Consider the following 57,671-nt stretch of genomic DNA (forward strand, 5'->3'; position numbering starts at 1 on the left):
GGAGTGTATGTCGTAAGGCCATTACTGCTGACCTGAAGGAGCAAGGTGTGCTGATCAATATCGAAGATCATGTGCATCAAGTAGGACACAGTGAACGCTCTGGAGCGGTTGTTGAGCCGTACTTGTCCACACAATGGTTCGTGAAGATGCAGCCACTCGCTGAAGCTGCCATCAATGCACAGAAGGATGGGAACGGGGTTAACTTTGTACCGGACCGCTTCGAGAGAACTTACCTGAACTGGATCGAGAACGTACGTGATTGGTGTATTTCCCGTCAGCTGTGGTGGGGACATCGTATTCCAGCATGGTATTCCGAGTCTACTGGTGAATTGGTTGTGGCAAATGACGAGGAAGAAGCGCGCCGGATCAGTGGTCTAACCGACTTGAAACAGGACGAAGATGTACTGGATACCTGGTTTAGCTCTAATCTGTGGCCTTTTGCCACACTAGGATGGCCAGATGAGAACAGTGCAGATTTCAAACGCTACTATCCGAACGATGTGCTTGTAACAGGCTACGATATTATTTATTTCTGGGTAGCGCGGATGATCTTCTCAGCTCTTGAATTTACCGGAGAAAAACCTTTCTCAGATGTATTGATGCATGGTTTGGTACGGGATTCCGAAGGTCAAAAAATGTCCAAATCACTCGGGAATGGCGTAGACCCTCTTGAAGTAATCGAGAAGTATGGCGCAGATGCAATGCGTTACATGATTTCTACCGGAAGTACAGCTGGACAGGATCTACGCTTCCGTTGGGAAAAGGTTGAGCAGGCGCGTAATTTCGCCAATAAGATCTGGAATGCATCACGCTTCGCGTTGATGAATTTGGAAGGCGTAAGCTTTGAAAATATTTACATTTCGGGTGAGCTAAGTACTGCTGATCGCTGGATTTTGCACCGTCTGAACGAAACTTCTCGTGAGATTACGCGTCTAATTGACTCGTACGAGTTCGGTGAGACCGGTCGCCAGCTGTACAACTTCATTTGGGACGATCTATGTGACTGGTATATTGAGTTCGCGAAGCTGTCACTTTACGGATCAGACGCCGCGGCCAAAGCGAAGACACAGTCTGTACTTGCCTATGTACTAGACCGCACAATGCGCTTGATTCATCCGTTTATGCCGTTTATTTCGGAAGAAATTTGGCAGCACCTTCCGCATGAAGGGGAGACGATTACGCTGGCTGCATGGCCGGAGTATGATGCTGCTCTGGAGAATCCGCAAGCCGTAGCGGAAATGAACCTGCTGATGGATGTAATCCGGGCCGTTCGTAATATCCGGGCTGAAGTGAATGTACCGATGAGCAAAAAGGTTGAATTGATCATCAAAGCGGGTAATGAAGAGACGCTGAGTATTATCACCCGTAACGACAACTACATTGGACGCTTCTGTAATACGTCTTCCTTCGAAGCTGGCCTGAATCCAGAAACGCCGGATAAGGTAATGTCCGCTGTAGTAACAGGAGCAGAACTGCTTCTGCCATTGTCGGGACTCATTGATATTGAACAAGAAATCGCTCGTCTGGAAAAAGAAGTGCAGACGCTGAACAGCGAAGTAGAACGCGTAGAGAAAAAGCTGAGCAATCAAGGCTTCGTGGCCAAAGCTCCTGCTAAAGTTATCGAAGAGGAACGGGCGAAGCAGGCAGATTATTCTGCTAAACGTGAGAAAGTACTTGCCCGCATCGCAGAGCTGAGAGGATAAGAGACATGGATGACCTAAATCGGGGCGGAAGTACCGCCCCTCTTGCGACATACACCGAAGCGGTTGATTGGATCAAGAGCCTAATCCCTTTTGGGATACGGCCAGGTTTAGATAGAATCGAGATGTTGATGGACAAGCTGGGAAATCCGCACCGTCGGCTGAAGTTTATTCATGTGGCGGGTACGAACGGCAAAGGTTCAACTTGTGCTTTTTTGACTAGTGCACTTATACAAAGCGGCTATTCAGTAGGCACCTTTACATCTCCGTATATTACAAAGTTCACGAACAGGTTCCAATATAATAATACGGACATCTCTGAAGAAACGCTTGTCGAACTGGTTAACCAATTACGTCCACTAGTCCAAGAAATTTCGGAAACGGAGTTTGGCTCACCTACGATGTTCGAGGTAACTACAGCTGTGGCCATTCTATTTTTTGCGGGCGTCTCTTGTCCTGATGTTGTCGTATGGGAGACCGGGCTTGGGGGAAGGCTGGATGTAACGAACATCGTGACTCCGATTGTTTCTGTGATTACTAATGTTGGTCATGATCACATGGATATTTTGGGAGATACGCTAGAGAAGATTGCAATGGAGAAAGCCGGAATTATTAAGACGGGCGTACCTGTTGTTAGCTGCGTAACTCAGCCGGAAGTCGTAGCGGTTCTGAAAGAGAAAGCAGCGGCTTGCCGCTCTACTCTTTATCTTGCCGGAGAAGATTTTAGCTATGAGGCTACTGAAATCCGGGAGGATGTGCAGACTTTTCATTTTAAGGGTCCCTTTCGTTCGCTTGAACTTGGGATCGTAATGAAAGGCGAGCACCAGATTAGCAATGCGGCAGCTGCCATGATGGTACTTGAGGTTCTGCGTCAGTATATGGCCTTTATGCTTGAGGATGAAGATGTGCTTGAAGGTTTGCGCCACGCATTCTGGGCTGGAAGGCTGGAAGAGGTAAGCAAGTCTCCAAGGATTGTACTAGACGGAGCACATAATCCGGAAGGTGCGGAGAGTCTTGCAAAAAGTCTGCCTCAGCTCTATCAATACGGTAAATTAAATTTACTTATGGGAATGCTGTCAAATAAGCATCATGAATCCTACTTTAAGCATATACTGCCTATAGTGGATACGCTCATCCTGACCGAACCGGATTTCCAGAACAAAATGGACGCGGAGAATCTGCAAGTTATCGCAGAAAGTCTGCGGGAGAAATATGCCAAGGAAAACTTGGCAATCATAGTAGAACATAATTGGGGAAAAGCGCTGCAGCTACTGAAGTCGATTACAGCGGAGGATGACCTTGCCGTCGTATCTGGTACGCTGTATTTAATCTCTGACGTACGCGGTACACTTTTGCAGCAACCCGATACTGAAAAAGGCTGGTGACGACTGTTGGATACTACTGAACGTGTGCATTTTATAGGGATCGGCGGCTACGGAATGAGCGCGATTGCCCGGGTAATGCTAGAAATGGGATATACAGTTACGGGCTCCGATGTGGCTGCCCAAGAATTAACGGATAAATTGATTGCTAAAGGTGCCAAGATTTATATCGGGCATACAGCAGAACAAGTAAAAGGTGCGGATCTAGTCGTATACTCTACGGCTTTGTCTAGTGATAATGTGGAATGGGTGGAAGCTGAGCGTCTTAAGATTCCAATTCTGCATCGTTCGCAAATGTTAGCCCGTTTATTGAATGAACGTAAAGGGGTAGCCGTTGCTGGAGCACACGGGAAAACTACCACATCCTCCATGATTGCACTTGTGATGGAAGAGTGCGACGTTGATCCAACGTATATTATCGGTGGAGAGATTATGAATGTAGGTACGAATGCAAAGGCGGGACAAGGTGAGTTTGTAGTAGCGGAAGCGGATGAGAGTGATGGCTCTTTCCTGCACTATCACCCTTGGCTTGGGATCGTTACGAATGTTGAAGCGGATCACTTGGAAAATTACGACGGAGACTTTAACCGTCTTAAAGCTGCATACGTGCAGTTCATGAACCAAACGCGCGAAGATGGAACTGCTATAGTATGCGCTGATGACGAGAATGTGATCTCTCTTTTACCTGAAGTAACAGGTAAGGTGATTACTTATGGCATCAAGTCGAACACTGCAGATTATATTGCCACTGATATCGTTCTAGGCGATCGTCAGGTATCGTACACGATGAATCATAATGGAGAAGTGCTTGGACGGATTGAACTCTCTGTTCCTGGACAGTACAATCTTTATAATTCAATGGCAGCGGTAATCGCTTGTTTGAAATCAGGGATTTCTTTCGAGAAAATCGCTGAAGCGATTGTGAAATTCCATGGTGCGAAGCGCCGTTTTCAAGTGCTCGGAGAAGTCAATGACATTCTGGTCATTGATGATTATGCGCATCATCCTACAGAGATTCAGGCAACGATCAGTGCTGCCAAGGCAACAGGAAAACGGATTATTGCGGTATTCCAGCCTCAGCGCTATACACGTACTTTCTTCCTGTTAGATGCTTTCAGCCGTGCCTTTAGCGAAGCCGACGAAGTCATCATCACCGATATTTACTCTCCGGCTGGAGAGAAACAGATCGAAGGTGTTACTTCTGCGAAGCTGGTTGAGCTAATCGTTAAGAACAGTAATGCGGGCGCGAGACATCTGCCAACCAAAGAAGATGTTCTAGCTGATCTGACACCTCGTATTGCTCCAGGTGATCTGGTGATTACGATGGGCGCAGGCGATATCTGGAAGGTCGGATACGCACTGGCAGACGGGTTGAAGAAGAAGCATTAAGTTTACAAATTGAGGCTAATTCGAGGATATTTATATTCTCTATTCAATAGCACTTCCCCAAAATTTCGTTCAGATAATCCTTGTGTTTATCTGAAGGGAGTTTAGAGGGAAGTGTTTTTTGGTATTGTTAACGTATTTACTGATATAGTTATAAAGTGCTATAGTGCTGTCAGAAGAGGATCGATTTTTCAACGTATATTTGGGATCCCCACAAAGTACCCGAGTACGCATCGAAGCAAAGCCGCACTTTGTGGGGATATTTTCGCATAGGTGGTGACGTATGAGCTCCCTGCTTGAAATTAGAACACTGATTTATTTGTTTATTTTCGGAAATTTATTTATATTGTTGCTTATAACCAATTATCGAAGTACCGCTGTTAAAGATACAGCCTCCACCTTGTTCATCCGATCAAAGGAAGTGCAGCTACTCTTTTGGTGTTCGATTTTATTATGGGATTATCTCCCTCATGCGTTGTCCATTCCGCTTAGCAATGCTCTGATCCTTGGAGGGTGCTGTCTAGAAATTACAGCGTTACTGCTGATGATGGGAGTACTGGGGCCAAAAATAAAGCGATATTACATCATCCTTTCGGTATTGAGCATAATTAGTTTTAGTATCATCGCATTATTTTTTAATCATTCCAACTTGCGCATCGCTTGTACTTCACTTTGGTCTATACTATTTATAGTTTATCCAGCTTATCATCTAACTGTGAATAAAAAGGCTACCCCTCTTCAAAAAATATTAGGCGTATTATTTTATGTATTTGCAGCGATTATGCTGATGCGGGCGCTTGTTGCATTGATTTGGGAGCCCGAGATGAATGTGTTCTCAACAAATCTCACGCAATATTTGTATTATTTGGGGATGTATTTTTTATTTATCGTAGGGGCTGCCGGTTATATTCTTCTCTCAAATGAGCATTCCTTCGTCAAACTAAAAAGAATAGCCAGTTATGATGATTTGACGGGGATCCTAAACCGTGGAGCATTTCTTCAGGAAGCGGAGATAAAGCTTGAAAAGGCATTTCGAGCGCAGGAGTACTTCTCATTTTTGCTATTGGATTTGGATTATTTTAAACAGGTCAACGATACTTATGGTCATGATACCGGTGACATTGTGCTGGAAGAGTTCGCATCGACGATTAAAGATAATCTCGGAAATGGCGATTTGTTTGGCAGACTAGGGGGCGAGGAATTCGCAGTCATACTCTGTGGGGTAGATGAGCAGAGCTGCGACCAGAAAGCTGAAGCGCTTCGTGAGGCGATAATGAATACTTCCACTAATAAGGTTCAACAGGGGTACACAGTTAGTATAGGTGTAATTACGATCATGCCAGATCAGGAGATTTCGATAAATAAGTTGTACAAGCTAAGCGACAAGGCATTATATCAGGCCAAACAAGAGGGAAGAAATAGAGTCATCAGATACCGATATGTATACTGAGAGTCAGGAATACTAGGGGAGGTGAACTTCACTTATATGCATCTGGATCTCCAGACACTGCTGGTGTGTCTCTTTTTGTGGCAATCGTTCACGGTGCTGCTTATTGTGGTGTATCGTTTGCGTTATCCGCAGGAACAGACTTCTTCATTGTTTATCACAGCAAAATATTTGCAACTAGCAGCCTTGATCCTCTTATTACTGAAGGATTTTATAGATACACCACTTAGTCTACCGATCATAGCACTTCTTGCTCTGGCTGGAGGCACGCTCGAAAGCTTGGCGCTTCTAATGCTTCTCAGAGTATTCGGGAGCAAAGTGGAGAGATATTATTCTATATTATTCGGAGTATCCATTCTAGTTGTGGTGCTTATGTATTTGTTGATGCCAAAGGATCCTCTCGTTATTCCAGTCGCTTGTCTGGCTGGAGTTCTGATTATAGCCTATCCTGCTTATATACTATGTCTGAAGGTCATGGAGACTTCGCTACAAATAATAATGGGACTGCTATATTGTCTTGTCATCTTGTCGTTGGCGGGGAGAGCCTTAGAACCGCTGTATTCCGTATTAGGAATCAATACACAAGTTGCACAATTTCTTTATTTGTTTTTTTATCTCGGGATTTATTTGTATATGTTTCTAGGAACCGCGGGAATTATGCTGCTTTATAGAGAAGATTCCTTTGCAGAAATGGAGCGGGTAGCAACTTATGATGAGTTGACCGGTATTTTGAATCGCAGGTCGTTCGTTTTGCGTGCTCGGCCTTTAATAGCTGCTTCAGCGATGAAGAAACTGCCCTATTCTTTTTTACTGCTGGATGTCGATCACTTTAAGAGCATAAATGATAATTACGGCCATAATACAGGTGACCAAGTACTAACTGATTTGGCGTCTAAAATAGAGCAACAGCTTGGTCATGGTGATCTGATCGGAAGATTTGGGGGAGAAGAGTTCGCAGTGCTCCTGCACAGAGCCGATGAGAAGAGTAGTGATGTTATTGCTGAAGGAATGCGCACAGCTGTTATAGGTTCAATGATTCATGGCGTACCGCTGCACTACACGATAAGTATTGGAGTCATTACGATAGAATCGGGTGAACGTTTTTCTCTAAATAATCTCTACAAACTTTGTGATAATGCATTGTATCAAGCTAAGAAAAAGGGTCGGAACTGCGTTGTTAGAAGCTATGAAATATAAAAGTGTCTTCCTTTCGTCATTAGATGAGGAAGACACTTTTTTGTTTGCATAGGGAATAGTTCAGAATACCTAACGAGTATAAAATTTTGGAATAGAAAATTCATGTTCGTGTATTACTGTAAAAGTAGTTTTTTTGCTTGAATCTTCAAAAAAATAGCGATATATATAGGTTTATCGCAATGATTTTCGAATAAAGCATGAAAATATATAAAAATTTTAAAGGTTTCCCTATAAATCGACAAAAATTTTATGTGAAATGAGTTACTATTGAACTGCATCTAAAGTTGCAGTGATAAGTAGAGATGATTTATATAAAAAATTCAAGGAGCCAGAGTCATGCGAGAAAGAATGCTGTTCCTTTCAGCACAAAATCAAAGCGCAGAGGATCTAGAAGGAGAAATGAGAACAGGGAGTATTCTCGAGATTTTGCTAGGGAAATTTGATATTGATTTGCTGACGTATGCTAGTACGCACAAGGATATGTCTACAAATGATGGAACTGCACTAACGGTTCATTACATTAACGGGTGCATTAACTCGTGGAGATCTATGCTGCGTCCCTTACATATATTACGGAATTTCACTAATCGGAGTCATGCGGAGAAAGACATGAAGAGTACCATCATGGAGCTTTGTAGATCGAATAATTACAGACATGTATTTATATCGCATAGCTTGCTGGGAAATTGCATTGATATGGTTCGTAATCTGCTTCCTGAGGCCAGTGTTATTACAGATACGTATCGTTTTGAGAGCGGGCTTGCCGTTGGAAAAGAATTTGGGAAGCCGAGCAGCAGTAATCCTTATTATAAACTAAATGAGGCTTTGGTTCGGCGGAATAAGCGGAGACTAATGAATAAAACGGGTGTACTCTTGGCAACCTCGGAATGGGATGCCCTTTCATTCAAATCTCTATCCTTTGCGGATGCCCGTAAAGTTCATGTTGTTCCTCATTTCATAAAAATGAATGAATACGACGCTTTTACTGAGCCTGTTGCAAAAGAAAATTCAATGGTTCTGCACTGGAATATGAACACCAGACAAGGGATTAAGGCTGCTCAAAACTTCTTTAAGAAAAGCTACCCTTTGATTAAAGAGCAAGTGCCTGATATCAAGTGTTACATCACGGGTCATGAGGTTCATACGGATGTGTTGACGCTTGTAAAGGATGATGTATCGGTCATTATCACTGGACCTTTGAAACCGTCTGCTGATTATATACGTCGTGCTAAAGCGGTTCTTGTGCCGATCCTTGAAGGTTGTGAAGTCTCCAGAAACATTCTGGAATCATGGGCACTCAAAACGCCGGTGGTTACAAGTTCTATAGTATGCGAGCGATTGAACTGTGAGCATAACCGTAATATTTTGCTTGCTAATACCTCAGTTGATGTTGTTGCTAGCGTAATAACGTTGTTAAAGAATCCTGAGATGGTAACGATTATTGCTGAACGGGCGCATCGCACATTGTTAAAGGATTACGAAGTGAATTATGTGAAGAACAAGATTCTTAGTCTTGTGTAAAAGGTACGCCCGAGAAGGCACTGCCTGCAGTATATGAAAAACCGTGAGGACGTTTTAAGGTCCTACGCGGTTTTTTCATTTTTGTATGATTTTACAGCAGGTTGCGGCGTAATTCTTCTGGAGATTTCGGAGACAACATTCCAAGTGGAATATCGAATACTGTACGCGCTCCACTCTGTCCTTCTTGACTCATACGCTGAGCGGCTCTGGCATAGGCCACGAGAACACTAGCTGTAAATTCTGGATTGCTCTCCAGCTTCAGGCCGAATTCAACAATCTGCTTCGTACCTTCCCCTGTTACACCACTGCGAATAACAAACCCGCCGTGCGGAATTCCGCTATGCTGAGCTGCCAATTCTTCTTCAGTGATGAAAGTAACCGTAGTATCATAATCTGCAAAATAGTTCGGCATATTCACGATTTCTGCACGAATGCGTTCTTGATCTGCCCCTGCCTCAGCCACTACAAAACACTCTCTAAGGTGTTTTTGGCGAGTGGTAAGCTCTGGTGTTTCACCAGCGCGAATGGCCTCAATAACCTCTTGTACTGGAACGGTATATTGTACACCAGCTTTAACTCCATCTACTCTGCGGATCGCATCGGAGTGGCCTTGGCTAACGCCTTTGCCCCAGAAGGTGTATTCTTTACCTTGTGGAAGAATAGCTTCAGCGAGCAGACGATTCATTGAGAATAAGCCTGGATCCCAACCAGTAGAAATTACGCTGAGTGTTCCACCTTGTTTAGCTGCGGCGTCAACGGTCTCGTAGAACTCGGGGATTTTGGCATGAGTATCAAAGCTGTCCACGGTATTAAACATCCGGGCAATGGCTGGTGTTTGTTCTGGCAGATCGGTAGCCGATCCTCCGCATAGAATCATAACATCCACTTTACCCTTATATTGTTCAACGGCAGAGATGTGTTCGAACTTCACACCGGCTTCTCCGGCTTCCAGTTGTCCAGGTTCTCTGCGCGTAAAGATCGCAACTAGCTCGATATCTTCACTTTGGTTGATAGCCTTACGTACACCTTTTCCTAAATTTCCGTAGCCTACAATAGCTGCTTGAATTTTTTGTTTCAGAAGAAGCCCTCCTAATCAGTAGTGAACTAAAGCATCATTTCTAGCTTACCTAGTATAGTGCACACTTTTAGCTCTTTTTATATAGTATATAAAAGGTACATGTAATGTAAACTGAATCTGCATAATCTTTCATAATTCCTATGGCTTAAAAATAGCATATCTCTCTATTGTCTATCATATATTTACTTATAGATTAGATGAGGTGAGGTGTAACTGTTGAATAACGGAAGAATGACATTCCGATTTGACGTGAACAAGGACGAGCCTAAACCAAAGCCTAAAGTGGTAGAGCGCTGGTCAAATGGCGGATTGGGCACAGCTGAAGAGTACGCTGAGGGACTGCGTCAAGAGGTAGGTCCAGCACAGCAAACATGGCTTTATGAGCCTGATTTTCGTTCTACGCATGAGGCACCGCCGGAAGATTCCTATGACTATTACTCGGGTACTGTAGATCCACGTCAGGAAGAATGGGACGAACAGGATAAGGATTTTAGATATACACAGCAATCGTATCTTCTGTCAGATATGGTTTCGGATAGCAGAGATAAATTAGAGACTGTATCCTCTGGCAGTTACGGAGGCTCTTATCATACTCGGCGTCCTTCGTATTGGTGGAAATTAGCTCTTTCTGTTACGGGAGCCATCGGCACAGGGGTACTGCTTGGTTATGCTGCACTTTCTTTTTTTTACGGAGGGAATATGGACAGCAGTTCTGGAAATGGGACAGCAGACATGGCGGCTACTTCAGTGCAGTCCAGTGGAGCTAAAGATCCGGCAGGTATAGGTACATCAGGATTACCAGTGACGGGTACTGAAAATGCAGGGAAGAACACGATCCCAGTTCAAGTAGCTGCGCAAAGCTATTATCTGCTGCAGTACGGAGTATTCAGTACACCTGCAGGTGCTGAAGAGGCTCGCCAGGAGTTGTTAACCGCAGGATTGGCTGCGGGTATGGATCCTGCAGACGGCAATCGTGTGTATGCTGGAATGTCATCCGACCGTGAACAGGCCAAGCTACTTAGCAGCGGACTAAAGAATCAGGGTATTGAGCTGTATGTGAGGGAGGTGGCACTTCCCGAGGCTGAACAGCTTGTCTATACCGGTAATGCAGAGGAAGTGAAGAACTATTTCTCTGTGAGCGGGCAGCTGCTCAGTGAACTAAGCAGTCAATCTGCTTCTTTACTTAGCGCTGGCCAAACAAGTACGACAGCAAATACCTCCGCTGTGAGTGATCTCCATCTGCAATGGAATGAAGCAGTAAAAGTGCTGGAACAAGGCGTATCTCCTGAAGCCAAAAGCATTTGCGCAGCGTTAGAGAAATCAATGAGCCAAGGGATATCAGCCTGGAGTGAATATAACAAGAACAAGGCTCAGGGCCTACTTTGGGAAGTGCAAGAATCGATGCTGAGCTTTTTGACTAGCCAGAAACAGCTACTAACTGCAATGAATTAACTGATAGATTGTTGACATTAAAGACAGCAAGCCTCCAGATGTGGGGGCTTGCTGTTTTGGCGCGAAAGAGGAAATTATCCCTATATAACTTAAACTATAATTGATACGGAGGATGGTATCGCTCCGCAACTTTTAGTGCAAATGGTGGTAAACATTACCGTAAGGGATTTTACGTTTGTATTGATCACAATTTCACCGTATAATAATTAGGGTGTCAAAAAATGGCGAGGGAAGACTGAGATGAAGAAGAAAAATGTAGGAACACTGCTGTTATTTCTAATTCTAGGCTGGCTGGCTGGAGCCTGGATCGCCAAGCTACTGCAGCCGGTAAAGGCTCTTTCTTTTCTAACAACATCGACTGTGCTTAAGTGGTCTCCGCGAGCCGATTTGGACATCATAACCTATGACATCACTATTCATTTGAAATTGTGCATGCTAAGTCTCGTCGGTATTATTACAGCTGTATGGCTGTACCGAAGACTGTAACTCTCGTTACTGATCAAGAAGGGACGTTTACAACGTGGACAACTCACAACACATTATTTTAGCCTCAGGTTCACCGCGTCGACGAGAGCTTTTGTCTTTACTGGGCTTGCCTTTTGAGGTCATTACCAGCGAAGCTGATGAAAGCACACCACCGGACTTTACGCCGGAGCAAATCGTGCGCAGTTTGGCTCTGCGAAAAGCAGAGGCTGTAGTGGCTGCAGCAGGAGAGCGTAACGCAGTAATTATTGGTAGTGATACGATTGTTGTACTAGATAACACTGTGCTAGGCAAACCGGTGGACGAGCTGGACAGTAAATCGATGCTTACCAGACTTCAGGGCCGGAATCATAAGGTATACACGGGTGTAGCCTGTATTGGACTTCCGCATGGAAAGACTATAGTGGAGCACCGTGTTACTTCCGTAACGATGAGAGCAATGACGGAGAATGAAATTATTGCTTATATAGCTACGGGAGAGCCCGCTGATAAGGCTGGCTCTTATGCGATACAAGGGCTTGGCTCCACCTTGGTGGAACGAATTGAAGGCTGTTATTTCAATGTTGTCGGATTGCCGCTGTCGCTTCTTGGCGAAATGCTGTCCGAGTTCGGTATAACTGTATTGAACCGGTAGGAAGCTTGGGAAAGAGGGATAGGGATGGAGTCGCAATCAGTAATGCTGCGGGACCTCCCCCATGAAGAACGACCAAGAGAGCGCATGATGCATTATGGGGCGGAATCATTAAGTCAAGCGGAGTTGTTAGCCATTCTGCTGCGTACGGGAACACGCCGTGAATCGGCTATTCATATTGCACAGCAGATGCTGGGGAAAATCGGTGGCCTGCGTGGGCTAGTTGACCTTAGCATCGAAGAACTGACCGAAATCAAAGGTATCGGCCCTGCCAAGGCCGTGCAACTAAAAGCAGGCATCGAACTTGGAAGGCGCCTTGCGAACTCCAGGTTTAACATGCCAGTCATTATCCGTTGTCCTGAGGACGCTGCGGAGATACTGACTGAGCAATTGCGTTATCTGCAGAAGGAGCATTTTGTCTGCTTGTTTCTGAATACGAAGAATCATGTGATAGGACAAGAAACGTTGTCTATGGGCAGTCTTAATGCTTCGATTGTTCATCCTCGTGAGGTATTCCGAGCAGCTATAAAATGTAGTAGTGCCTCTATCATATGCGCACATAATCATCCTAGTGGTGATCCAACGCCTAGTCCTGAGGATATCTCCTTGACCTCAAGACTGCTTCAGGCAGGCGAGATTGTCGGGATTGACGTGTTAGATCATCTAATTATCGGTGATAGCAGCTTTGTAAGCTTGAAAGAAAAAGGACACATGTAATATAAATGTGAAGATTTACTTAGGAAAAGGAGAATTAGCATGTTGGGTAGTTTTACGAAAGATTTAGGAATTGACTTGGGGACAGCGAATACGCTTGTCTATGTACGCGGTAAGGGGATCGTTGTAAGAGAGCCTTCCGTTGTAGCCATTAACACTGACACTAAGACGATTGAAGCCGTGGGTGAATCCGCTAAAAAGATGATCGGTCGTACACCGGGAAACATTCGTGCGATCCGTCCGATGAAGGATGGCGTTATCGCTGATTTTGACACAACGGCTACGATGATAAAATATTTTATTCGTCAAGCACAGAAACAACGTTCTATGTTCCAACGTCACCCTAATGTAATGGTCTGCGTACCATCCGGCATTACTGCTGTAGAGCAACGTGCCGTAGAAGATGCTACTAGACAAGCTGGTGCTCGCGAAGCTTACATTATCGAGGAACCTTTTGCTGCAGCGATTGGTGCAGATCTACCGGTATGGGAGCCAACAGGAAGTATGGTTGTTGATATCGGCGGAGGTACTACTGAAGTTGCTGTAATTTCGCTCGGCGGTATTGTTACTAGTCGTTCCGTACGTGTTGCGGGTGATGAAGCGGATGAGTCCATCATTCAGTACATCAAACGTCAGTACAATCTGATGATTGGTGAACGTACTTCGGAACAGCTTAAAATGGACGTAGGTTCTGCCTTGCCACTTGAGAAAGCTGAGACTATGGAAATTCGCGGACGCGATCTCGTTACAGGCCTGCCAAAGACGCTTACAATTACTTCTGATGAGATCTGTGAAGCATTGTCCGATACAGTGAGTTCTATTATTGAAGCTGTTAAAGTAACTTTGGAAAAATGTCCACCGGAGCTCGCAGCAGATATTATGGATCGCGGGATTGTCTTGACAGGTGGAGGCGCCTTGCTTCGTAACTTGGATAAACTGCTTGCGCGTGAAACTGGAATGCCAGTTATTGTCGCTGAGAACCCTTTGGATTGTGTAGCGATTGGAACAGGAAAGGCGCTTGATAATATCCATTTGTTCAAGAGTCGCAGCAGTTCCAGTCTTCGCTCTAAGAGATAAGCCTATGTATTGCCACTTGTGTACGTCAACCCCTGTTATGGGAGAAATACTGTTGTTAGAGGGTGTTGAAACTGTTTAAACTCTTAAGCAATAAACGTCTGTTTATTCTGTTGATTACACTGGTGCTGTTCATTGTGGTGATGGGCTTCAGCTTGGCATCAAGGAGTTCCTTGTCCTGGCCGGAGAACTTTCTTAGAGATACTACTGGTTTCGTGCAAAAAATGTTCTACAAGCCCGCTGGATATGTAGCGGGCTTGTTTGAAGATATCGGAAATCTGAAAGATCTTTCTAAGGAAAATGAGCAGCTGAAGATTCTAGCCGCCCAATATGCACGTGATAAAGCGCAATACAATTTCATTCAGGTAGAAAATGAGCAGTTAAAGGAACAGTTGAAGTTCACGAAAGCTCAGGAGGAATTGTATAAATATCAATATCATATTGCGCAGGTGGTTAGTCAGACAACAGAACCAAGCAATAGTACGATTGTAATCGATTTAGGTGCTAAAGATGGCGTTCGACCAAATATGTCTGTGATTTCGGTGGATGGTTTGGTGGGTGTTATTAGTCAAGTCAGCAATTTCACCTCTACGGTGAAGCTGATGACCATGATGGATACGAATGACCCTAATTCTCAGCCGCCAATTGCGGCAACCGCTATTAACAAAGAGGGCAAAACCTTTGGTATGATTGAAAGCTATGATCCGAAGACAAACAAGTTATTGATGAACAAGATCCCGCCAGGTGATCCTATTGCGCCGAAGGATGTTATCGTTTCTTCTGGTATTGGGGGATTGTATCCGCGAGGATTGACCATCGGTACCGTTGAAAGCGTTGAGGTTGGTGAATTTGGATTAACCTCCACAGCAGTGATTAAGCCTTCAGCAGAATTTCAAGACTGGAAGCAGCTGATTGTTGTTTTTACGGAGGAGCGTGCTGAATAGTGAATATGCGCAGATCTGTTCTTGTTCTGTTACTGTTCCTCTTGTTCATTCTGGAGGGAACCATTCTGCCTTGGCTGATTCCAGATGTATGGCAGATGCGAATTATTCCGAATCTAGTGTTCGTTGTGCTATTGTTCGTGGCTGTATATCATCATCGTCATACAGCGCTTATACTGGGCCTAACTTTCGGACTATTACATGATGTCGTTTTTTATGGCAGAATTCTAGGAGCACATTCTTTTGCGATGGGTCTGTCGGCTTATTTAATCGGCCTTCTGTTTCAGATTCCGCGTGCGCCACTGCCTCTTATGATGACTGTGATTCTGCTCGGAAGCTTGCTAGAGGATAGTGTGTTATTTGGTATTTATAGTGTATTCAATCTCAATCAGGAGCCTTATAGCTGGGCTATTTTGAATCATATGCTACCAACGATGCTCTTTCATTTTGCTATTGCTCTGATCCTCTACATACCGTTACGACGCCAGCTTGAGCTGATCAAGAAAGAGAAGAGTACGGAAGAAGCGGCATAAAGAAGCTTCTATTTTCTTTCTTAATAAAGCAGGAATTTAAGGGGCCCGGCACGAATGAATGAGGATAGGGGGCCAGGCATATGACAGTAAAATCCAAGCATGTAAGGATTAAGGGCATCAAGGATGGCCTGATATTCCTGCTAGACGACAAGTGTCCCTTCGAAGATCTTCTGAGCGAGCTTCGCTATAAGCTGGAGCACAGCCATCAAAATATTTTGACTGGACCGATTGTCCATGTAGATATTAAGCTGGGCAATCGTCCCGTAACTGAGGAAGATAAGGAAGCTGTGCTGGAGATTCTGAAGGGACAGGGAAATCTACTGATTCGTTCCATAGAGGCGCTTCCAGTGCCCGGCAGTGAGGATAATGACGCGTTGTTTCTTATGAGCGGGATTCTTCGTTCCGGTCAGGTGCTGCACCATGATGGAAATCTTTTATATCTGGGGGATGTGAACCCAGGAGGAACTATTACCTGTTCAGGCGATATCTATATTCTAGGATCACTTAGAGGTATGGCGCATGCTGGAGTAGATGGAAATGAAGAGGCGATTATCGCTGCTTCATTAATGTCTCCGACACAACTGCGAATTGCTGATATTATCAGTCGTCCTCCCGATGAGTGGGAAACCCGAGAAAGCAGTATGGAGTTTGCATATTTAACGAACGGAGCTATGCAAATCGATAAAATTCATAATTTAGTCAAAGTACGTCAGGATTTAAATGTGTTTAAAGGGGTGTAGCCTCCATGGGAGAAGCGATAGTCGTAACCTCGGGCAAAGGCGGAGTTGGCAAAACAACCACAACAGCCAATATTGGAACCGCACTTGCACTGCAGGGTAAAAAAGTATGTCTCGTCGATACCGACATTGGACTGCGTAATCTGGATGTAGTAATGGGGCTTGAGAATCGTATTATTTATGATCTTGTGGATGTAGCGGAGGGTCGTTGTCGCCTAAATCAAGCACTCGTTAAAGACAAACGCTTTGATGAGTTGTATATGTTGCCCGCAGCTCAAACGAAGGATAAAACGTCCGTCACTCCTGAACAAGTAAAAGATATTATTCTCGAACTGAAGAAGGAATATGAATATATTTTGATTGATTGTCCAGCAGGGATTGAACATGGCTTCCGCAATGCGATTGCCGGTGCGGATAAAGCGATCGTGGTTACCACACCAGAGCATGCTGCTGTGCGGGATGCGGATCGTATTATCGGACTGCTTGAGCAGTCACATGTGGAATCGCCAAAGCTGGTGGTAAATCGTATTCGCCCAGGTCTTGTGAAGTCTGGGGATATGCTTGATATTGAGGATATTTTACAGGTGTTGAATATTGATCTTATCGGAATTGTTCCGGATGATGAACTGGTCATTAAGGCCGCAAATAGTGGAGAGCCTACAGTTATGAATCCCGATTCGTCAGCAGCTATTGCCTACCGCAATATTGCTCGTAGAATTTTAGGTGATGCTGTGCCGCTAATGCAGCTTGATCGGAAACCGGGAGCATTTAAGAAGTTTAAGAAATTTTTCGGTATGGCTTAATTCTGCACCAAGCAATCTTACTATAGAAGCATTGACGGTCCCACCACTAGAGAAATCTATGGGTGGGATTTATTTATTTAGTGGTATTTAAGTGCTCCACCTTGGGTGGGCTTGTTCTAAAGAGACTTCCGTGCTTCATAAAATGGAAGTAAAACAAGCCCGTCCGGAGGGATAAACATGGATCTCAAATCAGATATCAAGAATCGCCGCAAGGAGCGTATTCGTAGTTTGCTGGAGGAAATCCCGAATATAGAAACAGCAGAGGTGCCTCCGTTATTCGTTATGCCCGAAAAGAGTACGAGCTTCAAGGAGTGGGGTACGGGGTTTAAGAAAAATGAGGAGCAATCATCTATAGAGCCTGATCCGGAAGTGATGTGGAAAGAGAGACGGGGTGGCTGGGAGGAACCAGGAGGAGGAGGTTCTAAATTTTCTTCCGGTTTTATTCGACGGGTTATAGCCAGTGTGCTTGTGTTTGGAGCGGTGTGGGGAGTTTTTACAGTTCACCAGCCATGGTCCTATAAAGTCCAAGCCTTTATTAGTGATGCCTTGAGTAATGACATGGATTTCACAGCAGTGCGGGTCTGGTATGAGGAGAATTTTAATGGTGCACCGGCGTTCATACCGATATTTGGTGACAAAGACGAACCTGCTCAAAAGGCAGCAGCTCAACATGAGCTTAGTGCTCCGGTAGCTGGAAGCATTGTGGAGCCCTTTGCCTCCACGCTAAAAGGTGTAGAAATTATGCCTCAAATCGATTCAACCTCAAATGTGACGGTGAAGAGTATAGACATGGGACGTGTTCTTTCCATTTCCAAAGAATTGGACGGTGGCATTCGAATTGCAGTTCAACATTCTGGAGGAATCACAGCAGAATACGGACATTTAAATGGCACTAAGCTGGAGATTGATGACTGGATTCAGAGTGGAGATGAACTCGGGTGGATGCTGGAGAAAGAGGGCTCCTCAGCTCCAACGCTATTCTTTGCAGTGATGAAAGACAAGACTTATATTGATCCTACAGAAGTGGTATCGTTTGATTAGGATCTTAGGGATCGATCTGTCACTACATCCATTGTTCGTAATCATTATGTTGTTCTCTGTACTCACAGGACAATTTCTGGAGTTGCTAACTTTATTTACGATCGTCCTCATTCATGAAATAGGACATGTGGTGGCTGCCCTTTTAGTTGGTGTTACAGTCAAATCGGTTCAGCTTCTTCCGTTTGGCGGAGTTGCGGTTATTGAGGATCATGGGCGGCTCACCGCTAGTCGTGAGATTGGTATTGCACTTGCCGGTCCGCTGCAAAATGGCATCATGATTGTTATGGCTCTTGGGCTTCAGCAAGCAGGTTATGGTAATCAGGAATTTTTAGTCTATTTTATAAATGCTAATGCCATCATTGCGCTCTTTAATCTTTTGCCTGTTCTGCCACTTGACGGAGGCAAAGTACTTCAGGCTACAGTTAGTTTATTTCTTCCTTATTACTATACTTTGCTATGGAGCGGACGAGTGAGTGTTGCTGCAAGCATTTTTGTGATTGTTTATGCGCTATTGCCTCTTGGAGCAGGTGGAGGCTTGAGGCTGAACATGGTTATGATCGGTGCTTTTTTATTGTATTCAAATCTCACGGATCATCGGAATTTACCGTACCGATTTGTTGCTTTTTTGATGAATAGGGAGGCGGTTTATGAGTATCATTTGCGGACAGGAAGTGTGGCTCGTCCAATTGTTGCCTTATCTGCGAAACCTTTAGATGCTATATTGCGTCTATTTAAACGTAATCAATATCATTTTATCTATGTATTAAACGGCGAAGGAAATGTTGTTGCTGTTGTGCCGGAACAGCGCTTAATATCTACCTACTTCGGAATGTAGTGTATTTATGCAGAGCGTGAGAAGGGATGAATGAATGAACGAAACCAGAGGTGAAGCCATGAAACAGATGATCGTTCACTGCACGCAGCACATTACCCGAATGGCTCTTCTGGAGAACGGAAGGCTTGTGGAGTACGCGGCTGAACGCGATCAGCAGCAAGGGTTGGTCGGAAGTTATTATAAAGGCCGTGTGATTAACGTACTTCCAGGTATGCAGGCTGCTTTTGTTGACATTGGACAGAAGAAGAATGCTTTTTTATATGTTGATGATGTATTGCACCCTCATTTGGATAGACAGCCGGATGTGAAGCCTTCTATCGAGACGCTTTTGCAGCCGGGTCAGGATATTGTTGTACAAGTAAGAAAAGAGCCTAGTGGCGGCAAAGGTGCGCGTGTAACGACCCATTATACATTGCCCGGTCGCTGGATGGTGTACATGCCTTTTGCCGATTATGTTGGGGTATCCAAAAAAATAAGTCGCGATGCAGAACGTAGCCGGCTCAAAGGAATTGGTGAACGTCTGCGAATGAAAGAAGAGGGGGTTATTATGCGGACCGTCTCTCAGGATGAGCCGCATGAAGCAGTGGAGGGTGATCTTTCATTTTTACGTGCGCAATGGGATAACATTACACGTCGGGCACAAACTGCAGAAGCCCCAGCTCTACTTCATCGTGATCTTAGTATTGTTCAGCGTTTTATAAGAGATGCTTTTAATCCACAGCGTGATCAGTTGATTATAGATTCTCCAGTTGCAGTTAAAGAAGCCAAGGCATTTCTGGATGACATGGCACCTGATGGGTACAAGCCTGTGAGTTTATATAATGGACCGGAGTCCATTTTTACAGCTTATGGGGTACAGGAACAGCTGCACAAGAGCTTCAGTCGCAAGATCACGCTGGAGGGCGGAGCGACAATGATCTGGGATGAGACGGAGGCGCTCACCGTTATTGACGTGAACACTGCGCAATACATTGGAGGAGCATCCCTTGAAGAAACGGTGACGAATACTAATTTGCTTGCAGCAGAGGAGATTGGTCGTCTGATCCGTTTGCGAGATACGGGCGGAATTATTATTGTTGATTTTATTGATATGGAAGAAGAAATACACCGTAAAATGGTTACCGAGCGGCTGGAGAAAGTGATCTGCAAGGATCGAACCAAAACCCATATTCTCGGTTGGACAAGACTTGGACTCCTCGAGATGACCCGGAAGAAGGCAAGACATGATTCAGCCAGCTTCGCACCTATCCTTTGTCAGTGCTGCGGAGGGACTGGGAAAGTTGGAGAATGGATGGAATGAGTTGACGATGGGCGATAAGTATGATAATATCTTCAAGTATGTGTTTGATTGATTCGGTCCTGCACATGCTGTAACCGCTCCGATCGGGTACATAAGCGCAGTTCCCACGGGAATCTGCCACCTAGACTAGGCGAGTCTGAGACATGAGGAGGTGCAAGTAAAATGTATGCAATTATCGAAACTGGCGGTAAACAATACAAAGTCCAAGAGGGCGATGTTTTGTTCATTGAGAAGTTGGAAGCTGAAGACGGCGCAAGTGTAACTTTTGACCGTGTATTGGCTGTTTCTAACGAAGGTGGTCTGACTGCAGGAACTCCGCTCGTAAGCGGCGCGTCTGTAACAGCTAAAGTCGAGAAACATGGTAAAGGCGCTAAGGTTGTAGTTTACAAATACAAACCTAAGAAGAACTACCACAAGAAACAAGGCCATCGTCAACCGTACACGAAAGTAACTATCGAGAAGATTCAAGCGTAAGAAGGTGCGTGAATGATTAACGTACGGATTACACGATCTTCGGATCTAGGAACTATCGTTGGCTTTGAGGTAAAAGGGCACGCGGGTTATGCAAAGCGTGGCGAAGATATCGTATGTGCCGGTGTTTCGGCCGTAACGGTTGGAACCGTCAATTCGATTGAGACTTTGACCGGAATCTCCATGGATACATCCATGAAGAACGGATTCCTAAGTGGAACATTAGGTTCCATTGATGATTTCGATACTTCCGCGAAGGTGCAATTGCTGCTTGAATCCATGGTCGTGATGCTAAATGATATCGCAGAATCATACGGAAAGTATCTTCAAATAGAGCAAGTAAATATTTAAAGAAGGAGGTTGACAACATGTTGAAATTGAATCTTCAATTGTTCGCATCGAAAAAAGGTGTAGGTTCCACAAAAAACGGACGGGATTCCCATTCCAAACGTCTTGGCGTGAAACGTGCTGACGGTCAAGCAGTAACCGGCGGTAACATCTTGGTTCGTCAACGCGGAACAAAAATTCACCCAGGCACTAACGTAGGCATCGGTAAAGATGATACGTTGTTCGCATTGGTGGATGGCGTAGTGAAGTTCGAACGTTGGGGCCGCGATCGCAAAAAAGTGAGCGTATACCCAGTTGATGTCGCTCCGGTAGCAGCGGCACTGGAAGCGTAAGCTTACGGAACCATATTTGCATGTAGAAGCCTCCGGCATGAGTGCCGGAGGCTTTTTTGTAGAATATTCAGAAGCGTATGTGGATACCTTTGAGCACTTTAGAAATGTAGACCTTCAGAGTTTTAAGAAAACATAAACATCCTTAGACATATGTGAAATCTCACGGTTATCTCTGGTGAACTACAGGGAACTGCTGTGTTATACTAGGAAATGGTAATTGATGAGGGTAATAATCTAAACGAAGTCATGAATTTTGCGAACTGAGGGACGGGGAGAAAGAATGAAATCCTGGAAAAGTGCAATCTGGGCAGTCATGTTATCCGTAATGCTTCCTTTAGGACTCGTGTATTGGCATACCTCCCTTTTGACGTGTCTGTTGCTTGGAATTTGGGTAGCAGCAACGGTTGCTTTCAGTTTGATTTGGAATCAGCGTCATTGGGAACGGGAACTGCGTATACAAGAGAACACTCTGCAACAGGCGGCGATTCGGACACTGAATCATCATCGTCATGATTGGATGAATGATTTGCAGATTCTTTACGGATATATTCAGCTTGGAAAGCCTGATAAATCCGTGGAGTGTGTGGAAAGAATAAAGGAACGCATAGCGCTTGATAGTCGTATCGCTAAGCTGGGCATTCCTTCATTGGTCTTCTATATCCAATCTTTCCGAACTTACCGGACTAGTCTGGAACTGGAAGTTCAAGTGGAGGAAGGATTGCAACTGGAGGAGAAGCTAAACCGGGAAGCAGGAGATGAGCTGACTTCAGTGATCATGCAGACCGTACGAGCTTATCAATATAACGGACTGGCTCCTCAGGGTGAAACGCGCAAGCTGCGTCTTGGCTTTATTCAGGATGGAGGAGACATTCTTATCTCCTTCGAAGGTGAGGGAGAGCATGGCAATCCCGAGCAGCTCAAAGGGCAAATTTATAATATAGTACAAGGGAAAATCATGAAAGCGGAGCAGTTTAAGCCCAGCAAGGCTTATGTAGAGCTGCGTTTGCCGCTTGAAATGTGAGGAAGGTGAACATTAATGTTCGTAGATAAAGCTAAGATTTATGTTAAGGGCGGAGACGGCGGGGATGGTATCGTTGCGTTTCGCCGGGAAAAGTATGTACCGGATGGTGGTCCAGCAGGTGGTGACGGTGGCCGTGGTGGCGACGTTATCTTCCGCGTAGATGAGGGCTTGCGTACGCTGATGGATTTCCGTTATCAACGCCATTTTAAAGCGGACAAAGGGATTAAAGGACGTAACAGAAGTCAGCATGGGGCGAACGCTGATCATATGATCGTGCGGATTCCACCTGGAACCATATTAATTGACGATGATACTCAAGAGATCATCGCCGATTTGACTCGTCATGGTCAGCAAGTTGTTGTTGCCCGTGGGGGTCGTGGGGGTCGTGGGAATGCTCGTTTTGCAACAGCAGCTAATAAGGCTCCAGAGCTAGCAGAGAACGGCGAAGAAGGTCAAGAGCGGTATATTGTTATGGAACTTAAGGTTATGGCTGATGTGGGACTTGTAGGCTTCCCGAGTGTGGGCAAATCTACGCTACTGTCGGTCGTATCCGCAGCTCAACCAAAGATTGGTGCATACCATTTCACTACGATTACACCGAACTTAGGTGTAGTAGATGTTGGGGATGGACGAAGCTTTGTAATGGCGGATCTGCCAGGATTAATTGAGGGAGCTAGTGAAGGCATAGGGCTTGGTCATGAATTCCTGCGTCACGTTGAACGTACACGGATCATTATTCACGTAGTGGACATGTCTGGTTCAGAGGGGCGTGATCCCTTCGAGGATTGGGTTCTCATTAATGACGAGCTGAAGCAATACAATGCGACTCTAATTGATCGTCCTCAGATCGTGGCCGCGAATAAAATGGATATGCCAGAGTCAGAGGAGAATCTCATCGCTTTCCGAGAACGCGTAGCTGAGCTGCGTCCGGATCTTGAGGTTATGCCAATCTCCTCGCTTACCCGTCAGGGTGTTCAGGAACTGTTATATCGTGCAACGGATATTCTTGATAGTATTCCGGTGGCACCGGTAGTTGAAGAAGTATCAGGAACAACTGAACGTAAGGTTTATAAGCTAGAAGCGGAAGATAATAACTCGTTCACCATTACACGTGATAATGAAACATATGTGGTCAACAGCCCTCGTATCGAGAAAATGTTGAAACGTATGCAGCTTAGCACACATGATGCGATTCTAAAGCTCGCCCGGACTTTGCGACATATGGGTGTAGATGCAGAGCTTCGTAAACGTGGAGCTGTAGAGGGGACTATTGTCCGTATTGGTGAGTTCGAATTCGAGTTCGTAGAGAATAGCAGTTACTATTAATATTTAGCTGATTACAAAGCGCGACTTGTGTTCTCCTGTAGAGGAAGACACAAGCCGCGCTTTTTTTATTTCCTTATCGAGTATATTTTTTTCGTGAAAAGAACCCAAATCACGATATATATCGTATACAATTAATATCGAAATACACAATTTCCCATCCGGGAACGCATACGTTATTCATATATCATAGATGATGAAAGAGGGAATAGCAGATGGCAATTATAGAAGTGGTGAAGTACGACGGTCCTCCGGGGATTTTCGCATGGAAATATCCTAACCAAGAGCTAGGGACATGGACTCAGCTAATCGTTAATGAATCTCAGGAAGCGATCCTATTCAAGGGCGGACAAGCGCTTGATTCCTTTACGGCAGGGCGGCACACCCTGAGCACCGCCAATATTCCTATTTTATCTAATATCGTTAATCTTCCTTTCGGTGGGAAGTCGCCGTTCACAGCAGAAGTATGGTATGTGAACAAGACCAATTCGATGAATGTTAAATGGGGAACCAGCGCACCTTTACAACTCCAGGATCCTAAATACAAAATTATGATTTCTGTTCGTTCCTTCGGACAGTTTGGTGTAAAGGTTGATAATCCGCGCAAATTTTTGTTGCAGCTTGTTGGAACGCTTCCTCAGTTTGATCACGATACGCTCGTGAATTATTTCCGCGGCTTGCTTATGTCAAATATAAATGAACTGATCTCATCCTACCTTGTACATAAGCAAATCAGTATACTGGAGATTAATGCCTATGTTGCAGAGATCTCAAAGCATATCCAGGGGCGGCTAGCATCAACTTTTCTGGATAATGGACTTGAGCTGAATAATTTCTATATTGATTCCATTAATATTCCTGATGATGATCCGGCAACGATTCGATTAAAGGAAGCTTTAGCTAAAAAAGCAGAAATGGATATTATCGGCTTCAACTATCAGCAGGAGCGCGGCTTTAACACGATGGAAAAAGCAGCAGGTAATCCAGGTAATCTTGGAGTAGGCATGATGAACACCGGGATGGGGCTTGGACTTGGTATGGGATTCGCTGGACCGGCTATGGATATGGTGAATCGTATGACCCGAGGGATGAGTTTTGATTCAGGGACTACAGTTGTGCGCCAAGAGCGCTCCTGTTCGAAGTGTGGGGTTATGAATTCTGTTGAGGGAAGGTTCTGCAGTGGCTGTGGGCATGCTCTGGAGAGCATTCAGCAAAGCGCATCGTCCGGAAACAAGATCAATTGTTTGGAATGTGGACATGAATTGAAAGCAGGAGCCAAGTTCTGTCCTGGTTGTGGCAATCCTTATCGTGCTTGTCCAACCTGTGGAGCAGATAATCCTGAGGGTGCATCTTCCTGTGTCTCTTGTGGAAAAGAAATGCCTAAAGCCTGTGGTAAATGTGGAGAAATGGTATCACCAGGGGTGAAATTCTGTCCTCACTGTGGAGATAGCTTGGTTATTAAATGCGGAGGTTGTGGGCATGAGCTGAAGCCTGGACAGAAATTTTGTGCAGAGTGTGGAACAAAAGCAGGCTGAAGGAGGACGTTATGAACAAGGGCAAAAGCTATATTCGTATCATCACCATTATTTATGTGGCTGCTATAATACTAACGGTGTTCTCCTTTATAGGGTTAGGCTTCTCTGAATCACTATTTCGATTCGTGATTTCGCTAGTCGCTGTTCTGCTGGCGGAGAGTGTGGTGTATGGCTATTGTATTTTTTGGCTCCGTACTGCAGGTAGTGTGCAGCGGACCTCACCCGTTCTTCTCAGCGGTGCATTCATCACGGGGATTTATGCGGTTGGAGTATTCGCATCGGCTATTGTCTTCGATTGGCTACTGGAGTTGTCCCCTCTGTGGTATGCTGCCGTTCAATTGCTGATTCTTTTGATTGGTGGAATCACACTGGCTGTGATCGGGATTTATGGATGGAATGCCGGAACAGAAGAACAGCAAATGCAGAGGTCCTTGCAAGCTTTTCGGCAGCATCAGAGTGAAATAAACGAGATCAGTACGCTGGCAAGCAGCTGGAAGAATCCTGAAACTGAACAGCTTGTAAAAGTGCTCAATAAGTTACGAGATCAATTCAAGTTCAGTGAGCCTGTATCAGATCCATCTTTATATGCTACTGAGGATATCATGCATCAGCAGATCTCCCTGTTGCATGATCATGTGAAGCTTCTGCTCATGACAAATGAGCCACATGAGAACTGGCAAGCTGAAATCAACGAAATGGCCGATAGTATTAAAGCTACACTAGAGCGGCGAAATCGGGAATTAGCGGCACTTAAATAGGAGGAAATAACTACATGAACAGATTGAACATACAAGAGCCGTCACCGACCCCAGCGGGGAGTGCAGCGGTTCCTCTGATTAAATTAGACCGGACTGGGTTTGATTATGTCATTCTTGCAGCGGCTTATCTATTCACACCCATTGGACTCGTTCTTGCATTGTTACGTTTGATGCTAACCCATTATAAAAATCATCGGAGACCCACCAATCTAAATCTGATCATGCATGTATTTATCGGAGGATTTGTTGAACTCTCTATTGCAATGTTTGTAGATACCATGAGTGGAAACACTGGAACTTCCGAATTATTAACGATCCAGATTTTCCTTGCAGTCATATTTTTGATTCCGGCACTTATTCTTGCGAGTGTGACAGCAAAAGCTAAATATACACTTTCTAAGCTTAACACTTCTTATATAGAGCTGATTCAAAATAAAAATATCCGATATGTCGGCAGTATATCTGAACGGATAGGTCAAAGCGATAGCGATGTACGGAGAGATGTCCAGTATCTAAAGAATAAAGGATTATTGGATATTGATATTGTACTTTCCGAGGGGCGTCAGACGCCAGATCCATCCATGGCAGCACCTAATCTTGTACATCCTGAAAGGACTTCAGGCTTCGGAGCCCAAGCTTCGGGACAGCAGATTCATTCTCAACCGCAGTCCTCACCGCTGCTGCCTAAGTCCATCCGTTGTCCGGGCTGCGGAGCACAGAACACGGTTCAGCCTAGTCAGTCAAAGAGCTGTGAATACTGTGGCACGATGATATCGTATAGTTAATGCCAAGGTTCTCCCTGAGCATTGTAGATATAACTTAACTAGGGGAGATAGAAGATGAGTAAATTGGATATACGAAGGCAGCCACCAACAACAGGCAAACCGATATATAAGCACGAATATGAGCGGACGGCGTTTGATTATACGACTATTGTGTTTGCGTATGTATTTGCTCCGGTTGGCTTTATATTGGCTGCCATTCGGTTATTATCTACACATTCCAAGAGACAGCGCAAAGCAAGCAATATTAACCTGTTTTATCATGCGTGTATGGGTGCCTTTGTAGAATTGGCGATCTATTTCATTATTAGCAAGCTACTCGGTCAAATCGATTATATTGCACTCTTGATCAGGCTGGTGATTATCTACGCATTGTTTAGGGTTCCCGCCATCAAATTGTCGGTTAGGGCCGTAGGATGGAGAGAGGGATTCACCTATCTTTGCAATGACTATATCGCTTTGGTTCTTGTGGACGGCATAAGGCATATCGGCAGCCTATCCGATATTCGCGGATTCAGTGAAGAGAACGTCCGCGAGGTTTTGGAATATTTAAAAGATCAGGGAGTACTTTCTCCAGATATTGTTTATTATGAAGGACGTGTAGACAATCCATTTGTAAAATTGCCGCCGAAGCTTATTTATTCCAAACGGGCACAAGCACTGGTGCGTGCGCCTGAGAATAACCTTCGCTACCGTAACAAGCGAGACCGGACAGTGTTTGATCGAATCATCATGGCGATTGCCTATTTGTTTGCTCCGCTTGGGTTTGTACTTGCGATGCTTCGTTTTGTAAGCACTCATTATAAGAATGAGCGGAAATCATTTAACTACAAATTGCTCTATCATGTATGTATGGGAGCTTTTATGGAACTTGCCGTCCTCTTCGCCGTGGGGACCTACAAAGGGGATTTTAAGTGGTTCACTTTATTGATCATTCTGGTGGTCCTCTACTTGATCTTTATAATTCCGGCGGACAGCTTTGCAGGGAGGGCTACCTTCGCAACAGAAAACTTTGATTTTCTGTGCAAGAAGTATCTCATGCTGATCATAGTGGATGATGTTAGACATATTGGTAATTTAGCTGATATCACGAAACAAAGTGAAGATGATGTACGTAGAGACCTACGGTATTTGGTGAGATGGGGGTTACTTGCTTCTGATCTTGTCTATTATGAAGGACGTGTTAAGCTCTTAGATAAACAACCGCCCAATCTTGTGCATCCTGACCGGGCACAGCCCTCCGCGGCATCAGAGAACCAGCCATCATCTGGGCGGCAGTCATTACCGGAGAATAGGCCTAAGCCACCTGTCCAACTGCCGAAATCCATCGTTTGTTCGAGTTGCGGTGCTAAGAGTAGAGTACTTCCTGGGCAGGATAAAATCTGTGACTATTGCGGGACGACGATTCCATACAGTTAGTGTACATACGATTGCCTGCTGCCCCCGGGAATCCGGGGGTTTTGCTGCACCGTACTCCCTGGCCTCAGAGTATACATATAAAGTTATTGCATTTTATAAGTCTTTTCCGATATAATGTCCACTAAGAAAACACAAAAGTCTTTGAGGTGAGGACGTTCGTGAAAGAACGCTATTATTTGGTCCGTGAGGACATATTACCTGATGCCGTACTTAAGACTATGCAGGTCAAACAATTGCTTGAGGCCGGGGATGCGAAGACCGTACATGAGGGTGTAGAACAGGTAGGATTAAGCCGGAGCGCTTTTTATAAATACAAGGATGGCATTCACCTGATCCATCAGCTCGAACGTGAGCGAATTGTTACGATCTCCATGGATTTGGAACATGAATCGGGGATGCTCTCCAAGGTTCTAGGATCTGTGGCGGGGCATGGGGCTAACGTGCTGACGATTCACCAGAGTATTCCGCTACAAGGACGAGCGAATGTGGTGATTTCCGTGGAAATCTCACATTTGAATGAGGAGCTCGGAGAGATGCTTGATAGTCTGAAGAATATTCCGGGAGTGAAGCGCGCCCTAATCGTTGGACAGGGATAGAGAAATTATATACGTAAAACTTTTAGGAGGATACTGATGAAGCCGGTTAAAGTAGGATTGCTGGGTCTGGGAACAGTTGGTACAGGTGTAGTTCGTATCGTGGAAGGAAATCAGGAGGATTTGAGCAGTCAAGTAGGCTCTCCAATACTCATTGAGCGCATAGCGGTGAATAATTCCAATAAGCTCCGTGATATTGAGGTCGACCCTGCTAAAATAACAACAGATCCATGGGATGTTATTCGTGACCCTGAGATCGATGTAATCGTTGAAGTGATGGGTGGTATCGATGGAACAAAGGAATATATTCTTGAAGCTTTGGACCGTGGTAAACATGTCGTAACTGCGAATAAGGACTTGATGGCGCTGCACGGTTCGGAGATTCTGGCTAAGGCGCAAGAGAAACAATGTGATGTCTTTTATGAGGCTAGTGTTGCAGGTGGTATTCCGATTATTCGGACGCTTATCGAAGGCTTTTCTTCAGATAAGATCATGAAGATTATAGGTATTGTGAATGGAACAACTAATTACATACTAACCAAAATGAGCCAAGAAGGCGCATCCTACAATGATGTGTTAAAAGAAGCGCAGGATTTAGGATATGCAGAGGCTGATCCAACTTCCGATGTTGAAGGTCTGGATGCTGCCCGCAAAATGGCGATTCTCGGGACCCTAGGCTTCCGTACTAACGTGGAGCTACATGACGTCAGTGTGAGCGGGATTTCAGAAGTGAGTAAAGCCGATATTGCCTTTGCAAAGCGTCTCGGATACGAAATCAAGCTGCTAGGCATTGCTGAACGTCAGGATGAGGAATTCAGTATCAGTGTTCAACCGACCTTGATTCGAGCAAGTCACCCACTTGCATCTGTAAATGGTGTCTTCAATGCAGTTTATGTGTATGGTGAGGCAGTAGGAGAGACAATGTTCTATGGTGCGGGCGCGGGTGCAATGCCAACGGCAACTTCGGTAGTAGCTGACTTGGTAGCCATTATTAAGAACCTCAAGCTGGGCGTTAATGGATTGAAGCAAAAAGTACCTTATAAGCAGAAGAAGCTTAAGAGTGATGAGGATATCTTTTATAAAAACTTCCTACTTTTACACGTTGATGATAAAGCAGGCGTATTGGCCAAGATTACTCAGGTGTTTGCCGAGTATGACGTGAGTCTTGATTCGGTAGTTCAGCAAGCCAATCCAAATAATCCTGATGCGGAGATTATTATTGTTACCCATAACGCCAGCAAAGCAAGTATGAATAAAGTGCTGCGCCACTTTAAGGAACTGAAAGTCATCCACCGGATCAAGAGTCATTATCGTGTGGAAGGTTAGCACTGTAGATGGACTATACTTTCTATATTTAAACAATGAGTAAGGAGATTGCACCTGTTATGAGTACTTATGGAGTAGCAAGGGTTAAAGTACCTGCTAGTACTGCCAATCTTGGTCCGGGCTTCGATACTCTTGGCATGGCATTGCCGCTGTATGCCTGGATTGAGATGGAGGAAGCAGAGGAGACAGTTTTTCATCTATATGGTGACGAGATGAAGGGAGTGGCTCGGGATAAGAGTAATTTACTCTATAAGGTCGCTCAAATGGTATTTGCAGAAGCTGGCGTTACGGTGCCTGAAATATCTATTTCGATGTACTCTGAGATTCCGCTTACGCGTGGACTCGGCAGCAGTGCCTCGGCCATCATTGGGGGCATGGTCGCAGCTAATACGATGATCGGCTCTCCGCTCGATGATGCGAAGCTGTTTGATATGGCTACCCAGCTTGAGAAGCATCCTGACAATGTAGGAGCTTCCTTATTTGGTGGCATCATTACCGCAGTGTGGGACGGTGATCATGCGGATTACGTTCGCCTTGATCCACCTCAAGACCTTGAGGTTCTCGTGGTTATTCCTGAATTCGAGCTGGAAACCACAAAAGCACGGGGAGTGCTTCCAACAGAAATCTCAGTTAGTGATGCTGTGTACAACATCAGCAGAACCTCTTTAATGACAGCCTCGTTTGCATCAGGTCGGCTTGACCTGATCAGTAGAGCGATGCAGGATCGTCTGCATCAGCCCTATCGTGCAGCACTTATTCCAGGCATGGAGAAGCTGCTCGCGGAAGCACCTAACCATGGTGCTTTAGGAATCGCACTTAGCGGTGCCGGTCCTACCCTACTGTGTTTAGTTGATCGCCATGAGACTCGTAAGCGAGAGCTTGAGGCTTTCCTGATGAATACGATGCAAGAACACGGCATCTCTGCTCAGACTTGCTGGCTGATGCCTTGTACTTCAGGTGTTACATCAGAGCTTCTTGAAAGAAACGAGATGCAAAACGTATCATTTTTGGATATGATAAAAGGAGAAGTACGGTTATGAAATCAATAGCGGTATTGCCGCAGGGCTCGGTATCTCACGAAGCGCTGCTGCATTTGTTTAACGGCGAGCCTGTAAAAATTGTGCATCACAAGCTAATTTCCGATGTCTTTCTCTCTACGGCTGGTGGCACCACTGATTACAGCGTTATCCCGATTGAGAATACTATTGAAGGCTCAGTTAGTCTACATATTGATTGGCTCATTAATGAGGTCGATCTACCTATGCAGGCTGAATGGATCTTTCCATCGATACAGAATCTCATCGGCCACCCGCTGGAATTCAGAGATACGAACGGCAATAAGGATTTCACTAAAATTAAAAAAATCCTTTCGCATCCTGTTGCAATGGCACAATGCATGCAATTTGTTCGGAAGCATGCACCTTGGGCTGAACTGGAGTCGGTCGGAAGCACCTCTGAAGCTGTTGAAATCGTTAAGAACAATCCTGACAAGGGCTGGGCTGCGATTGGTACTGCTCTTGGCGCAGCAACTCATGGGCTGGAGATTGCTGATCGGAAAGTTACAGATCACAACAACAACTACACGCGATTTGTCCTTGTCGGTCCGCAGAAGATTGATCTTCCACGGAGCAGCAATGGTGTAAAGACGAGTGTCCTAGTTACGCTGCCGGAGGATTTTCCCGGTGCTTTGCATCAGGTCCTCGCTGCCTTTTCTTGGCGGAAGCTGAATTTATCGCGTATTGAATCACGACCAACGAAAAAGAAGTTGGGTACTTATTATTTTTATATTGATGTGCTGGAACCGATAGAATCAGTCCTGCTACCAGGAGCGATTGAAGAGATTAGCGCTTTAGGCTGTCAGGTTCGGATTCTGGGCTCGTATCCCACATACACCTATGAGGAAGAGAAAGCGGAGGTGCAGTAAATTCATGGCTGAACAATGGATCTATCTGGATGGACAACACGTAACTAAGGAAAATGCAAAGGTATCCGTTTTTGATCACGGTTTTTTGTATGGAGACGGCATATTTGAAGGTATTCGTATCTACAATGGTAATATTTTTAAATGTAAAGAGCATTTGGACAGACTATATGATTCGGCGAAGTCGATCATGTTGGATATTCCGCTCACTTATGACGAGATGCTGGAAGCTATGGCTGAAACGATTCGCCTTAACGACATGCGTAACGGTTATATTCGACTGATCGTATCCCGTGGTCCTGGTAACTTGGGTCTTGATCCACGCCGTTGCCCTAAAGCCAGCGTAATCATTATCGTTGAACAATTAGCTATTTACCCAGAGCAAGCGTACATTAATGGGCTTCGTGCTGTTTCTGTATCCCAACGTCGTAATATTCCGGATGCACTTAATCCGAAGATTAAATCGCTTAACTATCTCAACAATATCCTAGTGAAAATCCAGTCCAATCTGGCAGAAGCCGATGAAGCAATCATGATGAATGCTCAAGGATATGTTACTGAAGGATCTGGAGATAATATTTTCATCATCAAAAATGGTGTGGTCTTTACTCCTCCGTGCTATTTGGGAGCGCTTGAAGGAATCACACGTCTGGCGATCATCGAGTTATGTGAGAAATTGGGTATTAAGCTAAAAGAAGAACCATTCACTATGCATGATGTTTACATAGCGGACGAGGTATTCTTCACAGGTACTGCTGCTGAAGTTATTGCTGCGCGTGAAATTGACGGCCGAATCATTGGTGAAGGACAAGCGGGTCCAATCACTTTGAAATTGCTTGAAGAGTTCCGCAATGTTGTTGACAAAGATGGTTACAAGGTTTGGGAATAACATTTAATCGTACAATTTGCTCTTTACATGCTAGTCGAGTAATGAGTATTGAATAGGCATTAGATATCCTTTCATGCATATGAAGAAGATGGCCGGAGGTCTCTGGTACATCTTTTCATGTCTCATGAAAGGATTTTTTTTATTTCAGGGATGTCATTCGCCCATGGGCTGCATAAGATGTAGTAACGAAGGAGGCGGCTGTACCGCATATAACTCTGTAAGAGAGCAATGTTCCATCCAAAGGGGGTTTGCTTTCAAAGCCAGTTTTGCTGTGTAGCTGTAAGAAAGCAATACTCCACAAAACTTTTAGGAGGTTAATGCTACGTGAAAATACACATTGTCAAACAAGGCGATAGTCTGTATGCATTATCGCAAAAGTACGGAGTGCCGTTACAAAAAATTATTGAAGCTAATCCACAGATCAGTAATCCGAATGTGCTGGCACTTGGTGAAAAAGTAAAAATACCTACGGCTCCTGTATCCGTACCGGATAACAGTGAAGTTTACTACAAGCATACAGTCAAACAAGGTGATACCTTATGGAAATTATCTAAGGCGTGGGGAATCCCTTTAAAAGATATGGTTGAAGCAAACCCCCAGCTAAAGAATCCGAATGTATTGATGTTAGGGGAAGTAGTCAACATTCCTAAAAAGACATCAAACGCTTCACCCGTACAGCCAGGCTACATGCCTTCTAATGCTTCTGAGAAAACACAAGTTGGCGGGAAGGAATATACGGGTCCAAAAGAACAGCCAGTAGCTGAGGTAGTTCCTGCACCAAAACCGGAAACTAAACCAGAGGTCAAACCAGAAACTAAACCGGAAGCAAAAGCAGCAGAAAATAAACCAGAAGCTAAAGCGGAAACTAAACCTGCACCTAAATCATCGCCAAATATCTCGCCTTTGTACAATTCTGCACCACACCCATCGATGAACATTGCCCCTATTAATACTCAAAATGCTGCACCTAATCCTGCGCCGAATATGCAGATGGAAGTTGCTCCTGTGCAAGAAATTGAAATGCAGAGCCTATTTGTTCAGATTACAGTTCCAAATCAAGAGCCTGTAGCTCATCATGAGGCAGCAAAAGCTGAGATGAAGCCAATGGCTTGCAAAGAGGAAAAGGCAGATGCTTGTGACAACATGGGATATCCAGGCCTAGGAGGAAATCCTTATCTCTATGATTCTTATCAAAATAGCCCTAATATGAACATGAATTGGGCACCAAGTTATGTTCAACCGGCGTCATATGGACCCGAATGCATGTCTCCATACTACTTTTCAGAAAATATGTATTCACCTAACATGAGTCCAGAACAATGGAATCCGAATGCTGCGCCTAATGTGAGTCCAGAACAATGGAATCCAAACGCTTGGCCTAATATGAGTCCGGAACAATGGAATCCGAATGTTGCGTCTAACGTGAGTCCAGAACAATGGAATCCGAATGCTGCGTCTAATGTGAGTCCAGAACAATGGAATCCGAATGCTTGGCCTAATATGAGTCCGGAACAATGGAATCCGAATGCTGCGCCTAACGTGAGTCCAGAACAATGGAATCCAAATGCTGCACCTAACAATATGGAGGCTAATGTTTCAGGGATGAACCCGATGTATGGGATGTCATCGAACCTTCCTTGGCCAACTACTTGTGGGTGTGGGGGAATGCATGTTCAACCCTATTCATATGAAATGCCCGTATATAATACCTATCCTGCATATGGAAACCCAAATACATTCTCTGCTTATGGAGCGGGAACACCTAATCAGGGAATAGTTCCAGCATCTCCTCTTGGAGCTTTTGGCGGGCCGATAATGTCGAGTATTCCGTCTAATCCGCAGTATCCAGGTATTGGTAATTATTCGCAGCATAATCGGGTTCCGGAAATCCAAGATCCTGAAACGTTTGTACAGGACACTCCCGAAGTTGCTAGAACAGTGAGTGAGGAATCTACTTCTGGCGCTTCTCTCAAGAGCAAGGGAACTGCAACGAAGGAAACGGCATCAAAAGCAAAGACCTCGAGTCAAAACAGCAGTAAGAAAAACAAAACAGCTGTGAAGTCTCAACGTTCAAATGCTGGTGGTCGTACAGAGAGCTCAAAGAAACGCAGAAATCCGTGGATTTCTAATTAATACAGTTCTAAACTAACATCCAATCTCTATTTAACGTGTAGGTTCTGATTATTAGAATCTGCACGTTTTTTATGAGAAGATGGGAACGAGAAGTAGGACTGAGGCGAAAGTACTTATTTATGTTTTTTGAATTTAGGGGTTGTTTTTAAAGTGGGTTATATGTTACATTATAAATCCAGTCGCAAAGAGGAGATATAAACTTTCGGTTGGTGAATGTTAATCCGGATGAAATTACAAAAGACTTTGAAAAAAAAGTGTTGCATTTCATCGGAAAACATGATATATTATAAAAGTTGCTGCTGAGACATTAAACGGCGCCAACGAGAACTTGATCTTTGAAAACTGAACAACGAGTGAGTAGGGAATCACGAAAGTGAAATCCAAAATTAGAGAATTAATTTTCTCGTCAGATGTTTCAAAATGAGCATATCGCTCTTTTCAATACTAATTGGAGAGTTTGATCCTGGCTCAGGACGAACGCTGGCGGCGTGCCTAATACATGCAAGTCGAGCGGAGTTATTTTGAAAGCTTGCTTTCAAAATAACTTAGCGGCGGACGGGTGAGTAACACGTAGGCAACCTGCCCCTTAGACTGGGATAACTACCGGAAACGGTAGCTAATACCGGATAATTTCTTTTTTCTCCTGAAGAAAGAATGAAAGACGGAGCAATCTGTCACTGAGGGATGGGCCTGCGGCGCATTAGCTAGTTGGTGGGGTAACGGCCCACCAAGGCGACGATGCGTAGCCGACCTGAGAGGGTGAACGGCCACACTGGGACTGAGACACGGCCCAGACTCCTACGGGAGGCAGCAGTAGGGAATCTTCCGCAATGGACGAAAGTCTGACGGAGCAACGCCGCGTGAGTGATGAAGGTTTTCGGATCGTAAAGCTCTGTTGCCAGGGAAGAACGTCCGGTAGAGTAACTGCTATCGGAGTGACGGTACCTGAGAAGAAAGCCCCGGCTAACTACGTGCCAGCAGCCGCGGTAATACGTAGGGGGCAAGCGTTGTCCGGAATTATTGGGCGTAAAGCGCGCGCAGGCGGTCATTTAAGTCTGGTGTTTAAACCTTGGGCTCAACCTGAGGTCGCACTGGAAACTGGGTGACTTGAGTACAGAAGAGGAAAGTGGAATTCCACGTGTAGCGGTGAAATGCGTAGATATGTGGAGGAACACCAGTGGCGAAGGCGACTTTCTGGGCTGTAACTGACGCTGAGGCGCGAAAGCGTGGGGAGCAAACAGGATTAGATACCCTGGTAGTCCACGCCGTAAACGATGAGTGCTGGTGTTAGGGGTTTCGATACCCTTGGTGCCGAAGTTAACACAGTAAGCACTCCGCCTGGGGAGTACGGTCGCAAGACTGAAACTCAAAGGAATTGACGGGGACCCGCACAAGCAGTGGAGTATGTGGTTTAATTCGAAGCAACGCGAAGAACCTTACCAGGTCTTGACATCCCTCTGAATCCACTAGAGATAGTGGCGGCCTTCGGGACAGAGGAGACAGGTGGTGCATGGTTGTCGTCAGCTCGTGTCGTGAGATGTTGGGTTAAGTCCCGCAACGAGCGCAACCCTTAACTTTAGTTGCCAGCAAGTAATGTTGGGCACTCTAGAGTGACTGCCGGTGACAAACCGGAGGAAGGTGGGGATGACGTCAAATCATCATGCCCCTTATGACCTGGGCTACACACGTACTACAATGGCCGGTACAACGGGAAGCGAAACCGCGAGGTGAAGCCAATCCCATCAAAGCCGGTCTCAGTTCGGATTGCAGGCTGCAACTCGCCTGCATGAAGTCGGAATTGCTAGTAATCGCGGATCAGCATGCCGCGGTGAATACGTTCCCGGGTCTTGTACACACCGCCCGTCACACCACGAGAGTTTACAACACCCGAAGTCGGTGGGGTAACCCGCAAGGGAGCCAGCCGCCGAAGGTGGGGTAGATGATTGGGGTGAAGTCGTAACAAGGTAGCCGTATCGGAAGGTGCGGCTGGATCACCTCCTTTCTATGGAGAATCGTCTTCTGCAATGAAGACATTCAAATCGGAAGTTAAACTTCCAAAACAACTCACTCGTTGCTCAGTTTTGAGAGTTTAAGCTCTCAGTAAGACTTGATCCTTGAAAACTGGATACCGAAACGAATTTGCGTTTTAGAACATCTTTTAGCAACTTGTGTAAACAAGTAAATGTTATTAGTGGAAGAGATTTTCAATTGTGCGAACAAGCGAAAAATCAAGGTTAAGCTAATAAGAGCACACGGAGGATGCCTAGGCGCCAGGAGCCGACGAAGGACGTGGCGAACAACGAAACTGCCTCGGGGAGCTGTAAGCAAGCTTTGATCCGGGGGTGTCCGAATGGGGAAACCCAGCTGTGGTAATTCGCAGTTACTCATCTCTGAACACATAGGAGATGTAGAGGCAGACCAGGGGAACTGAAACATCTAAGTACCCTGAGGAAGAGAAAACAATAGTGATTCCGTCAGTAGCGGCGAGCGAACGCGGAACAGCCTAAACCTAAGAGCTTGCTCTTAGGGGTTGTGGGACGTCTCACATGGAGTTACAAAGGAATATGGTAGGTGAAGAGGTCTGGAAAGGCCCGCGATAGAGGTAAAAGCCCTGTAACCTAAACTGTGTTCTCTCCGAGACGGATCCCGAGTAGTGCGGGGCACGTGAAACCCCGTATGAATCCAGCAGGACCATCTGCTAAGGCTAAATACTACCTGGCGACCGATAGTGAAACAGTACCGTGAGGGAAAGGTGAAAAGCACCCCGGAAGGGGAGTGAAATAGAACCTGAAACCGTGTGCTTACAAAAAGTCAGAGCCCTATTTATGGGTGATGGCGTGCCTTTTGTAGAATGAACCGGCGAGTTACGTTTAACATGCAAGGTTAAGTCGAGAAGACGGAGCCGCAGCGAAAGCGAGTCTGAATAGGGCGATTTAGTATGTGGACGTAGACCCGAAACCGTGTGATCTACCCCTGTCCAGGGTGAAGGTGCGGTAACACGCACTGGAGGCCCGAACCCACGCATGTTGAAAAATGCGGGGATGAGGTGGGGGTAGCGGAGAAATTCCAATCGAACTCGGAGATAGCTGGTTCTCCCCGAAATAGCTTTAGGGCTAGCCTCGGTATAAGAGTAGTGGAGGTAGAGCACTGATTGGGTGCGGGGTCCGCAAGGATTACCAAGCTCAGTCAAACTCCGAATGCCATATACTTATTGCCGGGAGTCAGACAGTGAGTGCTAAGATCCATTGTCAAAAGGGAAACAGCCCAGACCATCAGCTAAGGTCCCCAAGTGTGTGTTAAGTGGGAAAGGATGTGGAGTTGCACAGACAACCAGGATGTTGGCTTAGAAGCAGCCACCATTGAAAGAGTGCGTAATAGCTCACTGGTCGAGTGACTCTGCGCCGAAAATGTAACGGGGCTAAACACACCACCGAAGCTATGGCTAGATACGTATGTATCTGGGGTAGGGGAGCGTTGTATGTGGGTTGAAGGTGTACCGTAAGGAGCGCTGGACAGCATACAAGTGAGAATGCCGGTATGAGTAACGAAAAGATCAGTGAGAATCTGATCCGCCGAAAGCCCAAGGTTTCCTGAGGAAGGCTCGTCCGCTCAGGGTAAGTCGGGACCTAAGGCGAGGCCGAAAGGCGTAGTCGAAGGACAACAGTTTGAAATTACTGTACCACCGTAATCCGCTATGAGCGATGGGGTGACGCAGGAGGGTAGTGACGCGGACTGATGGATATGTCCGTCTAAGCAGTGAGGCTGATGTGTAGGCAAATCCGCACATCGTTAAGGCTGGGCTGTGATGGGGAGCGAAAATTACAGTAGCGAAGGTCATGATCTCACACTGCCAAGAAAAGCCTCTAGCCAGGAGAAGGTGCCCGTACCGCAAACCGACACAGGTAGGCGAGAAGAGAATTCTAAGGCGCGCGGAAGAACTCTCGTTAAGGAACTCGGCAAAATGACCCCGTAACTTCGGGAGAAGGGGTGCCCCGGTAGTGTGAATAGCACGAGGGGGCCGCAGTGAAAAGGCCCAAGCGACTGTTTAGCAAAAACACAGGTCTGTGCGAAGCCGCAAGGCGAAGTATACGGGCTGACGCCTGCCCGGTGCTGGAAGGTTAAGGGGAGTGGTTAGGGGTAACCCGAAGCTATGAACCGAAGCCCCAGTAAACGGCGGCCGTAACTATAACGGTCCTAAGGTAGCGAAATTCCTTGTCAGGTAAATTCTGACCCGCACGAATGGCGTAACGACTTGGGCGCTGTCTCAACGAGAGATCCGGTGAAATTTTAATACCTGTGAAGATGCAGGTTACCCGCGACAAGACGGAAAGACCCCATGGAGCTTTACTGCAGCTTGATATTGAATTTGGGTACGATCTGTACAGGATAGGTGGGAGCCGTAGAAATCGGAGCGCAAGCTTCGGTGGAGGCGCCGTTGGGATACCACCCTGATCGTATCTAGGTTCTAACCTAGTACCCTAATCGGGTACGGGGACCGTGTCAGGCGGGCAGTTTGACTGGGGCGGTCGCCTCCTAAAGAGTAACGGAGGCGTTCCAAGGTTCCCTCAGAATGGTTGGAAATCATTCGAAGAGTGCAAAGGCATAAGGGAGCTTGACTGCGAGACCTACAAGTCGAGCAGGGACGAAAGTCGGACTTAGTGATCCGGTGGTACCGCATGGAAGGGCCATCGCTCAACGGATAAAAGCTACCCTGGGGATAACAGGCTTATCTCCCCCAAGAGTCCACATCGACGGGGAGGTTTGGCACCTCGATGTCGGCTCATCGCATCCTGGGGCTGAAGTAGGTCCCAAGGGTTGGGCTGTTCGCCCATTAAAGCGGTACGCGAGCTGGGTTCAGAACGTCGTGAGACAGTTCGGTCCCTATCTGTCGTGGGCGCAGGAAATTTGAGAGGAGCTGTCCTTAGTACGAGAGGACCGGGATGGACGTACCGCTGGTGCACCAGTTGTTTCCGCCAGAAGCATGGCTGGGTAGCTACGTACGGACGGGATAAGCGCTGAAAGCATCTAAGCGTGAAGCCCCCTCAAGATGAGATTTCCCAATTAGTAAGACCCCTTGAAGACGACGAGGTAGATAGGTTGGAGGTGGAAGTGCAGTAATGCATGGAGCTGACCAATACTAATCGGTCGCAGTGGTCTTTTTGTTGTGCCTTGTAGAGTGAATTTGCTTGTAAGGGTTTTTATGATAAAGTGGTTTAATAGAGTCACTAATAGATTATTCATGGGGGATAAAGATCTTGATTATATGGATCAATGGAGCTTTTGGTGCAGGGAAGACAGAAACTGCATATGAATTACATCGCAGACTTCCTGATTCTTTTGTATACGATCCAGAGAATGTAGGGTATTACATAAGAGCAAACATTCCCGATGTGATGACAAAAAGTGACTTTCAGGACTATTATCTTTGGCGTGAAATTAACCATTCCATGTTAAAATACATAGCTAGCGAATATAGGGGAACGATTATCGTACCTATGACCATAGTCAACCCAGAATATTGGATGGACATTGCTGGTAATCTAATAAATGAGGGATTAGAGGTTCATCATTTTACTTTGTGTGCCTCACGAGAGACGCTGCTCAAGAGATTGGGTGGTAGAGGTGAAGGGAATGACTCGTGGGCCGTTCAACAGATCGACAGATGCCTCACAGGGCTTAATAAGGACGTATTTAAAGACCATTTAGACACAAATAACCTGACTACTCTAGGAGTCGTAAAGATGATAGCTAGTAAGCTTGATATCACTTTAACGCCTATTATAGAAGAAAAGTGAAAATATATTAATTTAGGTATTGCTATACTTCGAAATACATGATATAATATTTTTTGTTGTCAAAACATTTTGTTTTCAATAAGGCCCGTTGGTCAAGGGGTTAAGACACCTCCCTTTCACGGAGGTAACATGGGTTCGAATCCCATACGGGTCACCAATTTCTTTAAAACGTAATTGTTCTTCTGAAATAAAATGTTGCATTACAGGTTGGAATGTGTTATGATAATTGAGTTGCTTCTTTACATGGAGGCTTAGCTCAGCTGGGAGAGCATCTGCCTTACAAGCAGAGGGTCGGGGGTTCGATCCCCTCAGCCTCCACCATGAAGCTTTCTTATGGTAATGAATAGCTAAATATTTTTAATGACGCGGGGTGGAGCAGCCCGGTAGCTCGTCGGGCTCATAACCCGAAGGCCGCAGGTTCAAATCCTGCCCCCGCAACCAATTTTCATCAAGCAATTATATCTTTTGGAACCGTGGTGTAGTTGGCCTAACATGCCTGCCTGTCACGCAGGAGATCGCGAGTTCGAATCTCGTCGGTTCCGCCATTTTTCTTGCTTCATGAGCCATTAGCTCAGTTGGTAGAGCACCTGACTTTTAATCAGGGTGTCGAAGGTTCGAGTCCTTCATGGCTCACTTCTTAAGTGAGTCGGACACTAATACATACCGTGTGCGGACGTGGCTCAGCGGTAGAGCATCGCCTTGCCAAGGCGAGGGTCGCGGGTTCGATTCCCGTCGTCCGCTCCATATAAATTTTGCGCCCTTAGCTCAGCTGGATAGAGCGTTTGACTACGAATCAAAAGGCCGGGAGTTCGAATCTCTCAGGGCGCGCCATATTTTAACTTCATACTTTGCCGGCGTGGCGGAATGGCAGACGCGCTCGACTCAAAATCGAGAGGGAAACCGTGGAGGTTCGAGTCCTCTCGCCGGTATCAATTAGCAAGCGAAGCTCTTATGCGTTAAGCTAAGGGCTTTTGCTTTTCAAGTACAGTAAGGTAAAACATTATATTGTGGACTCTTAGCTCAGTTGGTAGAGCAGTAGACTCTTAATCTATTTGTCCAGGGTTCGAGCCCCTGAGAGTCCATCCTTAAAAGAAACGGCAGAGATGCCGTTTCTTTTTTTATAAGAGTTATACGGTTTCAATTATAGTCACAAAAAAAAGCCACAAAGTACGATATTAGCGTACTTCGTGGCTTTTGATATTTATGGAAGGATATTACCCGCAGCGCGGTAAATTTCATACCATTCTGGTCTGGTGAGTGTAATATCGGATGCTTTGGCAATATCCCGCAATCGCTGCGTATTGGTTGTACCTACAACAGGCTGCATATTTGCCGGATGTCTGAGAATCCAGGCAATGGCAATAGCGGTATTGGTAACCTCTTTTTCAGCTGCCAAACGGTTAATGACCTCGTTCAATTCAGGGAACTTGTCGTTGTCCAAGAATACACCTTCAAAAAAGCCATATTGGAAAGGCGACCATGGCTGAATGGTCATGTCATGAAGACGGCTGTACTCCAAAATCCCGCCATCATGAACAACCGAACCGGAGTTTGTCATATTCACATTAAAGCCGGTATCAATCATACCCGTAAACATAATGCTTAATTGCAGCTGGTTGAACAGCAGTGGTTGCTTTACATTTTTCTTCAGTAGCTCGATTTGTAACGGGTTCTGGTTGCTGACACCAAAATGCTTGACCAATCCCTTGTTCTCCAGAATGTCAAAAGCCTCAGCCACTTCTTCCGGCTCGAACAGCGTGTCAGGACGGTGAAGCAAGAGCACATCGATATAATCGGTCTTCAAGCGTTTTAGGCTACCCTCTACGGATTGTAGGATATGCTCTTTGGAAAAATCAAAATAGCCCTTGCGGATTCCGCATTTGGTTTGGATCAGCATTTTATCACGCATACCAGGATTGTTCTGAAGTACCCCTGCGAATACCTCTTCAGCTTTGCCGTCCGCATAAATGTCGGCATGATCAAAGAAGTCTATTCCGAGCTCCAACGCACTATGTACATGTGTATCAGCCTCTTTTGCAGATAAATCCGCAATCCGCATACAGCCAAGCGAAATTTGGGACACGTCAAGTACACCATTCGCTACACTAATTTTCTTAACCATGAGTGATTCACTCCTTAGAATGTAAGTTAGAACTTGCAGTATTCTATCAAACCATATCACAAAGTGGGAGGCTAAGCCAATATGCCCTACGACGTATAGGTAGGTTGTAAGTAAAGTACAAAAAAGAGGCTGCCACATCAGTAGAATTCACTACTTTTGCAGACAACCTCTTTTTTTATACATCCATAATTAATATATGGAAGTGCTCAGAATCATTTTAGTACATATTCGGAATGTCGACATTAGGATCAATATCTGCTTCGTAGTCTACGCCATCTGTTCTAAAGCCAAACAGATTGAAGAAATCTTGGCGGTAGCCTTCAAGATCTGCCAGCTCACCTGCATTATCAGTTGTCAGCTCGTCCCAACGTTTCATAACCTCTGTCTGAACGTCCTCACGCATTTCCCAGTCGTCAATGCGGATCAAGCAGCTTCCGTCCGCAGTAGCCTTGCCTTCACCGTATAGGTGCTCAGAGAACAAGCGATACATTTGTTCAATACAGTTCTCGTGCAGGCCTTTTTCCTTCATCACTTCATAAAGTGCAGAGATATATAGGGGCACTACAGGAATAGCTGAGCTGGACTGAGTTACGAGCGCCTTATTAACGGATACAAAGGCACGTCCGCCTTTTGATGAAAGAAGGTCATTCATTTGGATCGCAGTCTGTTCCAGATCGTGCTTGGCTTGGCCAATTGTTCCGTCCCGATAGATAGGGTGAGTGATTTCAGGCCCGATGTAGGAGTAAGCAACGGTAGTAGCACCATCTGCAAGGACATCAGCTGCTTGAAGCTGATCGATCCACATTCTCCAGTCTTCGCCGCCCATTACAGCGATGGTCTGACGTACTTCCTCTTCATTAGCAGGCTCAATGGTGGTCATGGATACTTCGCCTGTATGGAAGTTCAAGGTTTTATTCGAATAAGCTGTTCCCACTGGTTTAATAACGGAGGAGAAGGTTTCTCCTGTTACCGGATGGGTACGACGAGGTGAAGCGACACTATAAATAACTAAATCGATGGTGCCATATTCAGCTTTAATCAATGCAATGGTCTTCTCTTTAATCGCATCAGAGAAGGCATCGCCAACTATGCTGTGTGATTTAAGTCCAAGCTCTGCTGCTTGTTGTTCAAAGGCAGCGGAGTTGTACCAGCCTGCAGATGCGGTGCGCTGACCTTCCGCTGCCTTATCGAAGAACACACCAATGGTATTGGCGCCAGCACCAAAAGCAGCTGAAATTCTAGAAGCCAGTCCGTATCCGGTAGAGGCACCGATGACAAGTACATTCGCAGGTCCCTCAATTTTCTTTTGCGCTTTTACATATTCAATTTGTTGTTCTATTTGTTTGGCGCATCCCTCTGGATGGGCTGTTGTGCATATAAATCCGCGTGTTTTAGGTTGAATAATCATCAAGGAATTCCCCTTTGTATAAAAATTTAAGTCTACTGATACACAGAGAAAGTATAGCAAACAATATTTACTAATACAAAGAATTTAGGATATTCGATAAGAATCCGCTACCCTGTATTTTTGTTTGTTGGCTAGCTGCGCTATCGAGTCTTGATCATTTATTAAGGCTTGCGGACTCGAGTGACGCTATTCCTTAGAAAAGGGGCTGCCCCAGTAGCCATTTCATGACTTCAAGGACAACCCCCTTTACATTATAAGGCGCTATTACGCCTTAAAGATTGAATCAATCGCTTTGATCTCATCTGGTGTCAGCTGAACTTTCAGAGTCTGGAGATTCGATACGATCTGCTCCGGACGTTTAGCTCCGGGAATAAGTGCGTCGATGGAAGGTACGGTCAAATACCAGGCTAGCACCACATGTGCGACTTCAACACCTTTGGTATCGGCAATTTGGCGAACCTTGTCCACCTTCTCCAGGTTTTTGGCAAAGGTCGCTCCTTGAAACATTGGGTTGTTCTTTCTATTGTCGCTGAACGAATCGCCTTGCTTATACTTGCCGCCAAGAAGGCCGGACGCGAGTGGGAAGTAAGGAACGAAAGAAATGCCAAGCTCCTGCGTGTAAGGGAGCAGTTCTTTTTCTGCATCACGGTGCAGCAGGTTGTAATGGGATTGGAGAACATCCACATGCCCGTCCTTGTTGGCTTCTCTCAGCTGTTCAATGGAGAAGTTGGAGACCCCGATCGCTTTGATCTTTCCTTCATCCTTCAGCTTCTTAAGCTCGCCAACAGCTTCATCCTTAGGAGTGCTTTCATCAGGGAAATGAATATAGTAAAGATCGATATAATCGGTCTGGAGGCGTTTCAAGCTGTCTTCCACAGACTGTCTTAGAAAAGCTGGAGAGTTGTCGATCGTAACCTTATCGCCAGTAATCTTGTGAGCGCCCTTAGTAGCAATAACCACATTGTCACGGCCGCCTCTTTCTCTCAGCACTTCTCCAATAAGTTCCTCGGATCTACCTGGACCATAGATAAAGGCAGTATCAATGAAATTGATCCCATGGTCAAGAGCGTTGCGAACGATGTCTTTACCAGTCTCATCATTTAAGCCGGGAAATAAATTATGCCCACCAACAGCATTGGCACCCAGTCCGAGAGGGAGTACCTGCAAATTTGTTCTACCTAAAGTTATTTTACTAGACATAATCAATCGTCAGCTCCTTAAAATAGAATATGAACTATATTAAGTATAGCTAATAGCCCGTGGTAAGACAAATTGCTGATTTTCAGCTTTATACATGAATATTTAAAGCGTATAAGTTATGATATAAAGAATAATTTTGCGTTCCCACATTTGTTGCCACAATGAAGTAAAGGAGGTTTGTCTTATGCTAGTTATTAATCAAAATGAAGTGGCTGAGCTATTAGCAATGGAGTCTTGCATCACAGTGATGGAATCCGTTTTGAAGGACTTGTCCGCAGGACAAGCCATACAGAGCTTAAGACAAGTACTCCCGCTGCACCAAGGCAATCTGATTGGCTTAATGCCGGGCTTTTTGCAGAGTGAAGAAGTAGCAGGTGCCAAAATCATCAGTGTGTTTCCAAGCAACCATGGCTCAGGTTTACCTTCCCATCAAGGGCTTGTTACGTTATTCGATTCTTCTACCGGTGTTCTGAAAGCTGTAGTAGATGGACAGAAGATTACCGCAATTCGCACAGCGGCTGTTAGCGCAGTAGCCACTCGTTATCTGGCTAGAGAAGATGCAGAGGTGCTTGCCATTCTAGGTACCGGCGAGCAAGCCAAAAGCCATCTGGAAGCGATGCTACTGGTTCGATCGATTCGTGAGGTCAGAGTTTGGAGTAGAACACTTGCAAAGGCAAGAGATTTCCAAGCAGAAATGAGCCGTAAATATGGTGTGGACATCCTTGTGGCTGAGTTTATTCAAGAGGCAGTTAATCCAGCAGATATCATTTGTACCGTAACAGCATCCACAGAGCCTGTGCTCAAAGGGGAATGGCTGAAGCCTGGAGTACATATCAATGCGGTTGGAGCCTGTAGAGCAGCGGATCGTGAGCTGGATTCGGAGACCGTACGGTTAGCTAAGTTATATGTAGACCGATTGGAATCCGCGCATAATGAATCTGGGGATTATTTAATTCCGCTGAACGAAGGCGTGATTACTTCAGGCCATATTATCGGTGAAATCGGTGAACTGATCAGCGGGAATATTGAGGGCAGAGCTACAGCTGATGAGATCACTCTTTTTAAAGGACTAGGACTTGCAATAGAGGATTTAGCAGCAGCCAACTTCATTTATAATGAAGCTGTTAAATTACAAAAAGGCATTGAAATTGCATTCTAAGGAGCGACCACACGATGAGCACATATGAAGGTTTGTATGATTTCAAGTTGACGGAGCAAGACGAAGAACGGGCCGTACATTTGCATGAGCAGAACATTAATATTGATTTGCTATTTCAAGGTCCCTTATCTCCAAACGCAATTCCAGAGTCTGTGTCCGAAAAAATAAAAGAGCTGTGTGAGCCCTATAAAGATGAGCCAATGATATACAGCAGCATGCCAGCAAAAATGATCACAAAGCTATCGGCCAGCGGTGAGATCCCCGAGTATAAAAGTGAATGGTATAAATCGGGAATTACCGCGGGTAACCGGGAACTTCATTTAGAGTCCTTTGAAAGCATGATAAATAGCATGGCTGAAGTTCAGCTTCAGTTTGACTCCGCAGATTGGTTAGTTAAAGCTTTAACCGCAGAGGACATACGTGCAGCCAAGCGTAATGGCCATAAGGCGGGTATTATCACAGCGCAAGAAACGGATGGCCTAGGTACCAATCTGGACCTATTAGATGTGTTACATAATTTTGGCTTAAGAATTTTACAATTAACTTATAACAATCAGAATCAGGTCGGTGCAGGCTGTGCAGAACAGTCGAACGCTGGGATTACGAATTATGGAAAAAGATTCATTGAGCGTCTGAACAAGCTCGGGATCATTGTAGATACGGGACATTGCGGAAAACAGACCACGCTCGATGCTTGTCAGTATTCTAAGACTCCGGTCATTGCTTCACACACGGGTGTAGAGGCTATCTATCCACATATGCGCTGTAAAAGTGATGAAGAGATTATCGCGATAGCGAAGACGGGTGGAGTCATCGGTATTTTTGCTATGCCGTGGTTTGTTCATGAAGATCCTAACCATACGACCATTGATCATGTGCTGGATCATATCGAATATGTGATTCGGCTTGTAGGCGTGGATCATGTCGGGATTGGAACGGATTGGCCGATGAGCGATGTGCTCTGGTCATTGGTTTATTTTAAAGAACATATTGCACCTAAGCTAGGATTTGCCAAAGGAGACGGACCTTCTACTGAAACCGTTGCTGGGCTTGAAAAATATAGCTATTTTATCAACTTTACTAGAGGTTTAGTGGCTCGCGGTTATAAGGATGAGGATATTGCAAAGATTATGGGTGGCAACTGGCTGCGCGTGTTTGAAGAAATTTGGGGATAGGGGATAAATAGATGACAACATACTTGAACACAACTACATTTAACTTCTACTGTTCTGGCATTTATTCAGGGAAAATACATTTTACGGAACAACAAATTATGCTCGCTAAGGTTGATCCACGCAGACGAACACAAATGCAATACAATGCGCTGGATAGCCAGTTCAAGACCGTTCTTCCATTTCAAAAAATCCACGAACACATGGACGCTTACGCTAAAGCAGAATGGGTCAATGATGAGGTAGTTCTAAGTAATGGTGATCTTTATCAAAAGCATATTCAGTATCAGGCTGTATTGGATGGCCGTGAGCTTACTTCACAAGTATGGGCGCTACGAAAAGAGACGGCACTGGATATTGTGACCTTGGATGGTGAGATTATTGCCTTTCTTACGCCGAATCGGTATGGCATCGAGCTGATTGTTAAAGCAGGATATGAGACGCTGACGCCTCTGGTTGTTTATGATGATCCCCTTTTGTCCAAGCCAGAGTATGGTGTAAATGATTTGGGTACGGATCTGATTCCGATGCGTGATGGCGTGAGACTGGCTACGGATGTGTTTCTTCCTGAGGGCATTCAGCCGGGAACCAAGCTGCCGACGATTCTGGTGAGAACCTGCTATGACCGTAACGGGAAAAAAGAGATTTTTATGAGATGGGCTAACAAAGGTTATGCAGTGGTGTCACAGGACGTAAGAGGTCGGGCGGATTCGGAGGGGGAATTGATCCCTTTTTATAATGAACGGGATGATGGCTACGATACGATCGATTGGATTATCGCGCAGGATTGGTCAGATGGCAATGTTGGAATGTGGGGCGCGTCCTATCTCGGTTTTGTGGTTGTCTCGGCGGCGACCAGCGGGCACCCTAATTTGAAGGCTGTTGTGGATGAAGTGAATGTCGGCTCACCGTTTGTAGATACAGCGCGTAAGGGTGGAACGCTTTGCTCTTGGCCACTCTTGTCTTGGACGCTTGCACAATCTGTGGGTACCCGGACGGATTTTGATATTTTTGGGGGCATTACGGTGAACCCAGAAGCGGCCGTCGATGCGAGACCGATTAAGGAGATTCCACAGCAAATGATCGGTAAAGCATCCGGACCATGGGATCTATGGAGCCAGCATCCGGAGTATGATGATTTCTGGAGAAACTGTACCTTTACGGAACGCGGGGATCAAGTGCAGGTCCCTATGTATGTGATCTCAGGCTGGTATGATGGCGACAGCCCTGGCGTATCGGAGACTTGGAGAATGCTGACTGAACATGATGTGCCAAATCGTAAAATCCGTCTGGGTGCATGGGAGCATGGGCCAAACCGAGCCAGAGATTATGAGGGAGTAAGCTTCGGCAATGATGCAGTCGTCTATGATTATGATGTTTCTGTACTGCGCTGGTTCGACCGCTTCCTCAAAGGCATTCCGAACGGAATAGATCAGGAGCCTAGAGCCTCTTATTATGTCGTTGGTGAGAATCAGTGGAGAACGTCGGAGGATTGGACACCAGTTGAAGCTACAACTACGTCGTTTTATCTTTCCAGTGCTGGTCGGGCTAATTCAGGACAAGGAGATGGGAAGCTGCTCACAGCGCCAGAGGAACACTCTCCAGAAGATACTTATGTTTATAACCCAAATGATCCTATGAATGATAGCGGTGAGCGGGAGCCTGAAAATTTGCGGAAATATGAGCTGCGAAATGATATTCTTGTGTACACTAGTGAGGTGTTGACGGAAGAATTGACTATTGCTGGCGAATTGTCTGCTGTCATCTACGCCGCTAGCACAGGTAAGGATACGGATTGGGTAGTTACGCTTAGTGATGTGAATGAACATGGAGACTCTATCCGGTTATCTAACTATATTGTCAGAGCTAAATATCGTCATGGGTTTGATGCACCAGAACTGCTCACGCCAGGGCAAGTGGAGGAATACGATATTTTCATGCCGAATATTGCTCACAGATTTGGGGTAGGACACCGAATTCGTTTTTCGATTACTTCTTCCAGTAAATTCGTTGCTTTCCCGAATACGAATACTGGTGATAACCCGTATGAAGATTCAGAGGCGATTACAGTGCTGCAGACTGTTTACCATAATAGTGAATATCCAAGCCATGTGAAGCTGCCGGTTATTCCTAACGCTTGAACGATACTGCAAGGTTAACCTTGCAATTAGGATAAAATAGCGATTATTCACAGAAAAGCGCATAAATGATCCCTTCTCAGGTCACAATAGGGAAAAACCAGAATGAAGGGATTAACGTGTCGCGCATAAAAAAACAACTTTGGCAGCGATGGAGACGTTGGAAAAAGGCGCTTTGGGTAGGGGCAGCTTGTTTAGCTCTTACTGTACTGGCATGGCGCAGTATGCAGGTACCTGAGGAAATCAGTGGACTGCTGACGGATTCTAGTTGGACGGATAGTGCCGAAAGCGAGTTGGCCGCAGCTGTATTTAAAGTAGGCGTGGACAGCAGTGAGGAGAAAGAGAAGGGCACCATAAAAAACGAACAACTGTTGCAGACGATCGCTCAAAGCGGACGCAGCAGAACCGTTCATTTAAAAATATCGTATGTATCTGGGGAAGAAGTTCAGACATTGCCAGGTGTAAAAACCCCGCTTCAGCTTAAAAAAATAATTCACGAACACCCTGCATGGAGCGGCTTCATCAGCAGTGATGGAGATTTGTGGCTGGAACAAAAAGTGAATGATCTATCGACCCTAACGAAAAAAGAAGCCTATATCGGGGTCGATGCATTTGGGAACTTGAAATTATTTAAAGGCCCTCCGGTACAGGAAAAGGTTCTGAAGACCTTTTTTCAAATGGATATGGGTTCCTTGAAATCCTCTCTGCCGGAAAGTATTTGGAAAGAGCTTCATGAGGGCATTCGTGTACAAGATATTGAAGAGTACAACAGCGTATTGTCCACCTTCAGTGACTATGCGCGTGAGGCTGCCGAACATGTCATGCAGAATAAGCAATAGCATCCTTAAGCATATCAGCTGTCCTAAAGTCATTATTAATGGCTATAGGGCAGCTTTTTTTTGCAAATATAAGAAAGTTTGAGGTTCTCATTGTAGGCCTAAAGTTGTCATTTCGCATTAGAGGGTAAACTTTTTTTCTCCCGGAAGGGGTATTTTTGCTATAATGGTTTGAAGGAATACATATGTTCGCTTCATAGCGGAGTAATGGATGAAAACGGTGGAATAAACTGCCTGTTATAGAGGAGAGATCGTGCTTGCGCATTTTGGGAATTGATCCAGGGCTGGCGATTGTCGGTTTTGGCTTTGTGGATAAGGAAGGTCATAAGTTGACCCCGGTCCAATATGGTTGTATCCAGACTGAGGCTCACACACCTGAGGAAGAACGTCTGCTGCATGTCTATGAAGGCATGGGTCAGCTCATTGATAAATATAAACCTGATGCTGTAGCGATAGAGAAGTTGTTCTTTGCACGTAATGTTACAACAGCATTGCCAGTAGCACAGGCCCGCGGAGTGACGATATTAGCTGCAGTACAGCGTGGCTTACCCGTCTCGGAATATACACCTATGATGGTGAAGCAGGCTGTAGTTGGTTATGGTAAGGCAGAGAAACGGCAGGTACAGGAAATGGTGAAGCTGCTACTGAAATTATCGGCGATCCCTAAACCGGATGATGTAGCGGATGCACTCGCGGTAGCGGTATGTCATGCCCATTCGAGCAGTCTTAATTCTAAATTAAATGAGGTATTGCGAAAATGATAGATTTCTTAAGAGGACCCGTCGTTCATTTAGAGTCGGAATATGTGGTGCTGGATGTGCAGGGCGTAGGATATCGGGTGTTCTGCCCGAACCCTTATGCTTTTGCTAAAGTAGAAGGGCCTGTAATGATCTATATTCATTATCAAACACGTGAGGATGCGACGCTTCTGTTCGGGTTCCCGACTCGGGAGGAGCAAAAATTGTTCCGCAAGTTGATTGAGGTATCTGGGATCGGTCCGAAGGTTGCGCTCGGAATACTGACAGGTGGAACTCCAGATCAGTTGATCTCGGCAATTTACCAAGAGAATATAACCTTCTTAACGAAACTGCCGGGCATTGGCAAGAAGACGGCGCAGCGGATGATCCTAGATTTGAAGGACAAGCTGGACGGACTCAGTATGGCTTCCATGCAAACGGGATTATTTGCAGTTCCAATGGAAGAAGCATCGGATGGGTTAGCTTGGCAAGAGGCTAGGGATGCCCTTAAGGGATTGGGTTATACCGAAAGTGAATTGGACCGTGTGTGGCTCGCTATGAAAAAAGAGGGCGCAGAGACAGGGACTGTAGATGTGTTGATGAAGAAAGCACTTGGGCTATTATATATTGCTAAGTAAAGCCGAACACATCCTTGAAGAAAGGGAGCGATTGGAATGGATGACCGGATTATATCCGCTAATTTGATGATGGACGAGCAAGCCGTAGAATTAAGTTTACGCCCTCGTTATCTGGGAGAATATATCGGACAGAATCAGGTAAAAGAAAACCTGAAAATATATATCGAAGCAGCCAAAATGAGAAGTGAAGCGCTGGATCATGTGCTGCTCTACGGGCCTCCAGGTCTCGGTAAAACAACACTCGCGAACATTATCGCCAATGAGCTGGGTGTGAATTTACGAACAACGTCCGGTCCTGCGATAGAGCGGCCGGGAGATTTAGCCGCCCTGCTGACGAACCTGCAGGAAGGCGATGTGCTGTTCATCGATGAAATTCACCGCTTACACCGGACGGTGGAGGAGGTTATGTATCCGGCGATGGAGGACTTCGCGCTGGACATCATGATCGGCAAAGGGCCAAGTGCCCGTTCGGTACGATTGGATTTGCCGCCTTTCACACTTATAGGTGCTACCACCCGTGCTGGCCTGCTGTCAGCGCCACTACGTGATCGTTTCGGAGTGGTCAGCCGCTTGGAGTTCTATACCATAGATGAGCTAAGCTTCATTGTTGCTCGAAATGCAGATCTTTTAGGAATTGAGATTGTCGGAGATGCGGCGGAAGAGATAGCGCTTCGTTCCCGTGGAACGCCGCGGATTGCGAACCGACTATTGAAGCGAGTCCGTGATTTTGCTCAAGTGCGCGGCGATGGGATTATAACCCCTGAGATTTCTGGGGAAGCCCTGAAGATGCTACAAGTGGATCCACGTGGGCTGGACAGCATCGACCATAAGATGTTAAGAGCGATGATTTCAAGCTTTCGTGGCGGTCCTGTAGGGCTGGATACGATTGCTGCTACAATTGGTGAGGAAAGTCAGACAATTGAGGATGTTTATGAGCCCTACCTGCTGCAGATAGGATTCTTGCAGCGGAGCCCTCGTGGAAGAATTGTAACCCCGGCCGCTTATCATCACTTAGGCCTTCCGCTCCCTCCGGAGCAGCACTGAGTCAGTAACTACATTTAAAAGGAGGATGCTGGATGAAGCATACGAAGATGAAATGGGGAGGAATAGCTCCACTAAGCAAAGGATTGCTAGCAGCTGCGATTGCTGTGGGAAGTCTCTTGATCCCTGCGGGTGCCAGTCATGCCGATTCTAATAGTACGATACGAGTTGCCCTTTATGCCGATATTGGTAGTAAATATAAATCTACCGTGCCAGTAGTAACTATGTTATCGACACAAAGCTTCACTTTGATGTCAAACCAACCAGAGAGCACTCCTTTGTTATCGGTGCCTGCCCAGAGCAGAATTCGTGTTAGTGTGGATGGTTATAGAGTAAAGGTAATGGAGACTTCAAGCTGGAAAACAGCTGCCGATGCGGCTAAAAAGCTTCAGTCCACCTCTGATAAGCCTCAAATTTATATGATTTCTAGAAATGGAACCAATGTGTATCAGTTGTATACAGGTGTCTATGCCAGTGAAGCTGCTGCCAAGGATGGGCTTACCCGTGTAGTAAAGGCAGGACTCGGCATTCCTGCTGATCAAACCCCTGCGGTGAAAGGGGATAAGCATTTATCGGCGGGTCGCTATTCTTCGGAACAAGAAGCTGATACTGCTCTGAGTAGTATTACAGCTGCTGGTTTTGATGCCTGGAAGGTGGTTCTCTCAGGAAGTGATGGCAGTGCTCAGTTTGAGGTATGGGTAGGCGAAGCTGCGAACGACAAAGATTTGGGTGCTGTTCAGACCGCAGTGTCAGCAGTATTGCCACAGCTTGCTATGTCTGCTGCAACTTCACCTGGGTTAATCATGCGTCTGGATGCTGGGCTGGACCTTAGTAGCGAGACACAAGCTAATCATTATATGGTTTCCGGAAATGATGCTAAATTTTTGGCCGTTGGCAGTGAGGCTGGAATTCAGCTCGAAGAAAGATCCAAGCGTACCTACCGTGGAAATATGGAACTAAGTAATTTGAGAGGTTCCCTAGCGGTTATCAATGAAGTGCCACTGGAACAATATTTGTATGCAGTGGTTGGAGGAGAGGTTTCCTCCAGCTGGCCGGATGAAGCTCTAAAGGCTCAGGCTGTCGCCGCCCGAAGCTATGCAATGGCGCAAGGCAACCGTTTCGAAGTAGCAAATGTAGTAGATTCTACATTGAGTCAAGTATATAACGGAATCGGATCAGAGGCTCCGGTTATTATTAAGGCAGTGGATGCTACTGCCGGTGAAGTATTGATGAGTGGTGGTAAAGTTATAGAGGCTGTGTTCTCCTCGAACAGTGGCGGAGTAACCTCTGATCCATCGGAGGTATGGGGCAATGGTGGAGATGCATTTGCCAGCGTTCCCAGCAAAGAGGATGTCGCAGCTACCGCGACCGCTAAGAAGTGGTATTATTTACTGCTCGCTAATGGCACCTCTGGATACGCACGTGAGGATAACATTAAATTGACAGGAAATAAAACTGCAGCGGGACTGGATATAGCGACAGCCACCACTAAAGATGTTAATGTACGCCCGCTTCCTGCTGTTGAAAGTAGTGTAAGTGCGGTAGGTAAGCTGAATCCAGGCGAGAATGCTGTTGTTCTAGACAAAGTCTATGAGTCCGGTAGTTATAGCTGGATCAAAGGGCCATATACCTCTGCCGACCTTCTAAAAAGCTTGCAGGGTAAAACAACTAGCACGCTCCCTTCTAGCATCCTTAATTTGCAGGTCACTCAGCGCGGCCCTTCTGGAAGAGCGATTCAGGTGAAAGCAAATGGTCAGGCACTGGATGTGAAATATCCTGATATGTTCCGTTCTGCGTTCAATGGATTGCCAAGTACATTGTTTGATATTGTACCAGCCGGAAGTTATACTGTATTAGGCGCTGACGGTGCTACCAGCACGATTGGAAGTTCACAGAGCGCAGGTGTACTCTCTGCATCAGGTAAGGTTAATGTGAACGGTAGTGGAACTGTAGTGATGGGTGGGGATTCCTCAGCCAGAGCGATTACTAACAGTTCGGGCTTTCTGTTCATTGGCCAAGGATACGGTCATGGTCTAGGCATGTCGCAATGGGGCGTGAAAGGCATGGCTGACAGCGGGTATGATTACAAGCAGATATTGCAACACTATTATCAGAACGTTACTATAGTTAAGGAATGAAGACAGACCATGAATGTAGACGCATATGATTTTCATTTACCGGAAGAATTAATTGCCCAGACACCACTCTCTGACCGTAGCTCTTCTAGACTGCTCTTAGTAAACAAGGAGGATGGGGAGCTGGCTCACCGGCATTTTACCGATATTATTAATTATTTTCAACCGGGAGATACGCTTGTTCTGAATGATACGAGAGTCATTCCTGCCAGATTGTTTGGGGCTAAAGAAGATACGGGGGCTAAAGCTGAAGTGCTTCTCCTTAAGAATCTGGGAGACGATCGTTGGGAAGCTCTTGTAAAGCCAGGTAAAAAGCTCAAGACAGGAGCGGTTATCATCTTTAGTGATGAGCTTCGTGCTGTTATTGAGGACGAGGCTGATATGGGTGGACGAACGCTTCGGTTCATTTATCAGGGTATTTTTCAGGAGATTCTGGACAGGCTGGGAACAATGCCACTGCCTCCTTATATTAAGGAAACACTCGATGATCGGGAACGATATCAGACCGTTTATGCTAAGCATGAAGGATCAGCTGCTGCTCCTACAGCAGGGCTTCACTTTACCAAAGAACTGTTGGATCAGATTGAAGCCAAGGGTGTAAATATTGCTTATATTACACTTCATGTAGGTCTCGGAACGTTCCGTCCGATGTCTGTAGAGAAGGTTGAAGAGCATGTTATGCATTCAGAGTATTTTGTAATGTCTCAAGAAACAGCAGACACTATAAATGCTACCAAGGAACAAGGTGGTCGCATTATAGCGGTAGGGACAACTTCTTGTCGGACACTTGAAACAGTCGGAAGACAATGCGAAGGCGGTCCACTAGTGGAATGTAGTGGCTGGACGGATATTTTCATCTATCCGGGCTATAAGTTTAGTGTAGTTAGTGCGTTAATTACTAATTTTCATTTGCCGAAGTCGACTTTGGTGATGTTGGTTAGTGCTTTGGCAGGTCGGGAACATATTCTAGCTGCTTATGAAGAAGCGATAGAGCAGAAGTACCGGTTTTTTAGCTTTGGAGATGCAATGTTTATTTACTAAGGTAAGAGGATGGGTTAACTTATGGCAGCAATTACTTATGAGCACATCAAAACGTGCAAACAATCCGGAGCAAGACTTGGAAGAGTCCATACTCCACATGGTGTGATTGAGACACCTGCATTTATGCCAGTCGGCACACAAGCTACAGTCAAGACAATGAGTCCTGAAGAACTGAAAGAGATGGATGCTCATATTATTTTGAGCAATACGTACCATTTGTTCCTGAGACCGGGCCATGATATTGTCCGTGAAGCAGGCGGACTGCACAAGTTCATGAACTGGGACCGTCCCATTCTAACGGATAGCGGCGGATTTCAAGTATTCTCGCTTAGTGACATGCGCAAGATTACCGAAGAAGGCGTTCATTTCCGTTCCCATCTAAATGGGGATAAGAAGTTCTTGTCTCCTGAAGTAGCTATGGAAGTTCAGAACGCACTTGGCTCTGATATCATGATGGCATTCGATGAGTGTCCTCCATTCCCAGCGGAATATGACTACGTGAAAAAATCATTGGAGCGTACAACACGCTGGGCAGAACGTTGCCTGAAAAGTCATGCTCGCCCGAATGATCAAGGGCTGTTCGCTATCGTTCAAGGAGGTATGTATGAGGATCTTCGCCGTCAGAGCGCGGCAGATTTGACTTCCATGGATTTCCCGGGGTATGCTATTGGAGGGCTCAGCGTCGGAGAGTCCAAGCAGCTAATGTATGAAGTGCTGGATTATACAGTTCCCCTGCTGCCACAAGGCAAACCTCGCTATTTGATGGGCGTTGGTTCACCGGATGCGCTGTTGGAAGGTTCAATCCGGGGAGTGGACATGTTCGACTGTGTTCTGCCTACCCGTATTGCTCGTAATGGAACAACGATGACCAGTCAGGGAAGACTCGTTGTACGCAACGCAAAGTATGCCCGCGATTTTGGGCCGCTTGATCCGGAGTGCAACTGCTATACATGCCGGAATTATTCCCGCGCTTATTTGCGCCATCTAATCAAAGCCGATGAAACCTTCGGACTTAGATTGACGACATACCATAACTTGCACTTCCTGTTGGATTTGATGCGTAAAGTGCGCGAAGCCATCAAGGAAGATCGGCTGCTTGATTTTCGCGATGAGTTTTTTGCTAAATACGGATTATATGATAAT

48 protein-coding genes, 9 tRNA genes, 2 rRNA genes and 1 other annotated feature (2 of these 60 running past the window's edge) are annotated in these 57,671 nt (G+C 45.6%); of the genes, 55 read left to right on the forward strand and 4 right to left on the reverse strand.

Annotated features, from left to right (window positions below; genetic code table 11):
* The 6 genes from MKX60_RS10075 to MKX60_RS10100 form a co-directional block, all read left to right on the forward strand.
* A protein-coding gene (locus tag MKX60_RS10075; protein WP_341060291.1) for a valine--tRNA ligase crosses the window boundary here: on the forward strand, positions 1 to 1,703 show its 3' portion. Its footprint begins 934 nt before the window's first position; only the last 1,703 of its 2,637 coding nucleotides appear in the window; its start codon lies beyond the left edge, outside the window; its stop codon occupies positions 1,701 to 1,703.
* Between the two features lie 5 nt (positions 1,704 to 1,708).
* On the forward strand, positions 1,709 to 3,085 hold the full coding sequence (locus MKX60_RS10080) for a bifunctional folylpolyglutamate synthase/dihydrofolate synthase (RefSeq protein ID WP_341052132.1): 1,377 nt from the start codon (positions 1,709 to 1,711) through the stop codon (positions 3,083 to 3,085).
* Positions 3,086 to 3,091: 6 nt separating this feature from the next.
* Entirely contained in the window at positions 3,092 to 4,471 is a 1,380-nt protein-coding gene (murC, locus tag MKX60_RS10085; protein WP_042191191.1) for a UDP-N-acetylmuramate--L-alanine ligase, read from the forward strand.
* A 280-nt stretch (positions 4,472 to 4,751) separates the two neighbouring features.
* Positions 4,752 to 5,918: a GGDEF domain-containing protein gene (locus tag MKX60_RS10090; protein ID WP_341059705.1), complete on the forward strand. Its 1,167-nt coding sequence runs from the start codon at positions 4,752 to 4,754 to the stop codon at positions 5,916 to 5,918.
* A gap of 36 nt (positions 5,919 to 5,954) precedes the next feature.
* The gene (locus tag MKX60_RS10095; protein WP_340972457.1) at positions 5,955 to 7,112 is read left to right on the forward strand and encodes a GGDEF domain-containing protein; all 1,158 of its coding nucleotides are present in this window, start codon (positions 5,955 to 5,957) and stop codon (positions 7,110 to 7,112) included.
* 336 nt (positions 7,113 to 7,448) lie between these two features.
* Positions 7,449 to 8,633: a glycosyltransferase gene (locus MKX60_RS10100; protein WP_341059707.1), complete on the forward strand. Its 1,185-nt coding sequence runs from the start codon at positions 7,449 to 7,451 to the stop codon at positions 8,631 to 8,633.
* 91 nt (positions 8,634 to 8,724) lie between these two features.
* On the opposite strand, the gene MKX60_RS10105 is transcribed toward MKX60_RS10100, so the two are convergent.
* Positions 8,725 to 9,711, reverse strand: coding sequence for a diaminopimelate dehydrogenase (locus MKX60_RS10105; protein WP_076286493.1), 987 nt, complete (start codon positions 9,709 to 9,711; stop codon positions 8,725 to 8,727).
* A 216-nt stretch (positions 9,712 to 9,927) separates the two neighbouring features.
* Here MKX60_RS10105 and MKX60_RS10110 point away from each other — a divergent pair, with 216 nt between their 5' ends.
* From MKX60_RS10110 to MKX60_RS10300, 39 genes are all read left to right on the forward strand, one after another.
* On the forward strand, positions 9,928 to 11,163 hold the full coding sequence (locus tag MKX60_RS10110; protein WP_341059709.1) for an SPOR domain-containing protein: 1,236 nt from the start codon (positions 9,928 to 9,930) through the stop codon (positions 11,161 to 11,163).
* A gap of 240 nt (positions 11,164 to 11,403) precedes the next feature.
* Positions 11,404 to 11,649, forward strand: a complete 246-nt coding sequence (locus tag MKX60_RS10115) for a DUF4321 domain-containing protein (protein WP_042191180.1) — start codon at positions 11,404 to 11,406, stop codon at positions 11,647 to 11,649.
* 34 nt (positions 11,650 to 11,683) lie between these two features.
* Entirely contained in the window at positions 11,684 to 12,280 is a 597-nt protein-coding gene (locus MKX60_RS10120) for a Maf family protein (RefSeq protein ID WP_042191178.1), read from the forward strand.
* Positions 12,281 to 12,304: 24 nt separating this feature from the next.
* Positions 12,305 to 12,994 (forward strand): RadC family protein, encoded by a 690-nt coding sequence (gene radC / locus MKX60_RS10125; RefSeq protein ID WP_042191176.1) that lies wholly within the window; start codon positions 12,305 to 12,307, stop codon positions 12,992 to 12,994.
* A 39-nt stretch (positions 12,995 to 13,033) separates the two neighbouring features.
* Entirely contained in the window at positions 13,034 to 14,068 is a 1,035-nt protein-coding gene (locus MKX60_RS10130; RefSeq protein ID WP_042191174.1) for a rod shape-determining protein, read from the forward strand.
* Positions 14,069 to 14,130: 62 nt separating this feature from the next.
* The gene (gene mreC / locus MKX60_RS10135; RefSeq protein ID WP_042191173.1) at positions 14,131 to 15,009 is read left to right on the forward strand and encodes a rod shape-determining protein MreC; all 879 of its coding nucleotides are present in this window, start codon (positions 14,131 to 14,133) and stop codon (positions 15,007 to 15,009) included.
* Positions 15,009 to 15,539 carry a rod shape-determining protein MreD gene (gene mreD / locus MKX60_RS10140; protein ID WP_081383060.1) on the forward strand — a complete coding sequence of 177 codons (531 nt, stop codon included), beginning with the start codon at positions 15,009 to 15,011 and terminating at the stop codon, positions 15,537 to 15,539. The genes mreC and mreD overlap by 1 nt, the downstream gene beginning before the upstream one ends.
* Positions 15,540 to 15,619: 80 nt before the next feature.
* The gene (gene minC, locus MKX60_RS10145; RefSeq protein WP_042191171.1) at positions 15,620 to 16,279 is read left to right on the forward strand and encodes a septum site-determining protein MinC; all 660 of its coding nucleotides are present in this window, start codon (positions 15,620 to 15,622) and stop codon (positions 16,277 to 16,279) included.
* Positions 16,280 to 16,284: 5 nt separating this feature from the next.
* On the forward strand, positions 16,285 to 17,079 hold the full coding sequence (gene minD / locus MKX60_RS10150) for a septum site-determining protein MinD (protein WP_042130573.1): 795 nt from the start codon (positions 16,285 to 16,287) through the stop codon (positions 17,077 to 17,079).
* 177 nt (positions 17,080 to 17,256) lie between these two features.
* The gene (locus tag MKX60_RS10155) at positions 17,257 to 18,120 is read left to right on the forward strand and encodes a M23 family metallopeptidase (RefSeq protein WP_042191169.1); all 864 of its coding nucleotides are present in this window, start codon (positions 17,257 to 17,259) and stop codon (positions 18,118 to 18,120) included.
* Positions 18,113 to 18,955: a M50 family metallopeptidase gene (locus tag MKX60_RS10160; RefSeq protein ID WP_076300739.1), complete on the forward strand. Its 843-nt coding sequence runs from the start codon at positions 18,113 to 18,115 to the stop codon at positions 18,953 to 18,955. The genes MKX60_RS10155 and MKX60_RS10160 overlap by 8 nt, the downstream gene beginning before the upstream one ends.
* A 58-nt stretch (positions 18,956 to 19,013) precedes the next feature.
* On the forward strand, positions 19,014 to 20,255 hold the full coding sequence (locus tag MKX60_RS10165; RefSeq protein WP_042194404.1) for an Rne/Rng family ribonuclease: 1,242 nt from the start codon (positions 19,014 to 19,016) through the stop codon (positions 20,253 to 20,255).
* 62 nt (positions 20,256 to 20,317) lie between these two features.
* Positions 20,318 to 20,403, forward strand: a sequence feature (ribosomal protein L21 leader region).
* Between the two features lie 14 nt (positions 20,404 to 20,417).
* On the forward strand, positions 20,418 to 20,729 hold the full coding sequence (gene rplU / locus MKX60_RS10170; protein ID WP_042130566.1) for a 50S ribosomal protein L21: 312 nt from the start codon (positions 20,418 to 20,420) through the stop codon (positions 20,727 to 20,729).
* A 12-nt stretch (positions 20,730 to 20,741) separates the two neighbouring features.
* Positions 20,742 to 21,077 (forward strand): ribosomal-processing cysteine protease Prp, encoded by a 336-nt coding sequence (locus MKX60_RS10175; protein ID WP_042191166.1) that lies wholly within the window; start codon positions 20,742 to 20,744, stop codon positions 21,075 to 21,077.
* A 17-nt stretch (positions 21,078 to 21,094) separates the two neighbouring features.
* Positions 21,095 to 21,406, forward strand: coding sequence for a 50S ribosomal protein L27 (gene rpmA, locus MKX60_RS10180; protein WP_042130564.1), 312 nt, complete (start codon positions 21,095 to 21,097; stop codon positions 21,404 to 21,406).
* A 280-nt stretch (positions 21,407 to 21,686) separates the two neighbouring features.
* Positions 21,687 to 22,427: a Spo0B domain-containing protein gene (locus MKX60_RS10185; protein WP_076300740.1), complete on the forward strand. Its 741-nt coding sequence runs from the start codon at positions 21,687 to 21,689 to the stop codon at positions 22,425 to 22,427.
* A gap of 15 nt (positions 22,428 to 22,442) precedes the next feature.
* Entirely contained in the window at positions 22,443 to 23,753 is a 1,311-nt protein-coding gene (obgE, locus tag MKX60_RS10190; protein ID WP_341059710.1) for a GTPase ObgE, read from the forward strand.
* Positions 23,754 to 23,965: 212 nt separating this feature from the next.
* Positions 23,966 to 25,285 carry an SPFH domain-containing protein gene (locus MKX60_RS10195; RefSeq protein ID WP_042191160.1) on the forward strand — a complete coding sequence of 440 codons (1,320 nt, stop codon included), beginning with the start codon at positions 23,966 to 23,968 and terminating at the stop codon, positions 25,283 to 25,285.
* A gap of 11 nt (positions 25,286 to 25,296) precedes the next feature.
* The gene (locus MKX60_RS10200) at positions 25,297 to 26,043 is read left to right on the forward strand and encodes a hypothetical protein (RefSeq protein ID WP_341059711.1); all 747 of its coding nucleotides are present in this window, start codon (positions 25,297 to 25,299) and stop codon (positions 26,041 to 26,043) included.
* Between the two features lie 14 nt (positions 26,044 to 26,057).
* The gene (locus MKX60_RS10205; RefSeq protein ID WP_076286499.1) at positions 26,058 to 26,828 is read left to right on the forward strand and encodes a zinc ribbon domain-containing protein; all 771 of its coding nucleotides are present in this window, start codon (positions 26,058 to 26,060) and stop codon (positions 26,826 to 26,828) included.
* A gap of 54 nt (positions 26,829 to 26,882) precedes the next feature.
* Positions 26,883 to 28,244: a hypothetical protein gene (locus MKX60_RS10210; protein ID WP_076286500.1), complete on the forward strand. Its 1,362-nt coding sequence runs from the start codon at positions 26,883 to 26,885 to the stop codon at positions 28,242 to 28,244.
* Positions 28,245 to 28,402: 158 nt separating this feature from the next.
* Positions 28,403 to 28,840: an ACT domain-containing protein gene (locus MKX60_RS10215; protein ID WP_042130552.1), complete on the forward strand. Its 438-nt coding sequence runs from the start codon at positions 28,403 to 28,405 to the stop codon at positions 28,838 to 28,840.
* A gap of 36 nt (positions 28,841 to 28,876) precedes the next feature.
* Entirely contained in the window at positions 28,877 to 30,163 is a 1,287-nt protein-coding gene (locus tag MKX60_RS10220) for a homoserine dehydrogenase (RefSeq protein ID WP_149646000.1), read from the forward strand.
* Positions 30,164 to 30,222: 59 nt separating this feature from the next.
* Positions 30,223 to 31,203, forward strand: a complete 981-nt coding sequence (gene thrB / locus MKX60_RS10225) for a homoserine kinase (RefSeq protein ID WP_339243281.1) — start codon at positions 30,223 to 30,225, stop codon at positions 31,201 to 31,203.
* Positions 31,200 to 32,087, forward strand: coding sequence for a prephenate dehydratase (pheA, locus tag MKX60_RS10230; protein WP_341059714.1), 888 nt, complete (start codon positions 31,200 to 31,202; stop codon positions 32,085 to 32,087). Before thrB ends, pheA begins: the two co-directional genes overlap by 4 nt.
* 4 nt (positions 32,088 to 32,091) lie before the next feature.
* The gene (ilvE, locus tag MKX60_RS10235) at positions 32,092 to 32,973 is read left to right on the forward strand and encodes a branched-chain-amino-acid transaminase (protein WP_042191145.1); all 882 of its coding nucleotides are present in this window, start codon (positions 32,092 to 32,094) and stop codon (positions 32,971 to 32,973) included.
* Positions 32,974 to 33,297: 324 nt separating this feature from the next.
* The gene (locus tag MKX60_RS10240; RefSeq protein ID WP_341059716.1) at positions 33,298 to 35,106 is read left to right on the forward strand and encodes a LysM peptidoglycan-binding domain-containing protein; all 1,809 of its coding nucleotides are present in this window, start codon (positions 33,298 to 33,300) and stop codon (positions 35,104 to 35,106) included.
* A gap of 445 nt (positions 35,107 to 35,551) precedes the next feature.
* A 16S ribosomal RNA gene (locus tag MKX60_RS10245) occupies positions 35,552 to 37,108 on the forward strand.
* 230 nt (positions 37,109 to 37,338) lie between these two features.
* A 23S ribosomal RNA gene (locus MKX60_RS10250) occupies positions 37,339 to 40,269 on the forward strand.
* The 16S and 23S rRNA genes sit together here, the layout of an rRNA operon.
* A 92-nt stretch (positions 40,270 to 40,361) precedes the next feature.
* Positions 40,362 to 40,901, forward strand: coding sequence for an AAA family ATPase (locus MKX60_RS10255; protein ID WP_076287119.1), 540 nt, complete (start codon positions 40,362 to 40,364; stop codon positions 40,899 to 40,901).
* 82 nt (positions 40,902 to 40,983) lie between these two features.
* Positions 40,984 to 41,058: transfer RNA gene (locus tag MKX60_RS10260), tRNA-Glu, on the forward strand.
* Between the two features lie 88 nt (positions 41,059 to 41,146).
* Positions 41,147 to 41,222 (forward strand) — tRNA-Val (locus tag MKX60_RS10265).
* Positions 41,223 to 41,265: 43 nt separating this feature from the next.
* A tRNA-Met gene (locus tag MKX60_RS10270) sits at positions 41,266 to 41,342 on the forward strand.
* A 26-nt stretch (positions 41,343 to 41,368) separates the two neighbouring features.
* A tRNA-Asp gene (locus MKX60_RS10275) sits at positions 41,369 to 41,446 on the forward strand.
* Between the two features lie 15 nt (positions 41,447 to 41,461).
* Positions 41,462 to 41,534: transfer RNA gene (locus MKX60_RS10280), tRNA-Lys, on the forward strand.
* A gap of 36 nt (positions 41,535 to 41,570) precedes the next feature.
* Positions 41,571 to 41,645 (forward strand) — tRNA-Gly (locus tag MKX60_RS10285).
* A 10-nt stretch (positions 41,646 to 41,655) separates the two neighbouring features.
* Positions 41,656 to 41,732: transfer RNA gene (locus tag MKX60_RS10290), tRNA-Arg, on the forward strand.
* Positions 41,733 to 41,751: 19 nt separating this feature from the next.
* Positions 41,752 to 41,830, forward strand: a tRNA-Leu gene (locus tag MKX60_RS10295).
* Positions 41,831 to 41,910: 80 nt separating this feature from the next.
* Positions 41,911 to 41,983 (forward strand) — tRNA-Lys (locus MKX60_RS10300).
* A 119-nt stretch (positions 41,984 to 42,102) separates the two neighbouring features.
* Here MKX60_RS10300 and MKX60_RS10305 read toward each other — a convergent pair.
* From MKX60_RS10305 to MKX60_RS10315, 3 genes are all read right to left on the reverse strand, one after another.
* The gene (locus MKX60_RS10305; RefSeq protein WP_076284852.1) at positions 42,103 to 43,023 is read right to left on the reverse strand and encodes an aldo/keto reductase; all 921 of its coding nucleotides are present in this window, start codon (positions 43,021 to 43,023) and stop codon (positions 42,103 to 42,105) included.
* Between the two features lie 217 nt (positions 43,024 to 43,240).
* A complete protein-coding gene (fabV, locus tag MKX60_RS10310) occupies positions 43,241 to 44,431 on the reverse strand; it encodes an enoyl-ACP reductase FabV (RefSeq protein ID WP_076284851.1) in 1,191 nt (396 codons plus the stop codon).
* A gap of 264 nt (positions 44,432 to 44,695) precedes the next feature.
* Positions 44,696 to 45,631, reverse strand: a complete 936-nt coding sequence (locus tag MKX60_RS10315) for an aldo/keto reductase (protein ID WP_341059717.1) — start codon at positions 45,629 to 45,631, stop codon at positions 44,696 to 44,698.
* A gap of 184 nt (positions 45,632 to 45,815) precedes the next feature.
* On the opposite strand from MKX60_RS10315, the gene MKX60_RS10320 reads away from it, so the two are divergent.
* The 10 genes from MKX60_RS10320 to tgt form a co-directional block, all read left to right on the forward strand.
* Entirely contained in the window at positions 45,816 to 46,790 is a 975-nt protein-coding gene (locus MKX60_RS10320; protein ID WP_341059719.1) for an ornithine cyclodeaminase family protein, read from the forward strand.
* Between the two features lie 14 nt (positions 46,791 to 46,804).
* On the forward strand, positions 46,805 to 47,965 hold the full coding sequence (locus tag MKX60_RS10325) for a dipeptidase (RefSeq protein ID WP_341059721.1): 1,161 nt from the start codon (positions 46,805 to 46,807) through the stop codon (positions 47,963 to 47,965).
* 11 nt (positions 47,966 to 47,976) lie between these two features.
* Positions 47,977 to 50,103, forward strand: coding sequence for a CocE/NonD family hydrolase (locus MKX60_RS10330; RefSeq protein ID WP_341059722.1), 2,127 nt, complete (start codon positions 47,977 to 47,979; stop codon positions 50,101 to 50,103).
* Positions 50,104 to 50,219: 116 nt separating this feature from the next.
* On the forward strand, positions 50,220 to 50,939 hold the full coding sequence (locus MKX60_RS10335; RefSeq protein WP_341059724.1) for a BofC C-terminal domain-containing protein: 720 nt from the start codon (positions 50,220 to 50,222) through the stop codon (positions 50,937 to 50,939).
* Between the two features lie 254 nt (positions 50,940 to 51,193).
* Positions 51,194 to 51,697 (forward strand): crossover junction endodeoxyribonuclease RuvC, encoded by a 504-nt coding sequence (gene ruvC, locus MKX60_RS10340; RefSeq protein WP_036677679.1) that lies wholly within the window; start codon positions 51,194 to 51,196, stop codon positions 51,695 to 51,697.
* Positions 51,694 to 52,311 (forward strand): Holliday junction branch migration protein RuvA, encoded by a 618-nt coding sequence (gene ruvA, locus MKX60_RS10345; protein ID WP_076299706.1) that lies wholly within the window; start codon positions 51,694 to 51,696, stop codon positions 52,309 to 52,311. The genes ruvC and ruvA overlap by 4 nt, the downstream gene beginning before the upstream one ends.
* A gap of 36 nt (positions 52,312 to 52,347) precedes the next feature.
* Positions 52,348 to 53,355, forward strand: coding sequence for a Holliday junction branch migration DNA helicase RuvB (ruvB, locus tag MKX60_RS10350; RefSeq protein WP_042191128.1), 1,008 nt, complete (start codon positions 52,348 to 52,350; stop codon positions 53,353 to 53,355).
* A gap of 32 nt (positions 53,356 to 53,387) precedes the next feature.
* The gene (locus tag MKX60_RS10355; RefSeq protein ID WP_341059725.1) at positions 53,388 to 55,490 is read left to right on the forward strand and encodes a SpoIID/LytB domain-containing protein; all 2,103 of its coding nucleotides are present in this window, start codon (positions 53,388 to 53,390) and stop codon (positions 55,488 to 55,490) included.
* 9 nt (positions 55,491 to 55,499) lie between these two features.
* Positions 55,500 to 56,528, forward strand: coding sequence for a tRNA preQ1(34) S-adenosylmethionine ribosyltransferase-isomerase QueA (gene queA / locus MKX60_RS10360; RefSeq protein WP_076299705.1), 1,029 nt, complete (start codon positions 55,500 to 55,502; stop codon positions 56,526 to 56,528).
* Between the two features lie 21 nt (positions 56,529 to 56,549).
* Positions 56,550 to 57,671 carry the 5' portion of a tRNA guanosine(34) transglycosylase Tgt gene (gene tgt / locus MKX60_RS10365; protein WP_042130504.1) on the forward strand. It continues 15 nt past the right edge of the window, so only the first 1,122 of its 1,137 coding nucleotides appear in the window; it begins with the start codon at positions 56,550 to 56,552; its stop codon lies beyond the right edge, outside the window.

It is taken from the genome of Paenibacillus sp. FSL R5-0914, assembly GCF_038004525.1.
Lineage (GTDB): Bacteria > Bacillota > Bacilli > Paenibacillales > Paenibacillaceae > Paenibacillus_AQ.

What these genes read in the sequence shown, in the direction of transcription:
- fabV (WP_076284851.1), bottom strand. Translation starts at nt 44,431, where the DNA reads ATGATTATTCAACCTAAAACACGCGGATTTATATGCACAACAGCCCAT.
- MKX60_RS10115 (WP_042191180.1), top strand. Translation starts at nt 11,404, where the DNA reads ATGAAGAAGAAAAATGTAGGAACACTGCTGTTATTTCTAATTCTAGGC.
- MKX60_RS10200 (WP_341059711.1), top strand. Translation starts at nt 25,297, where the DNA reads ATGAACAAGGGCAAAAGCTATATTCGTATCATCACCATTATTTATGTG.
- MKX60_RS10305 (WP_076284852.1), bottom strand. Translation starts at nt 43,023, where the DNA reads ATGGTTAAGAAAATTAGTGTAGCGAATGGTGTACTTGACGTGTCCCAA.
- obgE (WP_341059710.1), top strand. Translation starts at nt 22,443, where the DNA reads ATGTTCGTAGATAAAGCTAAGATTTATGTTAAGGGCGGAGACGGCGGG.
- ruvB (WP_042191128.1), top strand. Translation starts at nt 52,348, where the DNA reads ATGGATGACCGGATTATATCCGCTAATTTGATGATGGACGAGCAAGCC.
- MKX60_RS10175 (WP_042191166.1), top strand. Translation starts at nt 20,742, where the DNA reads ATGATTAACGTACGGATTACACGATCTTCGGATCTAGGAACTATCGTT.
- MKX60_RS10080 (WP_341052132.1), top strand. Translation starts at nt 1,709, where the DNA reads ATGGATGACCTAAATCGGGGCGGAAGTACCGCCCCTCTTGCGACATAC.
- MKX60_RS10165 (WP_042194404.1), top strand. Translation starts at nt 19,014, where the DNA reads ATGAAACAGATGATCGTTCACTGCACGCAGCACATTACCCGAATGGCT.
- MKX60_RS10210 (WP_076286500.1), top strand. Translation starts at nt 26,883, where the DNA reads ATGAGTAAATTGGATATACGAAGGCAGCCACCAACAACAGGCAAACCG.
- MKX60_RS10205 (WP_076286499.1), top strand. Translation starts at nt 26,058, where the DNA reads ATGAACAGATTGAACATACAAGAGCCGTCACCGACCCCAGCGGGGAGT.
- MKX60_RS10130 (WP_042191174.1), top strand. Translation starts at nt 13,034, where the DNA reads ATGTTGGGTAGTTTTACGAAAGATTTAGGAATTGACTTGGGGACAGCG.
- minC (WP_042191171.1), top strand. Translation starts at nt 15,620, where the DNA reads ATGACAGTAAAATCCAAGCATGTAAGGATTAAGGGCATCAAGGATGGC.
- MKX60_RS10320 (WP_341059719.1), top strand. Translation starts at nt 45,816, where the DNA reads ATGCTAGTTATTAATCAAAATGAAGTGGCTGAGCTATTAGCAATGGAG.
- MKX60_RS10195 (WP_042191160.1), top strand. Translation starts at nt 23,966, where the DNA reads ATGGCAATTATAGAAGTGGTGAAGTACGACGGTCCTCCGGGGATTTTC.
- MKX60_RS10315 (WP_341059717.1), bottom strand. Translation starts at nt 45,631, where the DNA reads ATGTCTAGTAAAATAACTTTAGGTAGAACAAATTTGCAGGTACTCCCT.
- rplU (WP_042130566.1), top strand. Translation starts at nt 20,418, where the DNA reads ATGTATGCAATTATCGAAACTGGCGGTAAACAATACAAAGTCCAAGAG.
- MKX60_RS10100 (WP_341059707.1), top strand. Translation starts at nt 7,449, where the DNA reads ATGCGAGAAAGAATGCTGTTCCTTTCAGCACAAAATCAAAGCGCAGAG.
- MKX60_RS10330 (WP_341059722.1), top strand. Translation starts at nt 47,977, where the DNA reads ATGACAACATACTTGAACACAACTACATTTAACTTCTACTGTTCTGGC.
- MKX60_RS10155 (WP_042191169.1), top strand. Translation starts at nt 17,257, where the DNA reads ATGGATCTCAAATCAGATATCAAGAATCGCCGCAAGGAGCGTATTCGT.
- thrB (WP_339243281.1), top strand. Translation starts at nt 30,223, where the DNA reads ATGAGTACTTATGGAGTAGCAAGGGTTAAAGTACCTGCTAGTACTGCC.
- MKX60_RS10220 (WP_149646000.1), top strand. Translation starts at nt 28,877, where the DNA reads ATGAAGCCGGTTAAAGTAGGATTGCTGGGTCTGGGAACAGTTGGTACA.
- ilvE (WP_042191145.1), top strand. Translation starts at nt 32,092, where the DNA reads ATGGCTGAACAATGGATCTATCTGGATGGACAACACGTAACTAAGGAA.
- MKX60_RS10090 (WP_341059705.1), top strand. Translation starts at nt 4,752, where the DNA reads ATGAGCTCCCTGCTTGAAATTAGAACACTGATTTATTTGTTTATTTTC.
- MKX60_RS10095 (WP_340972457.1), top strand. Translation starts at nt 5,955, where the DNA reads ATGCATCTGGATCTCCAGACACTGCTGGTGTGTCTCTTTTTGTGGCAA.
- queA (WP_076299705.1), top strand. Translation starts at nt 55,500, where the DNA reads ATGAATGTAGACGCATATGATTTTCATTTACCGGAAGAATTAATTGCC.
- radC (WP_042191176.1), top strand. Translation starts at nt 12,305, where the DNA reads ATGGAGTCGCAATCAGTAATGCTGCGGGACCTCCCCCATGAAGAACGA.
- pheA (WP_341059714.1), top strand. Translation starts at nt 31,200, where the DNA reads ATGAAATCAATAGCGGTATTGCCGCAGGGCTCGGTATCTCACGAAGCG.
- MKX60_RS10325 (WP_341059721.1), top strand. Translation starts at nt 46,805, where the DNA reads ATGAGCACATATGAAGGTTTGTATGATTTCAAGTTGACGGAGCAAGAC.
- MKX60_RS10185 (WP_076300740.1), top strand. Translation starts at nt 21,687, where the DNA reads ATGAAATCCTGGAAAAGTGCAATCTGGGCAGTCATGTTATCCGTAATG.
- rpmA (WP_042130564.1), top strand. Translation starts at nt 21,095, where the DNA reads ATGTTGAAATTGAATCTTCAATTGTTCGCATCGAAAAAAGGTGTAGGT.
- minD (WP_042130573.1), top strand. Translation starts at nt 16,285, where the DNA reads ATGGGAGAAGCGATAGTCGTAACCTCGGGCAAAGGCGGAGTTGGCAAA.
- ruvA (WP_076299706.1), top strand. Translation starts at nt 51,694, where the DNA reads ATGATAGATTTCTTAAGAGGACCCGTCGTTCATTTAGAGTCGGAATAT.
- MKX60_RS10355 (WP_341059725.1), top strand. Translation starts at nt 53,388, where the DNA reads ATGAAGCATACGAAGATGAAATGGGGAGGAATAGCTCCACTAAGCAAA.